Consider the following 55,955-nt stretch of genomic DNA (forward strand, 5'->3'; position numbering starts at 1 on the left):
GCCCGCCAAGGATCTCCTTGATGCGGTCGATCGAGGACAGGATCAGCGTCACCGCTTCGGCCTTCACCGGCATGCCGTCGCGGAACTTGCCCATCAGGGTCTCGCCGGCATGCGCCAGCGCTTCCAGCCGCGGCAGCCCGAGGAAGCCGCAGGTCCCCTTGATCGTGTGCACAAGGCGGAAAATGTTGTCCAGGATCTTCGCGTTGTTCGGATCCTGCTCGAACTGCACCAGCTGGTTGTCGACCGTATCCAGGCTCTCGCTGCTCTCCGTCAGGAACTCGCGCAACAGATCGTCCATGAAACCAACCTTCGAAAAACGCCGAAAACGCTGCGGCGCGCGACATCCACGCGCCTGACGAACTTGGGTCAGCTTCTCCGCAAAGCGTTTAAGTTTGGTTGAGTAAATGGAAAAGAACGGGATCAACAAAGAGATAAGGCCGCGCGATTGAATCGCGCGGCCGGTCGTAACCTTTGATTAATGATGTTCGCGCGGCTGCCTTCAGGCTGCGGCGACAATAACCTTGTCGCCGTCGAGCGTGAGCGTCACCTTCAGCCCGCAGGCTTCCGCGAGCAGGCGCGTGTAGTATGGCTGAACCGCATGCGCATCGACCGTGTTCGCCGACGTCCCGTTGAGGATATCGACGATGTTCTGCGGCACGCGGGCATTGAGCCCGGCGGATGTGATCCGGAAGATCGTCGCGTCACCCTCGCCGACCGGATCGACATTGAGCGTGCCGCCGCGCGGGATCGTCTGCTGCGCGATCACCAGCATGTTCAGCAGCAGCTTGACCCGGTTCTTGGGCAGCAGCAGCCGCGGCAAATTCCAGGTCAGCGTGACCTTGCCGTCTTCGATATGCCCCTTCGCCATGTTCTGGGCGTCGCCGAGATCGATCTGCGCGCCGGAGGAACCGGCGGCGCCGAATGCCAGCCGGCAGAATTGCAGCCGGGCCGACGCGGTCTTCGCGCTCTTGCGGATCAGATCGAGTGCGAAGTCGCGATCTTCGGGCTTCGGATTGTCATCAAGGACCTCAAGCCCATTGACGATCGCGCCGACCGGACTGATGAGATCGTGACAGACTTTCGAGCACAGCAGCGCTGCGAGCTCGAGTGCATCGGGAGCGGGACCGGGAGACGAAGTGCCAGACATCAATTGTTTCCTGGAAAGCCGCACGCCGATCGAGGAGTGCGAATCACGCATGCCTGTCGGCTTGATACACCGGGCAGACGGATGCTGCCAGCTTGCGGCGGGACTGGCATCATGATCTCAGGGGAAGACGAACAGGATATGAGACCCGCTCATGAATAAGGCACAATCGGCCACCGTCGACTGCGACAAGGCCGCCACGCTGCTCGAATCACTGACCGAACTTGTGATCCGGGCCGGCGAGGCGATTCTCGCGGTCAACCGTTCCGCCATGCATGTGACCGGCAAGAGTGACGGCTCGCCGGTCACCGAGGCCGATCTTGCCGCCGACCACATCATCGTCGAGGGGCTGACACGGCTGGCACCGCATATATCGCTGCTGTCGGAGGAGCGCGTGCATCTGGCGACGCCGCCCTACAAGGACAGTTTCTTCCTGATCGATCCGCTCGACGGCACCAAGGAGTTCGTCGCCGGCCGCAACGAGTTCACCGTCAATGTGGCGCTGGTCACGCATGGCGTGCCGCTACTCGGCATCGTCGGCGCACCCGCGCTCGGACTGATCTGGCGCGGCATCGTCGGCAAGGGCGCCGAGCGGCTGACGCTGCAAGGCAATGCGGTTTCGCAGGCCGAGCCGATCAAAACCCGTCCTTGTCCGCCGCGCGGCGCGCCGTGGACGGTTGCGGTCAGCCGCTCGCATGGCGATCCGCGCACCGAGGCCTTCATCGACGTACGCGGCAACGCCGTCCGCGCCGTGCTGGGCTCGGCGGTCAAGTTCGGCCGTGTCGCCGAGGGTGAGGTCGATATCTATCCCCGGCTCTCGCCCACTTCAGAATGGGATGTGGCGGCCGGTCATGCGGTGATCGTTGCGGCCGGCGGCAAGGTGACCGATTCGCACGGGCACCCCCTGCATTTCGGGCTCGGCCGCGAAAACTTTCTGGTGCCGGAATTCATCGCATGGGGCGACCCGGCCGCGGCGCCGTGATTACTGCGCGAGATTTTCTTCCAGCTCCGGCCAGCGCGCGGTGGCTTGCTTCAGGAAGCGCGCGGGATCGGCGGCAAAGGCGTCGCGGCTGTGTTCCCGGTTGAACAGATAGAGCCTGTTCCCGACGACGGCCCAGAAGCGCGGATTGCCGGCGCAGGTCACGCCCCGCACCAGATCGGTCGGATCATAGCCGCCGAACTGTGGGCCATAGATTTCCGGATGTGCCACGAAGGAGGCGCGGTTACCCTCGTTGCGGAAACGCCAGACCGCGCCGCTGTCGGCGGCCTCGAATTCCGGACGCCCCTGGGTGGCGGCAGCGTCGGTGAAATAGGCGACGGGATCGAATCCCTCGATCGCAAGGCCGGAGTAGCGGTTCGTCACCACGCGCTCGGTCGTGGTGGCCCGAACAGGCAAAGCGGGCCAGATGGCCGCCAAAATGCCCGCCAACAGGCCGAAAAACGCCATGCCCCGGCACGATCCATATCTTTCCTGCCGTTGTGCCGTCATAGTTGATACCGATAACATCCGAATCGAGGGGACACTGGGCGCAACCTAGAGCCGTGCCTGTTGGCATCAGGTTAAAGGGCAACGCCCGGATTTCGATAGCAGGGGTTCTTAATGACTTTCGCATCACGCCTTGCCGCGGTCGCGTTTGCCGCGCTGATGTGCTGGAGCGCAGGGGCGTCCGCGCAGCAGCCCCCACCACCGCAATATCCGCCGCCGCAGCGTGAACCGACCCCGTATACTTACGGGCCCGACGAACTAGTCGGCGCCGGACACAAGTTCTTCGGCAACGTTTCGCGCGGGCTCGCCTCGGTGATCGAGCGCGCGGTCAGCCAATGGGGTCTGCCCAACGGTTATGTGCTCGGCGAGGAAGGCTCCGGCGCGTTCGTGGCTGGACTGCGCTATGGCGAAGGCACGCTCTACACCAAGAACGCCGGCGACCTCCGGGTCTATTGGCAGGGCCCCTCGGTCGGCTTCGACTGGGGCGGCGACGGTGCCCGCACCATGACGCTGGTCTACAACCTGCCCTCGACGCAGGCGATCTACCAGCGCTTCGTCGGCATCGACGGCTCCGCCTATATCGTCGGCGGCTTCGGCATGACGGCACTGACCGCCAACAACATCGTGCTGGTCCCGATTCGCTCGGGCATCGGCTTGCGGCTCGGCGCCAGCGTCGGCTATCTCAAATACACCCCGCGCGCGACCTGGAACCCGTTCTAGGTCGCAAACCCCTAGTCGGGTGATGCGCCGGGGCGCACCGGCACCCGTTAGCGATTCACCTTAACGCGGCAAACGGGCTGGCCTTCGGCTGGCCCGCCGTGGCATTGTGATTAACAAATTCTTTCTTCTTTTCCTGGAGTGATCTTTCATGATCGAGCCGATCATGTACGCGGCGATCGGTTTCCTGATCTCGATGCTGTGTGGCCTGATGATCGTGCCGCTGGTGCATAACCGGGCGGTGCGGCTGACCACGCGCCGGATGGAAGCGGCCACCCCGCTGTCGATGGCCGAGATCCAGGCCGACAAGGACCAGCTCCGCGCCGAATTCGCCATGTCGGCCCGCCGGCTCGAGATGAGCGTCGACCAGCTCAAGAGCAAGACCACGAGCCAGCTCGCCGAGCTCGGCAAGAAGACCGACGCGATCAACCGCATGAAGATCGAGCTGGGCGAGAAGAACGCCGCGATCTTCGCGCTGGAGGCGCGCGAGAAGGCGATGAAGGAGCAGCTGCGCGCCACCGAGGAAGAATTCGGCGCCAAGACCGAGCTGCTGCGCACCGCCGAGCAGGCACTGACCGACAAGCAGGGCGAGCTTGGCAGGATCAACGCCGAGCTCAGCGACCGCTCGATGACGGCCGACAGCCGCCAGGTCGAGCTGGTCGCGGTGCGGACCCAGGTCGAGGAGTTGAAGAACCGGGTCGGCGATGCCGCCAGAGAATTCGCCGCGACCGAGGCCCGCCTCGCCCAGGAACGCAGCCAGTCCGAGACTGTCACCCGCGATCTCACCGACGCGCGCGGCCGGGTCGAGAATCTGAGCCAGCGCGTCACCGACCTCGACCGCCAGCTGATCGTCCAGGTCAAGGAAGCCGAGATGCTCGGCAACCGCGTCACCGATCTGGAGACGCGGCTTGCGACCCAGGGCAAGCTACTCGCCGAGCGCGAGTTCGAGAACGGCCAGCTCAAGCAGGCCAACGCCGCCGCCGAGCGGACGGTGCAGGAGCTGCGCGAGGAGATCGCCGCGGCAGGAGGCGGCAAATCGTCCGTGCTCGAGAAGCTGCGTCAGGAGAAGGCCGCGCTCGAGGAGCAGCTGCGCACAGCCCGCGACGAGCGCGGCAAGCTGCAGCGCGACATCAACGCGATCCAGCAACAGGCCGAGAGCTCCTGGGCGACCGAGCGGATGGAGAACGCGCTGCTGCGCGAGCGCATCAACGACATCGCGGCCGAAGTGGCCAAGCTCGCGATCCAGCTCGAGGGCCCCAATTCGGCGATCGAGGCCATGCTGGCGGCGGAGCCGACCGTGCCGGCCAAGGCCGCCGTCAAGCCGGCCAACGGTGCCGCAAACGGCGCCGCCCCCGGCAGCGGGATGCCCGAAGGCGGCGGCACGCTCGCCGAACGCATCCGGGCGCTGCAGTCACACGCCTCCCGCGCCCGCCAGCAGGGAGCCTGATTTACGCAGGGTTTGGCTTGACACCCCTACCCGGCACTTCGTAAATCGCACGCTCTGACGAAGCGCCTTTATCGACCGGCCGCCGACCAGCGGCCTTTGGCACGTCATATCCCGGACGCATAGCTCAGCGGGAGAGCGTTCCCTTCACACGGGAGAGGTCCAAGGTTCGATCCCTTGTGCGTCCACCATTTAGCTCCAGATTTCAACGATTTAATAGATTGATTCCCTTAGCGTGTGCCCCAGAGGAGTCGGGGCACAACGGGGGCACATCGCTTGCGGCACGGCTAGCCAAGAATCGCTTCCTGTCCGGCCGCTGCGATTTCGAGGCTGATCAATGCGCTTGGCTGATCCGAATACCATCGTAGGCGGACCCCTCGGCTGCACCTACGAGCCTGCCAGCAGCGTCTTCGCTGCTGTTGCTCAGGTGCCACGCGCGACGAACTGGGATTTCGCGCGACAGGCGAACTGACGCCGGGCGACGGGAGAGCCCGCCCGGCGTTCGAAGGATTCGATTCCACCGACGACAGTTAAGCCGGAAACCGGGTGCGAGCGGTTCCCGCCGGCGGTCCGGTTCCGGATCCGCTCCGATTTCTAATCCTTGGAATGCGGGTTCCGAGGATGGCTTCGCGCCGACGCCGAACCAAAGATTCCGGCCGCCCGCCGACGCCCGGCGCGCCGGTCAGGAATCGTCGCATGTGCGCCAAACAGCGTCTTCGCAAGGAGATCGTGAGGAACGCAGGCGATCGTCGAAGCAGGCCGAGAAATCTAGCGGAAAGGACGCTGACCACGAGGATTGAATAGCACGTGTCGCGAGTTGATCGTTCGCTGGGGCGGTCTCACCGCCTCGCCTTCTTGGGCGGGGATCAACCGGTGGAAAACGACTCGGAAAATACCAGCCACCCAGCCTGCTGATCGGCGCGCCCCGGCCACTCGTCCTCCGCAGATAGGCCTCCCAAACTCGTCACTCTGGATCTTGCCGGACGAAGACCTGCTGTCCTTTGGGACACACGTCGAACATCGGATGCCCCATGGCAATGCGGAATGTCGTGCGGTCTACACCTATCGCCGCAAAGCAGTGCTCAAGCGTAGTGTTATCATCGACGGCATGGTGCATTGCGGACTCTAAAACTCCCGCGCGCATTGCGTGCCTTAGCAGCTTGAGGACTTCGTCATCGCCTTCCGAGCAGTAAAATTTCAAGCGCATCCTGCCGCGGACGGGATAACAGCCCTTCATCCCGGGCTCCCGATCCTCACCGCGCTCTACCACGGCGTATCTTGGAATGTCCCGAATGTCCGGAGGCAACCGCTCGCCGTCCTCAGACGGGGAGCCGACGCCATCTGAACCGCGTCCGAGACGCGCCAGAAACCGAATTTCTCGATCCAATCGGAGAATGCATTGGCCCAACCCGGGCCGAGCGGCCCGTCGGGCCAAGCCTTGTGTTCCCACATGCCGCGCAATTGGCGCGCCGCAGCCCGCCATTCCGGGTTGGTTGCCATAGTCGTTCGCCTGTGGACAGACAGTTCGAATCGTGTGGAGTCCTAAGCCCCGGTGGCTCTCGCGAACCAGCTATGTCCATGCGGATATTGGTAGAAAGATATTTGTTGGGACGGGCCAGCGACTCTTGGATCGGATCGGTGAATTGCGGGGAAAGCGATTCGACAAACCCACCGGACGAAACGTAACAGACCGACAGGCGGCGCCCTATCCATCCCAACCACGTCTATCTTTCAGGAAGATCATCCCGTCTAACGCGGCCAGTTTGGGCTTCGCTTCGGATTCATATCGCCGTCTCGCCGTAACGAAACGTCCTGCGGCTTTTTCGGTGAGCCTGCCGCCCCATGAACCATCCCCGTTCTGGAAGATGGTGATGTTGTGTTCATCGGTATTGACGAAGCTGTTGCCAAGCGACGAGATCCTCCAGCGGCGGTCGAGCCAACGGCTCTTGTGTCCAGCGGCCCCTCTCAGTGCGCGCTCGCGTCGCCCCGGCTCGCAATCATGCCCGTGAGGCACCGTACCGGTACACCCGGACTTGCCGCTTGGTCCATCACAATTGCCTTGCTCAGCGTCTTCGCGGCCCCAGAAGTGCGAGGGGGTGCGATCATCAGCCGGCCGGGCGACGAGCAAGGCGGCTCGATCCAACGTGGAACCTCTACGGGGCGACTGAAACTGGCAGTTTTCTAGCATACTGACCTGGGTTTATCTCGACGACCTCCAACGGAGAACCTCCATGTACATACCCCCCCACTTTCGAGATGACGACCTGGAGAACATTCGAGCGACAATCCGCTGCGCCCGATTGGCCAACCTGATCACGGCCACGTCAGACGGGCCCCTTGCGACGCCTCTTCCGCTCTTTCTCGATGAGAGCGAAGGCGAACACGGCGCGCTGTACGGCCACCTAGCGAAGGGCAATCCGCAATGGCGCACGCCCCCGATCGGAGAAGCTCTCGCGATCTTTGCTGGCGCAGAGGCTTATGTGACGCCATCCTGGTATCCCAGCAAACGACAATCTGAACATGTGGTGCCGACATGGAATTACATCGCGGTCCACGCCCATGGGCCGACCGAGTTCTTCGAGGATCCCGATCGCCTGCTTGAAATCGTGACGCGTCTGACGAATATCCATGAGACGTCACGTGCGACGCCTTGGGCCGTCAGCGATGCTCCCGCGGATTTCATCGCCGCCCAGTTGCGTGAGATCGTCGGCGTGCGCATCCCCATCACCAAGGTCGAAGGCAAGCGCAAGATGAGTCAAAACCGCCCCGCTCCTGACCGCCTTGGTGTCGCCACCGGCTTGGCGGTGAGCATACTGCCACGGGATCAGGAAGTTGCAGCCCTTATCCTGATTCAGGGCTGAGGCTATAATGTGCATGACTGGCGCCAACAGGGCCGGTCGACAAAGAGCAAGCCTACATCTGCAGCTCTCACGGGCTCCACCGGCATTAGTCTTGCCGTAACGCCGGTCGAGGCATTGCGGATTGGCGGCAGCGGCGTCCTCTCAGTCGAAAGTTGTTCAACAACCCGGATGCTTCGACTTAGTATTCCGCGTACTGAGAACCCAATTTGCCTCACCAGAATGAACCGGTCTCGGAGAGATCAACCTGGCCCATCGATTGACTCGCAGAATTCACTTACGGAACGGTCAGCTTGAACTTACGCACCGTGTAGAGTCTTGTCCGTATTCTGACAGAGACGCAATGTCGTGTCAGGTCGGCGCGCATAGTAAGCGTTGAGACCTTCCAAAGCCCTTCCGGCCTTATTGCATGCCAACGCTGGCTGGCACGGCCATTGCTTCAACTAAATCGATCCAGAAACAGAGCTAAAGAAGCAACAATGCTCACGCTCTCCACCCGCCCTCTCGCCTCGGAAGAACAGTCCGCCCGTTCAGCTCCCTGGTGCGCGTTGCATCCGTGACGACTCTGTTCGAACCGCGACGATCGCTCCAGACATGTAGACCAGTAAATATCTAAGTCTCGAACACATTCTATCGCACGACCACATTTGCCTTAGGTTTATGCATGAAATCCGCGATTATTTTCGACTGGAATGGCACGCTGCTCGATGATGCCAACGCGGTGCTGCAAACCATCAATACAATTTTAAGCCGCTTCGGTCGCGCAGCTGTGGATATGCACAAGCTTCGAGAGAAGTTCGAACTTCCTCCTTCGGTTCTTTTCCGCAACCTGGACATGTCGAAAGATGAAATCGAAGTCGTACAGAGCAACGACAACGCCATTTTTCACGACACTTATGAGTTCCTGGCGCGCAACGCGGCCTTACGTAAAGGGGCTCGAAATGTTTTGCTCGCCGCTGATCAGCGAGCCATCCAAACCGTCATTGTCAGCAACCACATTGTTGGACCAATTCGCACACAATTGCGAAGACTTGGGATCAAGACTCACGTCACCGACATCTTGGCATTTGATAGCCGCGCAACTCAGTTTAGGAGCATGAGCAAGCAAGAACGGCTGCGCTTGTATATGCAGGCTAATGATCTATCCCCAGAAAGAACTGTCATCGTGGGCGATATGCCAGTTGAGACCGAGATTGCCCGCAATCTTGGCCTTATCAACGTATCAATCGTGGGTGGATATGTTTCCGAAGGGCGCTTACGCGCGGCAGGGCCCGACTACATGATTTATGATCATCATGAATTATTACCAATCTTACGGAAGCATTGCCTTTTTTAGGGCAGTTGAGTGATCGAAATAACATAACTGAATGTCTTCCGTCGGCTGCCGCTCTCTTTGCACCATATTCGGTGGGTGAGGTCGACGATCGAGCTTCTTTGTCGCTCGGTCGAATCATCGGTTGGTCCGATAACTCGCGCCAAATAGCGCAATTCGTTGCCATGGGGACTACATGTTCTTCTTTCGCCTGGCACGTTGCTTGCTGAAGATCATCCGCCTCGAAAAGCAGAAACTTCAAGGCCTTGGAAAAACAACATGAGCACAACGGCTTTGATCGGTGACGTCATTCCGGGCGCCGATGTTCTGAAACGTGCAGCGCGCATCGGTGCCGAAGTCAAAAATATCGAGCTATCGGGCGATCTACCGGACCGCACGATCGCTGCGATCAACAGCTTGCTTCTCGAGCACAAGGTGATCTTCTTCCGCAACCAACGACATCTCAATGACGTTGAACAGGAGCGCTTTGCTGCTCGTCTTGGAAAGCTAACGCCGCATCCGATGCTCGGCGCCGCCAAGGGGACGGCCTCGCTCCTTGAGCTGGACTCCACTCGCGGCGGCGGTCGCGCCGATGTTTGGCATGCGGATGGGACCTTCGCCGATGCCTATCCCAAGATTTTAGTCCTGCGGGCCGTAGCAATGCCAGCTTTCGGAGGCGACACCGTGTGGTCGAACACAGCTTCCGCGTATCTCGATCTGCCGCCGCCGCTACAACGGCTTGCCGAGGAGCTATGGGCCGTTCACAGCAACGTTTTCGATTACGCCGGGATCGCGCGTGTGCGCGAGGTGGACAAGAAACACTTCGACGAGGTATTCACCAGAACGGTTTTTGAGACCGAGCATCCCGTCGTGCGCGTCCACCCCGAAACAGGCGAGCGGACGCTAGTGCTCGGCGCTTTGGTGAAGCACTTTGTTGGGATCTCCAAATACGACGGACAAAAGCTCTTCGATCTGTTCCAGTCTCATATCACCGCGCCCGAAAACACTGTGCGCTGGAACTGGTTAGTGGGCGATATCGCGATATGGGATAACCGCGCAACGCAGCATTACGCCGTCAACGATTACGGGGACGGGCATCGCGTCGTACGTCGGGCTACAATCGAGGGCGACGTGCCTATCAGCGTCGACGGCCGGAGCAGTGTACCGCGCTTGAGGGTGACCGAATAAATGCCCATCGACGCCAGGCGCTCTTGCGTCTGAAGACGGAGAAAGCCCGGGCAATCAGAGTTATTTCGGGGCAGACGCGGGAACACGCTTTCCGACGCGATATCTTAGCTCACGGGCCAAACCCGGCAGCGTCTCGGTTGATGCATCGTACTGTTAGCTTTGACCGGCAGCTTCGAGAAGCCTCGAGCATCACTGTCATTCGCCGGCGACCGGTACGCGGCCGCCACGTTTCAATTTAGAAAATCCTCGATCCGTGGCCATAAAGCGCGCCAACATGGGAGCGATGAGCTTAGTCGGTTCGACCACTTGACCACCTTCACGCGTAAGGGCTTCTGCATATGCAATGAGATCGCGATGCACGGCCGCCGGCAGCTCCGCGCTCACTTTGACCGGCTTGTCATCTGGAAGCTCTCCTATTTTGAGCTTTGGCATGTTGTCACCCTCTATACGGCGTAAGTATGAGGTCACGATTGACAAGAACACGAACCGGGAAACCAGGTCGTACGGTCAAAGTAGGCTGGATGTTGAGACTGCGTCGAACCACCTGCTGTCCGGTCTGGTTCAGTGAGTCCGAGCCGCCGTGTCGCAATGCCTGGATAATTGCGCTGTCGTTGCTGTTGGTGTCCGAACCGGCGCCCAGTTCAGTCCCCACCGCCAGAAACGTCGAAAGCGCCGCAGCCTTGAACAACTCACCCCAGTGATTGTCGACCTCGTCTTCGAGGCCTGCATACCCTGCTGTGTCAGCGCCAGGCTGCCGCTCGAGAACGACGGAACGTCCATTTGGCATGATCAGCCGCGTCCAGACCAGCAGAACGCGGGACTGGCCGAAGGTGACTTGGCTATCGTATATACCGATCAGACGCGCTCCCTGAGGCACTAACAAGAACCGACCGGTGGGCGTGTCGTATAAGTTTTCGGTGACCTGCGCGGTTACTTGGCCTGGAAGGTCTGATCGAATCCCGGTGATTAGGGCTCCCGGAATGACCGTCCCAGCCTGCACGATATACGGTGAAGCTGGCTTGGTGATGCGGTCAGGGCTGACCGTACGACGGTCCGCAGAGGCGTTCACGAAGGCAAGCTTGCGGTCCTGGCCGTTCTGCGCAGATCCGTCATCGCCGCTGCTCGTTGAGTTCGGTGGCACGGCGCGGTCGCTTCCAACAGCCGGGGCGGCGGCTGGACGCACGTCTCGTCCATTGGTCGCGGCGAACAAATGGCTGATGCGGGCTGCCTCGGTCTCTTGATCTCGGCGCTGCTGGTCCGGATCGGCCCCGCTCGTCGGCAACGGACCTTGGGCGGCAAGGATCGGTCGACCGAGATCCCCGGGGAGCGGCGGACCAAGCTGTGGGACGGGTTGGCGCGGAACGCCAGCATAGTCCTTCGGCAGCGTCGTAATGCCGTCCGCAACATTGTGGTGGTCGGTACTGTAAAGCTCATCGGCCGTTTGATTACGGGAGCGATTGCTCTGTAGCGACCACAACACAGTTCCGCCGATGACGAGCAATGCAACGGCGCTTCCGCCGGCCAAGACCTTCCGCGACAACCGCGTGACGCGCGGATGCTCAGCTCTCAAGCGGAAGCTTTGGGACGGTTCGCCTTGTGTCGCCGGCGGAACTGCTTGCTCGTGATCGTTTCCATTGTTCATGACGACGGCCTCCCGTCGGTCCTGACAATACGGACCTTCTGCTGGTGCTCGCCGCCGAGCCGCAGCTCGGCGGCTGCAAAGAGTCGATCGACAATCAATACGTTGCCGTAAGCGCGATAGTTGACGAGTTCGGTCTTGCCATCTGGACCGATGACAAAGAGCGGAGGCATCTCGCCTTGCACGATGCCTTGCGGGAATTCGACATAGACTTTGCGGCCATCGTCATATACGGCGAGCGGCCGCCAGGGAGGACTGTCCCCCTCGATAGCATAGCGGGAGATGCGCTGCGCCGGCCCCGGAAGAACGGGCTTCAGCGCAGCTGAACGCGACCGTTCGCGTACCGCCTCTGGATAGTACCAGGCAACAGACGGCATGTATGGTCGCTCGCGGGAGCGGAGTTCGATCAGGTAAGTGCGCCGGTCAGTATTGACCACTAGGTTGGTCTCAATCGAAGCTCGAGTCGGCTTGACCAGGATATGGACGCGCCGTGTGTCGCCGCTCCCGCTCTCGGTATCGCCCACGACCCAGCGTACGGTATCTCCGGCCGCGATCGGCCCTGCTCCCGTCAACTGTTCTCCTTCCTCGAGCGCGATATCCGTGATCTGCCCGGGCGCGGCGTAAACCTGATAGAGTGCGCCAGGACTGTAAGCGTAGATTTGCGCCGCGTTGAAATACCCACGTTTGCGCGGTTCGACCCTCGCTGCGCTGTTTGCCGTCTCAACCCGGCTCACGGGTTCGGGCTTTTCCTTCTCGGCCGATTTGCCGCCGAGAGTTGGCTTCCAGAGCGGTGGAACGTGAAGCGGCCGCGAGCTGTCGTCCAGTGCCACTGGAGCAACCGGCAGCGGCGGGACCTCCGCGTCATAGCTGATCTTTGGCGGCACGTAGGTCGCGCACCCGCCGAGCGCCGACAAACAAAGCAAGAGCGCCGACAGGAGCGCTCGCTTTGAGGTCACAAACTCGGGCCGAGGCACATTGAGCTTGCTGTGCGGGAGGAAACGCTTCGAATGAACGTCAGACGGCGTCTTGGTCACTGACTCAACTCCTTTGACCAGTTGATGGCGCGGACGTAGACGCCAAGGGGATTCTTGCGCAGGCGTTCGGCATCGCGCGGCGTTTCGATCACGATCGTAAGAATCGCGGTCCAACGCTCCGTCGAGCTCAACGATCCGTTGTCGTAGGTGCGCTGAGTCCATGCGACCCGGAAGCTTTCCGACGACGCACGAATGACGCTCGAGACGTCGACAGAAATTTGCGCCTTACCCAGCTTGGCAAAGGGGTCATTGTTGCGCGCATAGTCGTTCAGCGCAGCGGCGCCACGATCCGTCGTAAAATCATAGGCCCGGAGCCAGTTTTGGCGCAGAACGATGCCGTCGGCGGGCAGACCTCTAACATCTTCGATAAAGCGCGCCAGATCGTAAGCGATCTGAGCGTCGTTGGGTTGATAGTCGATGTTGGCCGGCGCAACCCTTTGTGTCTGGCCGAGTTGATCGACTTCGACCACCCAGGGCGTGATCGAGCCTTGGCCCGATTGCCAAACAAGGCTACCTGCGAGACCGGCTGATAACGTCAAGCAGCCGAACGCCATCAAGCGCCAGTTCTTGGCCTGCACGCGGGCAGATCCAATGCGTTCGTCCCAAACTTGGGCTGCCTTTTGATAAGGCGTGATCGGTTCGGGCATGCGCCCGTAGTGAACTGATGGTCGTTTGAACATCGATGTTTGCCCCTGCGATCAAGTGATCGGTTTCAAGTCGTGCGAGGGAAGAATTTGAGGCGCTGCTCTGCGTTGGGGGTGCAGTGGTGCGTCTCAGCGCTCTCCTTCAGACAAATCGACGGAGGAGCCGCTGCCGCCGTGATCGCCTGAGCGAACCGCGTGGCCGGCTGCCGATGCGCCGTGCCGAATAGTCTCGGCACGCTTCATGCGCCGCGCCCAATCGGGCTGACCTTCGGCCGAGGTGCTCGCGGCCTGTGCGCCGGCTTCCCCACTTCCGCCGAGCGCAGCCGCCGCACGACGTAACGGACTCATGGCAGCCGAAGTGCCAGCCTCCGCTACGCCGGCAAGGCCGCCGCTGCGATAGGCGGCTGATACTCCGCTTATGACAGCGCCGCCACCGCGCGCGGCGCCTGCAATCGCCCCACCAGCGAGGCCAGCGCCACCGGCAACAACACCTGCGCCTGCCGCAACAATGCCGCCGGCAGCAAGGCCTGTTCCAATCGCGGCGCCCGCGCCGAGCTGAGGTCCGCCCGACACCAGGCCGTTTGCGATACCCGGACCGAAGATACCAAGCCCCAGCAAGGAGAGCGCCGCGAGCACCAGTGTCATCGCGTCTTCGATAGTTGGCTGATTGCCACCAAAGCCAGCGGTGAACTGCGAGAACAGGGTCGATCCAATGCCGACGATGACAGCCAGGACCAGGACCTTGATCCCTGATGATATGACGTTGCCCAAAACCCGTTCCGCGGCAAAGGCGGTCTTGCCGAACAGGCCAAATGGAATGAGCACAAAGCCGGCTAGCGTGGTGAGCTTGAACTCGATCAGGGTGACGAAGAGCTGGATCGCCAGGATGAAGAAGGCGAGCAACACCACGACCCAGGCGAACAGGAGAACGACGATCTGAACGAAATTCTCGAAAAAGCTGATGTAGCCCATCAAGCTGGAGATCGAATCCAGTAGCGGCCGCCCGGCGTCGAGTCCAACTTGGGCGATCTTTCCCGGCCGCAGGAAATCCGATGCAGACAGGCTTGCGCCCGATGCTTTCAGTCCAAGACCGGCAAAGCTCTCGAAGACGATGCGCGCCAAGCTGTTCCAGTTTCCGATGAGGTAGGCGAAGACCCCCACGAAGAGCGTCTTCTTGACGAGGCGCGCGATGATGTCTTCGTCCGGTCCCCAACTCCAGAACAACGCAGCGAGCGTGATGTCGATCGCAGCAAGGGTTGTTGCGAGATATCCGACATCGCTGCCGAGCAGCCCAAAACCGTTGTCGATATAGCGCGTGAACGTTTCCAGGAACTGGTCAATGATCCCCGTACCAGTCATGGCTTGTTCGCCTCAGGTGTCGCCAAGTTCGAATATCCCTGAGGGATCCGGCTTTGATCCTTTGAGACAGCTATCGAACTGGTTGAGCGATCGTGGCCGGAAGCTGCAGCGCTATCCTTCTTGCCAAAGAAACGACGCCGATTTTCGTCCCAGACGCGCTTACAATGCCGATAGCCCGCTGTTTCCTCCGGAGTGACACCGCGGCAGCGTGCGAGATCGGAGGCGGTTGCATCGGTCGTCTGCTCCGCCTTCGGTGCCGGCGGAGAATCGTCCCCGCCACGCAGCTGAATCGTGCAGGCCGCGACGGCCACCAGACCGATTGTCGTAAGCAGAGACAACGCCTTGAATGCCTTTACGTCGGTCATCAGTGAAACATCTGCACGTTGGAGGATTGATAGCCCTGCCCCGGTGTCAGGAACCGCCGAAGCTGTTCTCGTCCTTGATCTTGGGCTGAGGCGCGCTGAGCCGCTTCGAGGCTCTGCGCCCTGCCCTGCGCCGCCGCCGCAGCCGTGAGATCGGCAAGTTGTTGGGCTTGTAGCGCGAGGATCTGGTTGCCGACCTGAGTCGCCTGCAGGGCGCCACTGGCGCTCTGGCTTGACGTTACGAGCGCTGACGTCTGGATTCGATTGGTGTCGAGGTTGCCAACAATGCCGGCCTGGACGCGAAGCGCGTCTTGCGTCGCAGCATAGGAATTCTGCCATCGCGATTGAGCGTTGGAGATCAGCAACTGGTTCGACTGGCTGCTGGTCGCTGGCGCGTAGCTTGTCGAGAAGGCATGATCGATCTGCTGCACGTCGTAGGCGATGCGCTGGGCTTGGGCCAGTAATTGCTGGGTGCGCTGGATCGATGATTGCAATTGCTGCAGCGACGAATACGGCAAGTTTGCCAGATTCCTTGCCTGATTGATCAGCATCTGCGCCTCGTTCTGCAACGAGGTGATCTGATTATTTATCTGCTGGAGCTCCCGCGCGGCCGTCAGAACATTCTGGACGTAGTTGGTTGGATCAAAGACGATCAGCGCCCGTGCGGGCAGCGTAACGCCAAGCAGCAACGCGAAGGCGGCCGTGGTCCCCAATAGGCCAAGAGGTCTCATAGCGATTTCTCCAGATTGACGAGATTGGGGATCAGATCTGTCGCCCAGGCGACACCGCGGTGCTGGAGCCAGGCAGCCACGAAGCCGTCGGGTCCATGTTCGGCGGTGAGTTGCGAGATGGCAGCCTGGTCTGTCCTGGAAGAGGCTGCGGTGAATGCGAGCGCAACCTCACCAAGGCCAAGTTCGAACATCCGGTTACCGCGACGAGACTGGCAATAGTAGTCGCGCTTTGGCGTTGCCCGACTCAGAAGCTCGATCTGGCGGTCATTGAGGCCGAAGCGACGGTAGATGGCAGTGATCTGCGGTTCGATCGCCCGTTCGTTCGGCAGCAACAATCGCGTTGGGCAGCTTTCGATGATAGCCGGCGCAATCGCGGAGCCATCAATGTCCGAAAGCGACTGTGTGGCGAAGATGACGGACGCGTTCTTCTTCCGAAGCGTCTTCAGCCATTCCCGGAGCTGCCCCGCGAAATCCTCATCGTCTAGGGCGAGCCAACCCTCATCGACAATCAAGAGCGTCGGCCGGCCATCGAGATGATCACCAATACGATGGAAGAGATACGCCAGCACGGCGGGCGCAGCACTCGTTCCGATCAAACCTTCGGTCTCAAACGCCTGGACGGACGCCTCGCCAAGACGCTCGAATTCGGCATCGAGCAAGCGTCCGGACGGGCCGCCGAGGCAATAACGTTGTAAGGCGCGCTTTAGGGAGTTCGATTGCAGCAGGACTGACAGACCCGTGAGGGTGCGCTCTTCCCTCGGTGCCGAGGCGAGAGACGTCAGCGCCGACCACAGATGATCCTTGACCTCCGGGGTGACCTCGACCTTCTCCCGTACCAGGATCGCGCCGATCCATTCGGTGGCCCATCCGCGCTCGGAAGGATCATCTATCCAGGCCAACGGTTGCAGCGCGACGGGGTTTTCGTCTCCGTCAGACAAGGCGCCGCCCAAATCATGCCAGTCACCGCCCATGGCGAGCGCGGCCGCCCGAATTGAGCCGCCGAAATCGAACGCAAAGACCTGAGAATTCGGATATCGGCGGAATTGCAACGCCATCAGAGCTAGCAACACGGATTTGCCGGCACCGGTCGGGCCCACCACGAGGGTATGACCGACGTCGCCGACGTGGAGGGAGTAGCGGAACGGCGTTGATCCCTCCGTCTTGCCGAACAACAGAGGCGGACCCTTAAAGTGCAGATCCCTCGCCTCACCGGCCCACACGGCCGACATCGGAATCATATGGGCGAGGTTGAGAGTCGAAATCGGTGGCTGCCGCACATTGGCGTAGACGTGTCCCGGCAGACTGCCGAGCCAGGCTTCGACGGCGTTCACCGTCTCGACCATGCAGGTGAAATCCCGCCCCTGAATGACCTTCTCAACCAGCCGTAACTTCTCGTTGGCCGCATTCGGATCGCGGTCCCACACGGTGATGGTTGCCGTGACAAAGGCTTGTCCGATCTGATCCGACCCCAGTTCCTGCAACGCCGCGTCGGCATCAAGCGCCTTGTTGTGCGCGTCGGTATCGAGCAGCGTCGACGCCTCGTTGGTCATGACCTCCTTGAGGATGGCGCCGATGGACTTTCGCTTGGCGAACCACTGCCGCCGAATCTTGGTCAGCAGGCTGGTGGCGTCGGTCTTGTCGAGCATGATCGCGCGGGTCGACCAACGATACGAGAAGGGCAGGCGATTCAGGTCGTCCAGGATTCCCGGGGTCGTGGCGCCCGGAAAGCCGACAATCGTGAGGACCCGAATGTTGGCTGAGCCCAACATCGGCTCTAGCCCACCGGTCAGCGGCTGGTCGGCCAACAGCGCATCGATGTATATCGGAATTTCGGGCACGCGAACGCGGTGACGCTTGGTCGAGATCGTCGAGTGCAGGTAGGTTAACGTGTCCTGATCATCGAGCCAGGCGCATTCCGGCATAAATCCTTCAAATAGCTGCAGCACGCGGTTGGTTTGATCGACAAACCTGCGGAGCACCTCGCGCGCGTCTGCTCCGACGGTCCGATTCCGGCCCTCATAGAGGAGTCGCTCTGCCCGGGCAGCGCCCTCTTCCGGGGGCAGGTAGAGGACGGTCAGGAAATAGCTGGACTCATAGTGGGCGCCCGCCTCTTCGAACTGAGCTCTGCGCTCGGCGTCGACCAACGCAGACGCAACGTCCGGAAAGGTGTTCGGCGGGTAAGCACCCGCAAAATGGCGTTGCGCTTCAACGAAGACCGCCCAACCAGATCCCAGACGGCGCAGGGCGCTATTCAGGCGACCCGCGACGCCGACAAGTTCGGCCGGCACCGCGCTGTCGAGGTCAGGCCCCCGGAACTTTGCTGTCCGTTGGAACGAGCCGTCTTTGTTCAGGATGATTCCCTCGTCGACGAGGGCTGCCCAGGGAAGGAAGTCGGCGAGACGCGCGTTTGAATGACGATATTCGGCAAAGTTCATCATGACCGAGAACTCAGGTGTTGAGATGGCCTGGAATGCGCAGATGTCGGCGCACCACATCGACAAAGGCGGGATCGCGTTTGGCGGCCCAGACGGCGGCCATGTGGCCGATGAACCAGAGAGCAAGACCCGCGATCCAGAGCCGCAATCCCAATCCAAGAGCTGCCGCAAGCGTGCCGTTGACAATCGCAACCGACCGCGGCGCGCCGCCCATCAGGATCGGCTCGGTGAGCGCGCGGTGAACGGGCACGACAAAGCCTGTGACAGGTTCATCCATCAGATCACCACGCCGCCGCCGAAGGAGAAGAACGACAGGAAGAAGCTCGAGGCGGCAAATGCGATCGACAGGCCGAACACGATCTGGATCAGCCTGCGGAAACCACCCGACGAGTCGCCGAACGCGAGCGTGAGCCCGGTCACGACGATGATGATGACGGCGATGATCTTGGCGACAGGCCCCTCCACCGACTGCAATATCTGATTGAGTGGCTGCTCCCACGGCATATTCGAGCCGGCAGCCCACGCCGGTGCTGACGCCAAAAGAACCATCCCGGACGCGGTCAGTGAAGCGACATCTCGAAGAAAACGAAATTGCGGGCGCATGTCAGTCTCCTGCTGATGAAAGGTTGTAGTCACCGGCGGCGCCGAGCCCAGTGACGATGGCGAGTTCAGCGAGGCGACGGTCACCGCCGCGCCCCGCAAGCACGGCAACGAGGTTGATGGTCTCCGCGATCAGGGCGCGCGGAACCGTGACGACGGCTTCCTGGATGAGTTGCTCGAGTCGCCGCAGCGCGCCGAGCGCGCTGCCCGCATGGATAGTCCCGATGCCACCGGGGTGACCGGTGCCCCAGGCCTTGAGCAGGTCGAGCGCTTCGGCACCGCGAACCTCGCCAACCGGAATGCGATCCGGGCGCAATCGCAGCGACGAGCGAACCAGGTCGGAAAGCGTGGCCACCCCATCTTTGGTCCGCAAGGCTACGAGATTAGGCGCCTTACATTGGAGTTCGCGCGTATCTTCGATCAGAACGACCCGATCGGAGCTCTTCGCGACCTCGGCCAGCAGCGCGTTCGTCAAGGTTGTCTTGCCGGTCGATGTCCCGCCGGCGACGAGGATGTTCTTCCGTGCCGCGACCGCGTCCCTCAGATTCCTCGCCTGCTCCGAGGTCATGATCCCCCTGGCGACGTAGTCGTCGAGCGTGAACACCGCCACGGCCGGCTTGCGGATAGCAAAGGCCGGTGCCGCAACGACCGGAGGCAATAGCCCTTCGAAGCGCTCGCCTGTCCCAGGCAATTCGGCCGAGACCCGCGGCGAGCCGGCATGCACCTCCGCACCTACGTGGTGCGCTACCAGGCGAACAATGCGCTCGCCGTCTGCGGCCGACAAAGTTTCGCCTGTGTCGATCAGGCCATTCGACAACCGGTCGACCCACAACCGTCCATCCGGATTGAGCATCACCTCGATGATCGCCTCGTCTTCGAGGTAGCCGGCAATCGCAGAGCCAAGCGCGCTGCGCAGCATTCGCGCGCCGCGCGAATTCGCTTCCGATTGAATGGAATGAATTGCCACCGCCGCCCCCACTAAACGAGGCGCCTACGGGGCGCCTAAGATGGGATGATTAGAAAAGGCATCGATGGACGTGGCGCAACAAGCCGCTTCAACGATCGTGGACTAGCGTAGAAAAAGAAAGTCTGAGAATTGATACTCGAGGTGACGGTTCGCTGGGAGTGGCTTGCTTACCACTCCACATCGTCATTCGCGGGCAAGAGGATGACCGAGTCCTCATACAACCCAACTGACTCGACAGCGCAGCGAGTGTCAGCCGGCCTGAAGAAGAGGATTGAACTTATCCACGAAGCGATGGATCGGCGCCAGGGCAGCGCGAACCAGACCAGCGTCGCGATCTGCAGTACTACGTTGAGACCAAAAGCGACTTGATAGGCTTGGACGGGCCTATGGCCATCGTTCCTCACCCATTGCTCTAGGATCAGGCCTGTTGCAGATTGTGCCAGAAAGGCCCAGCCAAAGTGCAAGACGTTCAAAGTGCCATTGGCACGACCAGCAAGCTCAGGCGGAAAGTAATCCGCAATTACCGCAAAACTGACCACGGTCGCCGTTCCGGCAATTGCGACAACGGACCAAGGGAAAATGGACGGCAGAGGCGCTCGCAGGATCAAGGCCAGCTCGGCTGCGATAAGCAAGACTGCAACGATCGCTAATACCGTCTCCGCCCCGATTCCCCTTCGTTTGATGTGATGGACCGTCATGCCGAACAACCAGGCACCGCCGCCAAGCATGATCGACATTATGAACAGTTGCCTGACAAGACTTGAACGGTCAAACCCCTCGACGTCTGTCAGCCACGGCGATGCCCACAATCCCTGCAGGGACCAGGACGATCCAACGCAAGTCGCCGACAACGGTGCCATTCGCCAAAAGCGCCGATCGCTGAAGACGGAGCTCAGGGAAGCGGCCGCTGTTGATGGGGCCACTCCTCGTTCAGGCACTACGACGTAGATGAGAATAGCTGTCGCACCGGTCGCGAGGGCCATGATGTCAAAGAGCTGCCGCCAGCCCATCCAGGCGAGCAGGTGTTCGACGGGAGCCGTGGCGGTCACCGCTCCAAGCGATCCCAACATGATCATGTAGCCATTGAGCAACGCAACTCGCTCCCTGGGGAACCAAAGGATGATGGACTTCAGTCCTGCCGTGAGCGACGCCGCGACACCAAGCCCGATCATTGCGCGCGCGACCAAGAGGAGTAGGAAGCCGTTCGATACCGCGAATAGTCCGGCGCCGAGTGCTGCGAGCAACAGCAAAACGCTCTGTACGCGACGCGGACCAAAGCGGTCCAATAGAATACCGATGGGGATCTGAACCGCTGCGAAAACAAAAAAATAGACTGACGTAAGCAACCCGAGATCAGCAGCACCAACGCCGATATCCGAGCTGAGATGGCTGGCGATCAGAGCGTTGATCGTTCGAAACAGATAAGAGAAATAGGACCCCGCTGCAAAAGGCAGAAAGACGCGCGCGATTCGACGCCATGCTGTTAAAATTTGCATGCTGGCCCCTTTGCTCTCAGCTCGCTCGAGCCGATAGCGCGTCCAGCTTTTGTCAGTTCGGCTAAATCGCTGCGGTCGTAGGCTGGGGTAGAAAAAGAAAGACCGGCGAAATGCTCTTTCTACATGGTTCAATCAGATTTCTTCAGCCGGTTCCTGACGGCGTATATCTTCTGGAATTTCGCGCAAAAAGCTTTGCCCCTTTTGCAAACGCCGACCGAGCGCCTCGACAAATCCTTCAAAGCGCTCCCGGCCCTTTGCCTGTGCGGCCACCTGCGCGTCGTTGGGTAGCGGTGGCGTGATCGTCAGCCAGAAACGGATGAACAGGGCCAAGCTCTCGGCGGTCAAACCGACGTCGCGTTCCAGTCTCTGCATCTGACGGGAAAGCCGATCTAGGCGCCGGGTAAACGCTGCCTCCCGCCTGTCCGCGCCGTCCGGCGATAGAAACGAGGCAACCGCCGCCTCTACGATCGCAGACCGGGAAAGCTTCTTGCGATCGGCGAGCTCCGAGATCTGTTTCAGAATCTCCGGTGGGAAGTAGACGTTCATCCGGTCGCGCATATTACCTCAGAGCTCCATACCGTCATTCGGGTCCATGGCGACTTGACGGGCGACACCGCGCATCTGCTGGCGTATGAACCGGGACTGACGGATGGCATCCTCGTCGTCGTCAAGAACGGCCGCAAATTCCTCTGCCGGCGTCGGTTCGGTCGTCTCCTTAGCGATCGCGACATGATCGGGGAGTTCGGGCTCACGACGGAGCCCGCTGTTCGCCGCATCTTCCTCGGCCTCCGCGGCTTTGTCAGTTGGACCTCGCGTCGGCTTCAGAGTTCCAAGTGTTGACCATCCGTCCATTCGCGATGACTGACCTGATGCCGCCGGATCGGGCGGTGGCAAGACACGCTCGGTAAATCGCTGATCCTCGTAGTAGCGGACCTTCTTCGCCCGGATTGGCGGCGTGCCCGCCACCATGACGATCTCGTCCATCGGTGGAAGCTGCATGACTTCGCCGGGGGTCAATAGCGGCCTCGCCGTCTCCTGGCGCGACACCATGAGGTGCCCCAGCCATGGGTTCAACCTGTGCCCGGCGTAGTTCTTCATCGCTCGCATCTCGGTCGCCGTACCCAGCGCGTCGGACACCCTTTTGGCCGTCCGCTCGTCGTTGGTCGCGAAGCTGACGCGGACGTGACAATTGTCGAGAATGGCGTTGTTGGGGCCGTAGGCCTTCTCGATCTGATTGAGCGATTGCGCGATCAAGAAACTCTTGATGCCGTATCCCGCCATGAAGGCCAGCGCGGACTCGAAGAAATCAAGCCGTCCGAGTGCCGGGAACTCGTCGAGCATCATCAGAACGCGATGCCGGCGATCGCGGGCGTGTAAGTCCTCAGTTAGGCGCCGGCCGATCTGATTCAGCACCAGACGAATCAATGGTTTGGTTCGCGAGATATCGGAAGGTGGCACCACAAGGTAAAGCGTCGCCGGTCGCTATTTGCGATCAGATCGGCAATCCGCCAGTCGCAGCGACAGGTCACCTGGGCCACGACGGGATCGCGGTAAAGGCCGAGGAACGACATCGCGGTGGACAGGACGCCTGAACGTTCGTTCTCGGATTGTTGAGGAGTTCGCGCGCGGTTGAAGCGACCACGGGATGGGCACCATGCTCGCCAAGGTGCCGGCTGGTCATCATCGCCTTTAGCGTGGCCTCGATCGGCCGCTTCGGATCAGATAGGAAAGCTGCGACGCCGGCCAAGGTCTTGTCTGCCTCAGCATAGAGAACATGGAGTATGGCGCCGACTAGGAGCGAATGACTGGTCTTCTCCCAGTGGTTCCGCTTGTCGAGCGAGCCTTCGGGGTCGACCAGGACGTCGGCCACGTTCTGGACGTCTCGAACCTCCCATTCCCCGCGTCGGACTTCGAGGAGCGGATTGTAAGCTGATGACTTTGGGTTGGTGGGGTCGAACAACAGGACGCGGCCATGCCGCGAGCGGAATCCGGCGGTCAGTTGCCAGTTCTCGCCCTTGATGTCGTGCACGATGGCCGAACCCGGCCATGCAAGAAGAGAGGGAACGACGAGACCGACGCCTTTGCCGGACCGGGTGGGCGCGAAACATAGCACGTGCTCCGGTCCGTCATGACGGAGGTAGTCGCGGTCGAGTTCGCCGAGTACCACACCGTCCGGACCAAGAAGTCCCGCCGCTCGAACCTCTTCCGCATCAGCCCAGCGCGCCGAGCCATAGGTCTCGACGTTCTTGGCTTCACGCGCACGCCACACGGACATGCCGATCGCCGCCGCGATCGAAACGAAGGTCCCGGACGCGGCGATGAAGGCTCCCTCGACAAAGACCTGAGGCGCATAAGCATCGTAGACGAACCACCACCAAAAGAAGATCGGTGGGTAATAGATCTTGAGGCCCAACAGTTCGAACCAGGGCCGGCCAAGCTCCGGTTGATAGGCGAGCCGCCAAGCCGTCCACTCTGTTGCTCCCCAGATAGCCAGCAGAACGATCAGGCCGACAACGATCACCTGTCCCCAGAGGATTTTGGTTCCGGACATTCCGAACGTCCCTTCCGCAACTTGATTGGAGAGATTGCTAGAGACCGAGGTCACGCTTCCGACCAAAGCCCCATTCGATGCCCCCACCGTCCTTCACGACGCCGGTGACGTGTTGGCCAAGCTTCTTTTCGAGTTCACGCGACCAGGGCACCAGCTGAAAGCCCAACCCATTATCGATCATGGCGAAGCGTCCCGAGGCTAGCGTCAGCCGCTGGCGATACGTGCCCGCCACATGCTCCCCGGAGTCAGCCTTTACTTGTGGTAGGCGGATGTCGGCCGAGACTTTTGCGCCAGCCTCGTCCAGTTCGCGCCGGCGCAACGTGTTCAGGAGGTCGCGCTGCAAGATAATGCGTTGACCCTGCCGCCGCGCTAGGCCCTCCTGGATCAGATGCTCGGTACGGGCTTCCATGGCGTCGCGGGTCTCCCGCCCAAATCCTCCCATGGCGAGCGGCATGGGGTCGCGCTCGACCAGCCGGTAGTCGAGCCAGGTTGCCCCCTTCGCGGTGACCTGCTCACCAAGATCGAGATCTGAACGGGTCGCGAGCACCAGGGTGGGACGCGGGTCGTCGGCTTGACCGAAGCGTCGGACTTCGACGATTCCGCCGATCGGGGGTGCGTGGTCGAAAGCTTCGAGCCCTCGGAAGCGCACGTGATGCGCGCGTCCGTCTATTCCATCGATCAGGGCATAGGCCTCGCCGGTCAGTTCGTCATGCAGTCCACGGTCGACCAGGCGTCCGACAAGCTGGGACGTCGGCTGTTCGCCTTCGATGACGTAGTCGGCAACGCCGCGCGCTTCCCCGCGGTTGGTAAAGACGCGGTGCATGGTCTTGATGATATCACCACGCATGCCGAGGTCGCGAAGATTGCGCTCGGCCTGGAGCCCGACCATCCACTCCCCCGGCGAGGCGGGTGCAGCAAGACCCATCTTCTCCAGGTGTTGAAGGCGGCCGACCATCAGGCGCCGGATCTCGGGATCGGACTTGCCGGAATTCTCCGGGCGAAGATCGATAGTGCCGGTCTCATCGGCCGCCAGCCGGATCTCCCGATCGAGCCGCGTCCATCGTTCCGCTGTGACTTCCCTCTCTAGCGAATTGCGGATCTCGTGCTCCGGTTTTGGACCCAATTCGCAGGCGACCAGTTCCTCGGCGCGGGAGCGCAGGCCTTGGCTGATGTAGTCGCGGGAGATCACGAGATCCGCCCCCTCCACATCTACTCCCCGAACGAGAAGGTGGACGTGAGGGTTGTCGGTGTTCCAATGATCGATAGCAACCCAATCGAGCCGCGTGCCGACATCGGTCTCCATCTGCCTGACGAGATCGCGAACAAAGGCCTTCAGGTCGGTCATGTCACCGGCATCCTCTGGCGAGACGATGAAGCGGAAATGATGCCGGTCGTCCGTGCACCGTTCTGCGAAAGCCAGGCCATCAGCACGGTCGCTGCCAGCATCAAACATCTCGGCCCGCTCACCACTCCGGGTCACGCCGTCGCGCTTCAGATACGAGAGGTGGGCGGTCAGTGGTGCTGAACGGAAGGCTCGCCCTTTGTGCCGGACCACGCGCGCTTTCACCACAACGCGCCGCGTCGAGCTGAACAATCTGGCGCGGCTAAAGGCGAGGCGACCACGGCCAAACGTCGAGCGTCCATGGGCCGCCGAACGCCTGCCGGCTACCGTCTGACCCGAGGTGTGTCCCGCTTTCTTCGTCGCCCGCAGCACCTGGTTGATGAAGCTCTTGGGCTTTGGCGCGCGTGTACTGCGAATGCGCCCAGGCCGAATTCGCAGGTCGCTGTCGCCTGCGGTCATGACCGGGCCTCGAAGAACGCAGCGACACCTACAGTGCCGAAAACATGTTTGAATGTTCTGGGGAAAGTCTTAGGCGCGGCACGCGCCCCGACCGACCGGCACGCCGGAACCCAAGCCATGTCAATGGCTTGTGGTTCGACCGGCGAGCCCCTTTTATCTCGCCTTCCTAATCGGGCGTTCAAAGTCAACTCATTCCTACGCTTTTCTTCGACTCTTCGCACTTCAGCCATGACAGACTCTCTCCATCGACAACGCACAAACGTCACCACGCCGCGCTTGTGGTTGCAGTCACCAGGCGGGGTCCATGCGTTCCTTCGCGTTCAGCACTTCGGCCGTCGCATGCTCTTCATCAGGTTCATAAGCAGTCCGGCTCCCGTCCCGAAGGGCGCGAGCAGGCAAGAGATAGCGGACATTCCCCGTTTCGCGGCCCCGCCAGGGGACGCTCACCGCGCGGATCTCTAGTTTCGTTCCTCCTCCACATGCCGGGCGCAAACCCAGCGCTAATCCGTCGTAGTCTGCACCGCGGCTACCGTGCAGGCTTCAACCGCAGCCGTTGCGTGATCTTGGCGCCGAACCGGACGTGGAAGTCGGTCTCACTGACCCACATCCGAGGCAGAATGCTCGCAAGCTTGCGCGCGACCGCGGTGATAGCGCACAGCATGCTCGACCGTTTGGCGATCCACAGGCCCGACGCCGGCAGTGCCGACCGTTTCCTGACCCGCAGCAGCAGGCTTGCGGCCGCCTCGCAAAGCGACTCGCGCACTGCGACGTCGCCCTGTTTGCTGATGCGCACTTCATGATCGATCGACATGCCGGACTGGTGCGGTCTCGGCGCCAAGCCAAAATGTGCGCCTACCGATCGCGATCGGGCAAAGCGCCGGGAATCATCGAAGCCGACATTAAACGACAGGGTCGCAACGGGGCCGACGCCCAGAACCGTCATCAGGCGCCGGCAACCTGCATCATGCTGGACCACCTGCAGCAGCACACGATGCAGCCGATCATAACGCTCAAGGATGGCGCGGAGCACATCCGACATGGCTCTAATGGTCATTACGAAGATCGGATCGCTGCGCTCGATCAGCTCGCGGACGCGGGCCTCCAAGGCGCCACGGGCGACCGCTCCAACGAGCAAACCATAGGCCCGCAGCGCACGAATGTTGTTTTCGAAGTCGATCAGTTTGCGCTTGAGCAGCCTAACCTTGACCTCGCGAACGGCGAGACCCTCGCCATCGACGATGCAAAGACTGGTCTCCACAAGACCGATGCCCGACCCAACGAAAAGCCGCATCGGAGCTCTCCTATGTGGCAACGACCAGCTAAGTCGTTGCACCGGGCTGTCGGATTCGCCCACACGGCGGCTATTCCTGTGCACCGGTTTCTCGAAGCCCGATTTGAAGGGCCGCTCTGCCATCAAGTTCCGTAGGCAATCGCAATAGTCATTTATTGCGATGACGTTGCCTGAAGGTTCACAATTGCGATGCGGTGAATCTAAAGAGGTGACGACGCGGTCTTCCCGCGATGAGTTGAATGCCAAGCTGGTCGCCGAAGCCATTGCGGTGCTTCGCGAGTTGGTCTCACGCGCGCGAGACGCCGCAGACGAGTCGTACGATGACGGCCATTCGGTTGATACCTGGAAGAGCGAGGACTTCCGCGCCGCGATCGAGTGCGCCGAAGCAGTGATCGCGAAAGCGGCATCTGCCATGGCAGGGCCCCGCACAGAGTAGGAGCTCGCCGAGTCGACGCATTGCCGGCCGAGGCCGCTAGTCTCGTCAAGACGTGACGTCCTGTGTAGCCCCCGGACGCACATGTCCTGCCTGCCCACTGCTCTCGCTCCTCCGCCGATTGATTGCTGAAGCAAGCCATTACTGGTCATCGTAATGCCCTCGAGTCCGATCGAGCTACAAAAACGCCAGTACGCCTGGGGGCCATCTGCGAGACATCGGGCGACGAGATTGCAATCGTTGCGCAGCGCGAGAGCGCGAACGATGTCGGCCTACCGCGGATTTCCATCCGCTCAGCTCGTTCAACGAACAGCGTCGCGGCTGCTGATGACCTCCAGCTCGCGGTACACGTCGGCGGCAGTTGAATGCCAAGCAAATTTGCTAGCTTTGCCACGTATGCTCGCGTCTCGTCTGGCAAAGGTGCTCCCGCGAGATGTTCTTCGTAGCGAGTTGGTCCCGCGTTGTACGCAGCAAAAGCGCCGCGCGAACCGTAGCGGTCGAGCAGTTCACGGAGATACGCCGTGCCGGCCAGAATGTTGTCACGCGGATCGTACGGATCGCTTCCTAGGTCATAGCGTTGGCGTAGTTCCGCCCAAGTCGCCGGCATGATCTGCATCAGTCCCATTGCGCCCTTGGGCGACCTAGCATGCATGTCTCCAGCAGTTTCGATGCTCAATACCGAGCATATCCACCGCGCCGGGATCGCAAAGCGTCGTGAGGCTTCTTCGATGAAGGCCGGAAGCGTGTGGTTGGTTCGACAGATCGCTGGGAGCGCGGCGGACCCGTTTTTGGCCAGAGCGGTAGTGTCCGATGCGGTCAGAGCAAGCAGCAGCGACGCGACCACCCAAACAGGCACACCTGACCGAGCCAAGTCTGATATCGTGCTCGCGCCCGTGCGGCGTAAAGCAGCTTCGCGCTGATCATTTGGACCACCGCTGCGCCCGCCAGGCTTGCGAACGTCGGCTGGGACGGAGGAATGGTCCCGCAACCGATCCAACCGAGGAATGGCGGGATAAACACGTAGAACACGCACGGTCACTCCTCCCAGGTCCAGACCGGGAGCGCACAGCCAATCACCGCCGACGCCGGAAGAAAGCCAAAATATCGGCCGTCCATGGAGTCGTCCGACTGCCAATTCATGAGAAAGAGCTCGCCTTCGCCGACGGCGCGGCAGCCCTGCCATTTGGGCAGCGGCCGGCCGCGTCCGTCGCGGTCCTTCGCCTCGCCCACCGCAACATCATCCACCGAAATCGTGAGCCCGCTTCTGCAGACCGTCTGCCCGGGGAGTGCCAAGACCCGCTTTAGCATGGGGACCCCGACCGGTAGATAGCCGTTCAAATCGAGGAAGGTCGCGAGCGGCTCCGGCGGTTGAACGGCGACCAGCTCGGTGACATGGAAGCGCTTCGTCGGTCGTAGGCTGTAGAGACCGATTGGCACGCTTGCCGATGCATTCCAAATGTAGAGTGGAAGTGGCTCCAGGACGATCGTCGCGATGAGTGCGGCAGCGGCCGCAAGCGTCGTGGTCAGCGTCATCAGGCGGCTCGTCATCGCATCACTCTGCGACGATGGAGCCAGGCCTGGTGGCGCGTTCTCGTGTATGGACGCGGGTTTTCGTTGACGGACAGACGGTTATGAACGTGATGCCAATGATCGGGAGCGACGTCAGCCGGATCGATTCCAAGCGCCTCGACGGCATCGATCGTCTGCAACACGCGCTCGACCTTCGGCCAGCCAGAGAGCCGCAGCACGATCTCTCCGCCGGGCCTCACATACGGTACGGTCGAGCAGCGCTGTCCCGGTGCGACCGCGCGCAAGATGTCAATCCGCGAGATGATCGTGCCAAAGTCGTTGGATGTCCAACGGACGAAGGCAAAGATGCTGCCCGGTGCAAATGACAGGACACGGCGGTGACGATCAACCTTTCGTTCCTTGACAACATGACCGAACCGAATGCGGTTTTCGATACGCTTCTCGAGCCACAAAACTTCCACTTCCGTGAGATCGTTCATGCCGCCGCTCCCTGACGCTCGAATCGGGAACGGTATGCCTTGGGCTTAGCGAAACGCGTGTGCCTCTTCTGAAGGTGAGCAGGCCTGGCGGCCTGACGTTGCCAGTCAGTTCCCATGAAAGTTGAGGCTTGGTTCGCCAGAAAGAAGCCCAAGTATATATGGCTAGCAGCAGTACTGAGTTGTGCCCCCTTGCATGCCACGCTACGGCGACGATGCCGCGCAACGATTCGCGGCTGGAGTGCGCCGCGCATTCCAGCCGTCGGCGACGAAGTCGAAGGATGGACTTGCACGCAGGGTACGACGTGTCGCTGGATCCGAGACGATCTAGGAAATCGACCAACGTCCGGGCCGATTTCGGATTGGCGCCACGGCGCCATCAATCCGGACAAACCGGTCGCATCGGGAGCATCACCAAATGCGGCGACGAACTGACGCGGGCTATGCAGCACAAGGCGGCCATCACGATCCTGACGAGCATTCCCGACAATTTCAAGCCGGGTCTCGGGAGCCCGTAGCTCGCCGGGAACAAGGATCTGAAGTGCGCCGCGACACCGGCGGCGGTGCGCTGAGGATTTGCTAACGGACATGGCCTAGCGCCGCTCTTTGCCCGCATAGGGAATTGGCGCACGCCGTTTTGCGGGCAGTACGGTGCCGACACCAGGATCCGAGGTTGACTTCTTCTTGCCGAGTTTGGCCCATGCTGTCAGGTCAGCTACTGAATAGACCACGCGTCCGCCAATCTTGTGATACTCGGGACCGGTTCCGTAGGTTCGGTGTTTCTCCAAGGTGCGGCCGGACAAGCTCAAGAAGCGCGCGGCTTCGGACGTGCGTAAGTAACGCGGCGGCTTATCCGTGTTCGGATCGGACATTTGAAAAGCTCCGTGCTCCTTTGGAGCGCGTACGAGGTTCGCCGCGCGTCGACTGCCACGATCGCGGAGTAGAGGTGCTTAGGGGGATGCCGAAGATGATGCGGTGATTTTCGATACCCCCATCGAAGGCACTCGCCGCAGAAGCCTTTCAATGGCCGCCGATCTGTCAGAGCGAGGCTCCGCCCCCTCGGATCGTTCGATTGCGAGGGACCATGTCTTCTGAGCGCGGTCGGAATGCGTTTTTTGCCGAGCAGCGCTCCGGCGATGATTCGATGGACGCCATCCCTCAGCAATGCGCGGCGGGCGCTCGGACATCCGCGACCCGTTGCGGAGGGCGAGCTGCCGCTATGTGAGCGTCTACCGTCTGACCGTTATTCGGCGAAGTGGACCTCGACGTGCGCTTCCAAAATCGATGGATATCCGAAAGCTCACGTTCCGCAGCACCTTTGATGCGATGAACTTGGAGCGAAATACTCACGGTCCAGAGCTTGAGGAGCGCTCCGGCGGTGCCTGAGATGATCGAGCAATATCTTCCGCGGGTCCGTGGCACGGTCATGCTCAAGCAAGAGCGAGGCTCGACGTGCGGCCACGCTCGGCTGGTATCTCTTGCTCAAAATTGAAATGATCCGCTCGGATCGAGGCTGTGCCCTGGCATGGCTTGCCAATCGATCGAATCCTGACGGAAGCAGATGGCTCAGTCGGACTGACAGAAATTGCAGCCAGTCCGCCGTGTGAAAGCCGGAGCGAGGGGCCGCCGAAGTCGGAAACTCATGGCCGGCAGCCGCGAGCGGGGTAAAATAGTACCTTATGTTATTCTGCTTCCCGGTTTGCCAGCTAGGAAAATTGTAATCTTCCTGCTACATATTGACCAAATATGAAGCGCAAAGACGTCAAATATGCCTACGCCACACAATCCTCCCGCTGCGGTACGACGCGCGCTACGCAAGCTTGGGGCGGACATCCATGATGCCCGTCGACGCCGACGGCTGCCGATGGCGGTCGTGGCCGAGCGCGCCTTCACGTCCCGATCGACCCTGCAAAGGGTCGAAGCCGGTGACGCCAGCGTCAGCATCGGCATCTACGCCGGCGTGCTGCAGGCGCTCGGCCTGCTCGAGGGGCTGGGTCAGGTCGCCGACATCAGCAACGACAGCGTCGGCCAGGCCCTTGCCAGCGCGCAGCTTCCCAAGCACGTCCACCTCAAGCGGCGAACCGGACCATCCCACGATGGCTGACTTCGAGGTGCACATCGATCTGGACGGTCGCATGCGCCCGATAGGGTTGGCGAGGAGCAATCGCGTCAGAGGCGCGGAGACCATCCTCTTCGAGTACGACGCTGCATGGCTTGAGAATCCGGATCGCTTCTCGCTCGAGCCCGCACTTGCACTGACACGCGGCGCATTCGCTCCTCCCGCCCGATTAGCCATCTTTGGCTCCATTGGCGACTCGGCGCCGGACACCTGGGGCCGCCGCCTCATGCAGCGCGCCGAGCGCCGCCTCGCCGAACACGAGGGCCGTGCCGTTCGCACCCTTGCGGAAAGCGACTATCTGCTGGGCGTCGCCGACGAGAGCCGGCTAGGCGCGCTCCGTTTCCGCTGGATCGACGACGACGTTTTCCAGGCACCGGCCCGGGCCGGCGTTCCTGCCCTGATCGAACTCGGCCGGTTGCTCCAAATCACCGAGCGGATTCTCCGGGATGAAGAAACAGATGAGGATCTCCAACTCATCTTTGCCCCCGGCTCTTCCCTCGGCGGCGGGCGCCCGAAGGCCTCAGTCATTGACCAACATGGTCGCCTCTCCATCGCAAAATTCCCGAAGGAGACTGACGACTATAGCATGGAGACCTGGGAAGAGATCGCACTGCGGCTGGCTGGCCAGGCAGGTATCGCCACTCCGCAACACGAACTGATCGACGTCGCCGGCAAGCCGGTCATGCTGTCGCGGCGCTTCGATCGCGACGGTGCGATCCGCATCCCGTTCCTGTCGGCGATGGCGATGATGGGCGCCAAGGACGGTGAGCGCGGCAGCTATCCGGAGATCGTCGATGCCCTTGCTCAACACGGCGCACAAGGGAAAACGGATGCCCATGCCCTTTATCGGCGTGTCGTCTTCAACGTGCTGATCTCCAATGTCGACGATCACCTCCGCAACCACGGTTTCCTGTGGTTGGGAAAGGCAGGATGGTCTCTCTCGCCGGCATACGACCTCAATCCCGTTCCAACTGATCTCAAGGCCCGGGTGTTATCGACGAACATCGATCTCGACGAGGGCACCTGCTCGCTCGATCTGCTGGAGGCCGCATCGGAGTTTTTCGCGCTCACGCTGCCGCAGGCCCGCGCGATTATCAAAGACGTCGCCGTCGTGACGGCAACCTGGCGCGAAACCGCTAAGACGGTCGGCGCCCGCACGGCCGAAATCAACCGCATGGCTAGCGCCTTCGAGCACGAGGATCTAAAACGGGCGCTGGCGCAATGACGAGAACGTTCCTTCACAGCTTCGAGCCAGCGACAGCGAGCCCCATCACCGGCGGCAGACAAAGCTCGAGGCAGCCGACACCAAGCGCTCGTCGCGACCTGCAAGGGCGATGCGGCGACCGCCTCGTTAGAGGCGAGCCATGTCAGGGACCCGGAAGCCGGCCACGCCATCCCTCGCCTCGGCGCCCTTCGCAGCCTGTCTCATGTCAACGTGCTGGCGCCGGGTGAGCGCCTCTCGACAAATGCAGTCGCCGCTGCTCGTATACTCCACCTCGGGATGCGGATGTTCACCACTATCGGCATAACGCAGCGACCGCGTCATTCAAGCGGCGGGCGTCGACCATTGCTTGTCTTGATGGAGCAGAGCGAAAATGTGATCCTCCGCGACCGGTCGACCGATGAGGTATCCTTGCACTTCATCACAATTGGTTTGACGCAAATAGTCGAGTTGCTCGGTCGTTTCGACGCCTTCGGCGACCACGCCGATCCGCAGGTCCCGCGTCAGTGCGATGATCGATTTTACGATCGCCGCATTATCCGGTCGCCTCAGCATGTCCCGTATGAAAGACTGATCGATCTTGATGCGAGTGTAAGGCAGTTTCAGCAAATAAGTCAGCGACGAATATCCCGTTCCGAAATCGTCAAGTGCCACCGTCACTCCCAATTGCAGGAGTGACGTCAGGATCGATGACGCCGGCGCGTACTTCGAGATCAGCATCGACTCGGTTATTTCGATTTCGAGACGATGAGGAGCAACTCTGGCTTGGGAGAGGGCCTGCACGATTGTCTGCAGGATGCCGGTGTTATGAAATTGAGCCGCCGAAAAATTCACGGCGACCCTGAGGTCCGACGGCCAGTTCGATAGCGTCGCGCATGCGCGTCGGAGCACCCACTCACCGATTCCGTGGATCAGTCCGGTTTCTTCGGCGATTGGGATGAACTCGGTCGGGGAAATTATTCCACGGACAGGATGCCGCCAGCGAAGCAACGCCTCAAAGCCGGTGATTCGGTTCGCGTGAATATCAAAGAACGGTTGGTAGAGGAGGAACAGTTCGTCTCTGTCGATCGCGAACTCCAGATCCCGCTGCAGCGCCCTGCGCTCGTGCGCTGATTTGTCGTCGTTGATCTCAAAGAAGCAGATCGTTCCCGGCCCCGCCTGCTTGGCACGATAGAGCGCAATGTCGGCATTCCTCAGGAGCACATGAGGTACGTCGCCGTCGCGCGGGGCCACTGCGATTCCGATGCTAGTCGCGCCCGCGATCTCGCATCTTTCGATCGCGAATGGTTCGGCGAAGGCGCCGACAAACCGCTCGGCGATTTCCAAGGCGTCCTCCACCTTGGTCAGATTGGTCATAACAAGCGCAAATTCATCACCGCCGATGCGCGCAACGGTATCGGTCTGCCGTACGCATCGCTGTAGTCTCACCGCCGCCTGCACGAGAAATTCATCGCCAGCGAGGTGGCCGAATTTGTCGTTCACGTCCTTGAAGCGATCGAGGCCGAGAAGAAGAACCGCAAATTCCTCGCCCGTGCGGGCGAGCCTATTGAGGGCACCTTCTAAGCTCTCATTGAAGGCAAAACGGTTCGGAAGTTGGGTCAGGGTATCCCGTCGGCCCCTCCTTTCGGCCTCCAGTTGAGCAATAGCGCGTCTGGTAAATTCGAAGGAATGGGCGAAAACGCCGCGCAGGAGCACGAAGCCATAGGCCACGACCAGGATAGCGACGAGCAGATAGGCGAAATCGTCGTTCTTGCCGAGGCAAATTGCCGTACCCACAAAGATCGGAGCCGTGAACGCAACTGCCGCCGCCGGAATCGTGGCGAAGGCGAATGCGCCACCTGCAAGCATTCCAGAGCAGAGACATGTAATGACGAGCTGCCCGCCATTGGATGCGTTCGCGAAGAAAGCCACCGGCACAATTGCCCAGGCGGTCCCGAGAACCAGCGCATTCCGTACCAGCCGGTGCATGGCCTGGCGCGACACGAACTGAGGCTTCGTCATCAGTCGTGATGAACGCGCTTTCAGGCCTATCGATAGCGCGCCGCAGACGACAGTCGCCGCCCAGATCAGGGCAACGTTTCTGTCGGGCGAATGCCAAAGGGCAATTGCGAGCACGGTCGCATTGCAGGCGTTGGCCAGCATGATGCCCAGCGAATAGCCAAGCACGAGGGAGATCTGCTCGGCACGAATGTATCCTGCAACCGCTTCATCAGTGACCGGCCCGCCAAATGCCGCCAAATCTCCGGCTAGGAGCTTCGAAAGCCAGGAGTTCAGATATGCTCTCATTCCGGGACCCTGCAGGACTGGTTGTAACGTTGGCGCCAGCTCTGGAAGGTCGCGGCAAATCTTTGACAAAAGATAAACTCTTGATTGTACCAACGCCTCGCGACACCTCCCGACGCACCGGATTCATTGCTGAAGCTTGGACCGGTTAAAATTGAAGACGAACTCCGTTCGTTTCGTACAGAACCATCGTTTTATCGGATCGCAAATCAGAGCTTACTCGCATGCGGAAAGCATCAGCACCGCCGAATAGAACGGCTGGGTGCGAGATCGATCGGGCCTGACGAAGGGATGGCGGCCGCGCGCATTCCGCGGTTGGGGCGCGTGCTCCGACGACTTTCTCTTTGCGTGCCTCGCGGATCGCTGTCCTGCTGCACGGCACGCCAGCCACTAAAAGGGGCGATCTTTCGGCAAAGGTGCCAACGATTTTCAGCGTGTCAAAATCGCACTGCAGCTCTCTTACCCTGGAGCGCAACCAGCAGGCGAACCGCAATCTGCGCTGATTGCCGCGCCGGTGTTTGGCGGGCCTCACGACTGGCATGCCAATCCTCCGCGGCTGGCGGCTTCCAGGAGTCTGCAGGCGACATGAGTTCGAGCGCCATTCTCGTGACGCGATACATCTTCGCACACTTCGTCCAGAACCGCTCGCAACAGGGCAGCCAATTCGGAATCGACCAGACGAAATACCTCAATCCCTCGACAATGATCATGTTTCGGCGTGTATCGAGCGCAATCCCGTCTCGCGGCGATGGGTTTTGTTGAGCTGGATCAAGCGAACATGGTTCTTGACCCTGCCCAGCATCCCGAAAAGTGGACTAAGAATGGTGACGGTGAATGGCAGCGCGCGGATAAACCTGCACTGTATCTCTCTAAAGCTCGGGACACCAAGGACAGCGATGCCGAGAGTGTAACAAGCATCTCGACCGATTCGTGCGACAATAACGTTGATGTAGACAAACTCACTGAAGCGCTCGACGAGCTCCTCGCTTAACAATAGGCGGTTTGTCCAATGCTCCCGGCAGCAGCCATTCTGCTTCCAGAGGTGGCGGCCATAGACCCATTGCTGAAGGTAATTGGCTTCTTTGCGAACTTTGACGAGCGCCGACCAAAATTGTGGGCGCGGCTGTAGAGAACCCAACGTGTATCAGACTTCGTAGGGACTCCTCCTTCGGAAACGACTTTTTTGCCGAACGCATAGTCCGGCAAGTTACGAACGTTTCAGCTCGCAGTCTGAGTTGCCGCCGCCGGGCCAGCCAGTCGTTCTTGATTACGAAACGTTCTCGGTCGGACGCTTAGCCGGCTAACCTCCAGCACCGGTTGTAGGCCGATGACTTCGCATCGGTCGGTCGAGGCACAGCCGTCCTTCGGGCAGATCCATCGATCGAAGAGGTCGTTTCGTGCGCTCGATCCAGACAGAGCTGACATCAAGGACAACGCGGCGACGCCGAGTCCCGCTGAGAAGCCGGCCCAACGAAGATGCTTGCGCTGCTCTGAGTGACGCAACAAAGACGAGGACGGCGAGAGCTCCAGCTGCGTGATCCAGTCAACCTCACTCGACGTGACGTTATCAGCCCATCGCCGAACCCTTGTCCCGCGGGTCCGGGCGCGGTCACTCGCAGAGCTCCGCATCGACAAATCCGGCCAGAGCGTGGCCACTCAAACAATGGCAGCCTCCGGGCGATCACCTGGCCGAAAACACGCAATTGCCTGCGGCCTGTGCCACGTGCGCATTCTGTCGGACAAGCGCGCTTCATGTCTGAAACCCGCCTCCGACTGTCTTCGAAAGCCACATTGCGTAAAAACGACGCGGGAGCGCCCCTTGAATAATGCTGGCCCAAATCCTGCACCGGCTATCTGCGCCAGGAAGCTTAACGATGGCAACAAGATGGGATTCGCGTTTGGGCCTTGATCCGTCAATCGACAATGCGGTTGCCGCGCCCGAGGTCGTTTGTCTGCACCACGCTGGGAGAACGCAAGACGTTCCTGCTTGCCACGACCTCGCGCGGCATCGGTCATGCGACCGGACAATTGCGCTCAGAAGAGGGCCGGCGCATGTTCACTTTCACGCGGCACGCCTTCGGTGGTGGGCGATCTCGGTGGGATTCGGAGACAGACAACCATGTCCGTGTAGATCCAAGCATTCGTCGGATGGTGCGGTGGGCCACCGTCAAGGTCGCGAAAGGGCTTGCCGGCGCACCGCTACACTTAGTGAGCCGCGACGCCGGCATTTCGTCATCGACACCGGGCCGTACCCGGCAGATGCCGTTTAATGGCTTCATTCGAAAGCTGGATGAGGCTGCTCCATGTCAATCTGCCTGGCCTAACCCTCCTCCCGCGAGACCCCTTTCCCGCGATCAATGCGGCCTCGGTAATGATCGTCGACATGGCTCGATCAGTAACCTGGCCGCGGAACCCCCAGCACCGCCATTGCCTTCCGCGTCAAGGCTGACGGTTGCCTGCTCGCCCTGAAGCAAGGCGTCAATACATGATTGATGAACTGGATCTGCGAACCTTCACGCGACATCCGCAACGCGACGCTGTGCTCGGCGAAGTGCACGCGCGCCCTTTCACGCGCCTGGTTTCGCCCTTCAGCGTGATCCACTTCGCTTTTCTTGCACAGGGCGAAGCGGCCACGAGCGATCGCTGCCGCTTTATCGATTTTTGCCTCGAGCGCAATCTTACGCCGCCTGAGCAATCGGCGAAACTTCATCAGATTGTCATTGGTCCAGCTACGCTACGCTGGGAGCAGCATTCGGAATTCACAACATTCACCTGGATCTGGACTAACGCAAATCGTTCTGCCGCAGACCAATTTGACAAAGTTGATGGTACCGTCCGATCGCTGATCCGCGCGTTGCGTCAGACTGGACAGTTGCTGGTCGCGATCAGGCTAGAAGTGGAGCAGGACGCCTCGCCGACCAGGCGGGCCGAACAGATTTTTGACAAGAACAGCCTGGCCATGGTTGCCACAAAGAGCGGTGCAGGTGTAGCGGCCTCAGACTTCCGCGTAGACGAAAAAGGCTTCACGAAAATCCTCGTCTGCGACCTCGGGTTGACGTCGCACGATCTCGGAGCGTTGGTGCAACGGCTCCTGGAAATCGAGACCTACCGTCCGTTGGCGCTTCTTGGCTTGTCGACGGCCCTTGAGCTTGCACCATCCGTCGATCGCATCGACCGGCGTCTTGTTGAGGCACTCGAGAAAATGCAAAGCGGTGAAGGGCTGCAGTTCAACAACCATCTGCTTGCCGAGCTGACGGCGCTGGCCGCATCTTTCGAAAGAGGCGCGACCGGCAGCCTGTTTCGCTTCGGCGCCAGCAGGGCCTATAACGAGCTGGTCCAATCGCGACTGTCCATCATTGAGGGCAACGATGTCTCGGGCTATCCAACCTGGTCGTCGTTTCTGGCGCGCCGCATGGCGCCGGCGATGCGAACCTGCGCGACCGTGGAGGATCGTCAGGCGACTCTCTCGGTCAAGCTCGCGCGTACCGCCGATCTGTTGCGAACTCGGGTCGACGTCGAAATCGAACGACAGAATCGTGACCTGTTGCAGGCCATCAACGAGCGCGCGAGACAGCAACTTCGGCTGCAGTGCACGGTCGAGGGATTGTCGGTCGCGGCGATAGGATATTATGTGGTCAGCCTGTTTAGCTATCTTGCCAAGGGCGCGCATCATGTCGGACTGCGAGTAGAGCCCTCGTTCCTGACCGCAACCTTCGTGCCGATCGCGGTCGGCGTCATCTGGCTGGTGAGTTACAATGTCCGAAAGCGACACTTCAAGCACGACGACGCGCCCTCGGTTACTTACGACTAGATCTCCTCGAGGGAATCGGTGCGTCCGTCCGGGGACGCTCGCATGGTCGTGGTGCGACGCTGCCGCAAGATCGCGGCCATCTCCCGCGCAGGGTAATGCCCCGCCCGGACCAGCCGGGCGAGGCATCGTGGATCGAGTCAGTCGCCGTTGCGACGGCTGGGGCGGGACCAGATCAGGCTGAAGCCCTCGCCTTCCTCGTCGGCGAAGAGATTGGCGAAGATCGGAGCGGTGAAGCTCGGATCGTCGAGCTTGAGGCTCAGATAGTCGCGACCCTCGTTGGAGCGCTTGGACCAGCCGGCCCCGATCTCGGCCCGGCCGACGTAGATGCGGTGGCTCGGAGCGTTGTCGTTGGAGCGGTTGGTCTCGGCGACGATACGGACGCCCTTGGCTTGCAGGCTCAGGGTGACAATCTCGCCCTGGAAATCGTTGCCCACCTTCTTGAAAGTACCGATGTTAGCCATGTCACTTCTCCTGTTGTGTTTCGAGCCCGCGACCACCGCGGCCTCGATGGCGATCTAAAGGCCGAGGACGATCGGCGACGCACCCCTTGCGGGCCGGAGCGCAGCGGAGGACGCCGTTGTGGCGACTTTCTTGGCTCGCGAGGAATGGGCGAAGCCCAGGGGAAGAAAGTCGCATCAACGGCGTTGCGGCTCAGACGATCGAGGCGGAGCCGGTCTTCGGCCAGATCAAGCCATCTAAGAGGCCACGTGCGTCCGCGGGCTGGATCGCAAGCTCGGGAGAAGACTTGGCAAATCTCGGTTGGGCTGCACAAGAGGTTGGAACGAATCGGCGAACAAAGAGAAACAACCTGCCGCAAAGGGCGATGTCGTGATGAGAGAACAATCGAGAACGACTCACCGTGCCAAGCGAAGGGATGGGTCCGGCCGAGATCCGCGCAGCCTGGTCGAAGCGCTGCGAAGGGGCTCGCGATAGCTCTCACTCCAGCCACTTGCCACCGTTCAATATACCGATCCTGCGCAACCTGTTCGATGAAGAAGGTGACGATGGATCATCATTCGCGCGTTGCGGCCATGAGAAAGGTTGAGACTGTTGCCCCACCAGTTCAGCCGGCTCCAACAGGCGGGTCTTCGCAAGCAAGAACAGTCACCTGCGTCCATGTCGCGCCGCCAACGCAAAACGCGTCAGCAGCCCGATCCCCGCAAGCGTGAGCACCAGGTGCGACGGAAAAGGCCAGGCCGCCACTGACCGCACTAAGGCGGCGCGGCATAACGAGCCAATGCGTGGTGTGGTCAGAACAAGACCAGGCGCGAGCATGGTGGCGGCTTCATTCGGATGGATTAGGAAGGCGTCTTCCACCACCGTCGCAAGCCGCGACTTTGGAACCAAAGCTGGACGCGCCGGAGTGACAGGCGTCCAGCTCCGCTCGATAGTTTGGAAAAGACGGCGCTCACGCGCCACCGAATTTCCAGACGGGGATGCCGAAACGCCTCGCCTTGTCGGCGAGGTTGTCCTGGATTCCCGTACCCGGAAAATGCATGACGCCGATCGGCAAGAGCTCGAGCATGGCATCATTGCGCTTGAAGGGGGCTGCCTTGGCGTGCTTCGTCCAGTCGGGCTTGAATGCGATCTGGGTCACCTTGCGGCTCGTCGCCCATTTGGAAGCGATCAGTTCGGCCCCCTTGGGTGAGCCGCCATGGAGCAGGACCATGTCGGGATGTTTGGCGTGAACCTTGTCGAGGCGATCCCAGATGAGGCGGTGGTCGTTGAAGTCGAGCCCGCCGGTGAGTGCGATCTTCGGTCCTGCCGGCAACATGACCTCGGTTTGGGAGCGGCGCTTGGCGGCGATGAAGTCGCGGGAGTCGATCATCGCTGCCGTGAGCGTGCGGTGGCTCACCAGCGAGCCCGACCGAGGACGCCAGGACGAGCCGGTGTGAACCTCAAACTGCTCCATCGCCTGGTCGCGGAAGAGTTCCAGGCAATTTCGGCGCTCGATCAGGGTGATGCCCTCCGCCGTCAGGCGCTCGAGCTCGACCGATCGCACCTCTGACCCATTCTGCTCCCGCTGGCTTTTGTGCTGCGCTTGTTCATTGTCGTCGAGCTGTCGTTCGATACGATCGACGGCCCGGTGGAACAGGTTGACTGTTGACCAGAGGAGTTCGCTGAGATCGGGTTCAAGCCGCGTATTGCTCATCGTGGCGACCAGCACGTCGAACATATCGACGATGGTACCGGCGATCATCCGGCCCTCGGGAAGAGGTCTTGGATCTGGCTGGTCGTCGAAGGGGCGATAGCCGAAGAGCTGCAATTCGGTGAGGACGTGTTCGCTCGGAGACGGGGCATGCGTCGGTTCGATGTCGTCGTGGTCGGTCATCGCAAGAGATCCTTTTGGCGGAGCGGCCGCGCCCATCGCGGCCTTCGTGGCGATCACTCAGACGGCGGGCGGAACGGGCCAGAACCCGGAGCGGCTTGTCCGCCCAGGCCCGCAGGGCGTGGGTGGAAGCGAAGGGCCGAAGCGGCAGCGGAGGATGGCGAAGACCGGCTATTTTGCTTCGCGATGCAAAGCGCGCTCGCCAAATCGCGATCGTGTCTTCTCATTGCCTGCGCGCGGCGGAAAATGGCCGGACGCAGCCATTGCCGGCCCGGGCCGCTTGCCGTCCGATCGCCCGCTAGAAGGGCCGAAGGTCGCGTCCTCTCCGCCAATTGGGTTCGGCTATGACCGATCTTTCGCCATCGGTCGAATTACCGCGACTACCCGGCCTCGATCGTGGACGAGCGCAGGAAGCGGGCGGCATCGTCAGGAACAAGTTGAAGCCGCAACGCTGCCCGGAGAACCTCAAGGCCGAAGACATGCAGATCTTCATTGAAGTCGCCGAGCCAAGGCGATAGCGAGATCGCTTCACGCCGGCGTCCTCCGCGCGCCGGGTAAGGATGGCTTGTACGGCGTCTCCGGCGGCATCGGCGTCACGGGCGATATAGAGCCGACGCAAGCCAGCCGGCAGCAACATGGCTGAGAGATGATTGGCCGAAAGCGCAGCAGCCATCGGCAAGGTCGGCAGGACGCAGCGCAGCGACAGCATGGTCTCGATGCCCTCGCCGGCAGCGAGCACATCATCCACCAGGCCGAAACGAACAGCGTTACCGAGCAAGTCGCCCATGGCGCGCCGTGGGGTGTCGATGGGAGCCTTGCCGAGCCGGATGCGATCAAAGCCGTCCGGATCGAGCCAGGTGCGATGCACGCCGCATATCCGCCCATCAAGATTCGTGACGCTGGCTATCATCGCTGGCCATGTTTCCATCGGCAAATGCTCGTCGGGTCGATAGTAGCAACGTGGATGGAAGCGCAAGCTGCCGCTATGGTGGATACTGACTATTCCGCGACGCCGCAAATAAGCTTCGACCACCGTACCGTCGATGGAGCTGGACATTGCAAACAGGCGACGGGCGGCTTGCGGCGAACCGGCTCGCGCCGCTGGAGCGTCGGCTTTCGGGGCGGCTTGCTGCTCGCAACGAGGTAGCGTTAGAAAGCGTCGCGCCTCCTCGGCAACCTTGCGAAAATCGCGTAAAGCCATACTTTCGCGGATGATATCGAGCAGGTCCCCATGTTCTCCGGTGGCGGCATCGGTCCACTTTCCGGCGGGCCCCTTTGTCGATACCTGGAGCCGTACGAACAACGAGCGTCCTGGCGTATTGCGAACGTCGCCAACCACCCAGTACCGCCCCACCCGCTTGCCATTGGACAGATAGTGTCGGCATACGCCCTCGGCCTCGCGTGCGAGGCGGCGTACCAATTCTGAGACATCAAAGACCATCACGCGTCCTCCCGCTCAACGAAAGGGATCAAGTTGAGTTTGCTTAAGAGGATGTCGCGCGACGGCGACAGCTTGATCTTCCAAACGGCGCTTGCCATGTCAGCTTCTCCGAACCGGGCGGCCGGGAGCCTCTCTCGGCCTCCAACCCGTTCGCGGACAAGCCTGTCCAGCTCTCGCTCTCGCTTTCGGCGGCAAATGGCGTTCGTTGGCGTGTGCCGCGCTATCGGAAAAAACCAGGTCGCGCCGTCACATGGCGGATCGGATGAAGCTCAAATGGCCGCCGGCGGTGGCAGAGGCGATTATGTTGACTGCCCCTGAGCCAAGACGTTGGGGCGAACACGAAGCTGAACGCACGGAAATGGGTTCGTGGCAGCGATTGTATGAATCAGCCGATCGTGTCGACGCGAGAAGCCAGAGATTCCGATGTCGTCGTCGCAATCCCTGCGCGGGTCTCGATCCCGCAAGAATTCGAAACTGCCCGGACCTGGCAGTCCGCGATGGACATGACGGCGAGAGAGCAGCGCCCATCACCCCTGAACGTAAGGGTAGGCGTACCAGGCCGGAGACCAGGATCTCCGGCTTGGCTGACATTACGCCGCGCGGTCGAGCAACTTCTTGGCCTTGGTCTCCATGTCCAGGCGGACATCTTGATGCGGCTTGTCACGCGCGACGGCGGTGATGCCCTGCACGAAGTCGAAGATGCTTTCAGGCGGGCGGCCCTCCTCCGCCAGCACCGCATCTATCACCTTGCCTGTCTCGGCCTTGGAGAAGCCGCGGCGGCGCAAGAACTCGGTGCGATCCTCGTCACTGCGTGCCACGATCCGCGCGCGAGCGGCCTTGATGCCGTTGACGAACGGCATGGGTGAAGAGTCGGCGAAGCTCGACAATGCCGGGGCTGCCTCGTGAGCAAATCGCGAGGCTGCGTATTTGGAATGGCGGATTGTGATCTCCTCGAAATCTTCCACGCCCCACAGATTGCGATTCTGGCAAACCGCACGAAGATAGAAGCTCGCCATGCCGAGGGTCTTCGCGCCGACCTCCGAGTTCCAACAATAGAAGCCTCGGAAATAGAGGTCGGGCGAGCCGTCGCGAAGACGACCGGCTTCGATCGGATTTAGATCATCGACCAGAAAGATGAAAACGTCCCTGTCTGATGCATACAGGGTCGTCGTGGCCTTGGAAATGTCGACACGGGGATTGTAGATGCCGCTCGACCAGTCGAGTACACCGGGCACCTTCCATCGTGTATCGCCTGTGCCATTGCCGGCGATGCGCTGTACGGCCTCGACCAACTCGTGGTCGTAGATCCGGCCATAGTCGGGGCCGGTGACGGCGCGAAGCTCGACACGGCTCCCCTCGGTCTCGAGCGTTTTGATCTGCTCCAGACGATTGGCGTTCAAGCCATATTGCAGGTTGATGGCTGCGAGTGACGCAGGGAGCTGCCGCAGGTAAGCGGCCGGAGCGCCAACCTGGCTTGCAAGCTGACCGAAGCTCCAATGCGTCGGTGCAACCGGAGTGTCGGAGCCGGGCAACATCAAGGCCAGCCGCTCAGGGTCGGCACGGCTTGCGTTGACATGGATCAGCGCGCTTTCGACCACGCGCGTCCGGCTGCGGTTCGCCCGATCGTGCACCGTGCGGGCCAGCTCATCGAGCGACAGGTAACGCTGATCTGCTGGGCGGGAAAACCACTCCGAGGACACCCGACCGACGCGCTCGCCGCGCCTCACATCCACTTTGTATCCGCCGCTCGCAATTCGGCCGGCATCAACAATTTGCGTATTCATGGCAGCAATCTCCATGACGGGCGCCGGAAGACTCTCCTCCGACCCTCAACCCGTCATGGCCAAGGCCACCCCACTCTGCCTCTCCCTTTTTACGGCCACCCCGAGGCCCAAGACATTCCGGCGCGCCGCAGCTACCGTCAGGGATGGAAGCCCGAAGGGTGAAAACCCGGCGCAAGCGGGGTTTCAGCGTGAGCCGACAGCCCGCTCCCGCAGGGAGACGGCAATGAACCCGAGACCTACGGTCCATGGATGCTCACGGCGTGACGATGCCAGATTGCGGCGGCGGAACATACCGATTACGGAAAAGACGAATGTCCCGTGCGCCTCCCGGCCCCCGCACGACTGTACAGGCCACACTATTGATCTCGATGGTCGTCTGTCGCTGGTTCGGCAGTAAGCCGTGCTGACGTAACTGAAGAATCAGGGAAGCAGGGGACGGTTGATCGCGATGGACCCAGTTCGGCCCGACGACAGGGCCGAAGTCCAGATGCCCGGAGCCATTCATCGGCCCTGTTATTGCGCGATCCAGTCGCTGGTGATGGCGTGAAGGCTCGGCGGAAGACGAAGGTCCGGCGGCTTCTTGATTCTGAAAGCCGAGTCCGCGCAACGGATCCACGACAGACGGCTCGGCTTGATGGCCGCGCTGCATTGCGAATACGTGGGCGACTTCGCGTACCGTTGAGTCGTCGCTGCGTACTCTGTCTCGGGGCGGCACCGGTCGAGTCAACTCGAGGATGGCGCGCTGGCGACGCAGGTCCTCCTCTGAAGCAGTGAAACCCACACTGTCGCTGGTATCATCTCGGCTCTCGATGGAGTTATCGAAACTGTTGACGGTGTCGTGCCGACGCCGCAGGTCCTGGGCCCCTTGAGGACGCACAGGCTCGACGGGAAATGACGATGCGGCTTGCTGACCCGAGTGGTCGGTTCACGGGCGATATCATGCCGCACAAAGCGAGGATCGTCGGGCAACGCAAGCAGCAACCGCTCCGCCGAAGCTCCCTGCCTATTGGCGGCCCACCGCTCAAGGCACCACTGCCTATATTCGTTAGTATCCGCCTCGGAGGCAATACCGCCCGAGCTATCCAAAATGCCGTTGCGGTCGACAATCCCGGTAAGGCGGTCAGTAGGGCGGCCCTGCGACGGATTTCGCACAAGACGAGGACCGTCGCGCAACGCAGACTCACGATAGGGAGGATTCAAGCGAAACTCGGGCGACGTTCCCCTATCCCGGCCAGCACCGCGCGAAACTCCTGCGACATACTGCCCAGGGAATTGTCGCCCGCGTTGGATGATCCGACTCTTCTCAGCGCGACTGGTTGCTGGCGAAACTCCGTTGGATCGGCTGATGGAGAGGCTTCCGTTCTCGGGTGCTGGATTTCTTCATCCTCGATGATTGTTGGCATAGCGTGCGTAGACAAAGCTCGTTCGATAGAAGCCATACCTAGTCTCCCGGAGAACCGCCAAAGCCGGCTTTCGATAGCGGTAGACTGCCGAGCTTAGCTTACAGGATGCTGACAAGCTCCACGACAAAGGCGGTGCCTGCCTTGAGACGACTCCAGACGTGCGAACTTAAAGCCGCCCGTCGCGCGCGTCCATCTCCCCGGCCGGGGACTTCGGCGACTTCAGCAGCGCAGATCCTGTATCGCCACAGGTAAGACAACAACTTCGCGAATTTACCCCAAATCTCCTAAACGATGACCACACAAGAGAGATTAGATGAAGCCGCGCTGCACGTTCGCTTAACGCGACGCAAGCGGCGCAGGCGGGCGGCGTGGCGTCGAGCCAAAATCGCTCCGTCAAGCAAATCGATCCAGGAGACGTGAATGAAATTGGTGAAGACCTCCGTATTCGCATGCGGCCTTGCGGCTTTCCTTGTTTACCCAGTCATTGCGCAAAGCCTTGCCGCAGATGCCAAGGCTCGCAAAGGCGAAGCATCAAGCGTACAGAGCGGGATAAGCGATGATGACGACCCGTCGCCTAAGCTCAGGGCCGCTGGCGCAAAAGCGGGCAGGAAGTCGACCAAGGGCGCAAAGAATGCAGACGACGGCAACGCGTCCGACAATGAAGCAGTTGACGACCCTGCGTCCAACAGCACGCCGATAGGCAGCAAGCGGCACTGACGCGAAGACCTGTTGGGTCAACCTCCGGTCGCCCTGCGGCCGGAGGTTCAGTTGAAGCGCAACAAGATGGATAGCAGGATTGGGATGGTTGCCAGCTTCCAAGAACACGGCGAAGGAAGGAAGGGTCCAGGCGTGAACTTCCGCGGCTGTCCCGGACGGACGCCCAGGCCCTGACCAACCGCGGCGCAACGGCGGCAATCCTCAATAGCGAACAGCTAGATGATCTCGAAGTACCGCCGACGTTCAAAGTCAGTCACCCGATGTTGAACGGCCTCCCACTCCCAGCGCCGGGAGCAGGAAAAGGCCTCGACAAACCTTTCTCCGAACACATCATTGGCCGCCGGCGACTGTGCAAACCGATATGTTGCCTCCGACAGGCTTTGAGGCAGCCTTCCGAAGCGCGGACACATTTCCATGCTTGCGTCACCGACGATCGAAGCCGGCAAGTCCGCATCGGTCTCGACGCCCAGCACACCCGAACCGATAGCACATGAGAGAGCGAGATATGGGTTCATGTCTGCACCAGCCAGCCTGTACTCGAGGCGATGTGAAAACGGCTCTCCCGGAATGGCCCGCACCGCGCAGGAGCGGTTGTCAATTCCCCAGCTTGGGCAGACCGGCGCCCAGTAGCCGGGGACCAATCTCTTGTAGCTATTGAAGTTCGGCGCGGCGAGGACACAGAACTCATTCATGTAATTCAGTTGTCCGCCGACAAAATGCCTCATGATCTTTGAGACGTTGCCAAACGCGTTACTATCGTAAAACGCATTCTGGCCGTCCGAGAACACCGAGATGTGAATATGGCCCGACTGGCCGGGCCAATCCTCACAAACCTTGGCCATGAATGTTGCCATCATGCCTTTCGTCTGCGCCCAGGCTTTTATCATTGCCTTGAAGATGATCGCTCGATCCGCAGCTTCCAGGGCATCACAATGATGAAGTGATGCTTCAATCACGCCCGGCCCTGTCTCGAAGTGCAAGCCGCTGAGAGGTATTCTGGCCTTCTCACAAAGCGCCAAGATCTCGCCGAACAGCTCCTGGTGCGCGACAGAGCGCGCAATCGAGTAACCGAAAGGCCCTCGCGTGAACGGAGCCCATTGGCCGAACGGTTTGTCCTCAATCGTGTCGGCGTTCTCATTGAACAGCATGAACTCGAACTCGAACCCGGCCGTGCAGCCGTATCCGTGATCAGCTGCCCTTTTCAGGACTTTGCGCAGGATACCTCGCGGGCAGATGTCCTCATGTGCGCCCATAAACTCGGCAAGGTAGAGATCCTGATCGCCGAGATAAGACACCAAACGGCCGGTGCCAGACAGAACACGCAGATCGGCATCTCCGAATGCTGAGAGTGGCTTTTGCGTGAATCCTTCGGGAATGAGGCGGTCCGCACAATCCCACGCCAGCACCGCTTCAGAGAACTTGACGATCTTGTCTCCATTCGAGAGATCTTCACCCAGGACGTGCTTACCTCGAAGGATACCGTCAAAGTCGCTCACGCCAATCATCGCCGCACGAGCTGAGTTCGTGCGCGCCACACGGATGGCGGTCATTCGCCGCCTTCCTGCGCCATCAGATCGAACACCTGGTTCATCCGCAGCGCACGCAATTGGCGATAGTCATCCTCAAGCTGTGCCAGGTCGTTATTGACGAGGTACACGATGCCTGGTGTGGACACCAGGTCGATCGTCGGGACCAGCTTTTGGCCTATGGGAACGAATGCGATGGCATCCGCAAAGCTCGAGAGGTGACGGATTGCATCCAATCCGGAGTAACCGGCAACGACACCGCTCATATCGGAGATCAACGAGACGCACAGTGCATGAGCCTGTCGCTTGTAGGCCCCACGCAACCTCATACACTCACCAAATTCCTTGGGATTTGCGTACCGCCAGGCCGTCAGCGTCATATGATTGTCACCCAACGCCATGGTCCTGGCCTTTGCCGACATGGTTCCTTGCAGTCTCGCTCCGAAATCAACCAAAACTGGTCCGCGATCATCGACGATGATCTCCGCATGCGCTGGTCCGTTGACGATCTGAAGTGCCTGCAACGCACGCACAAGATAATCGGACAACTCCAGAACGATTGGCTCCCTGGATCCGAGCAACCACTCGCGTGAGCAGACCGACGATGCGCCCTCGACGGGAACGGTCTCATAAGTCCAGGCCTCGGTGATGAACGCTTCTCCATCGATCGAGACGGCATTTACGGTATATTGCTGACCGTTTATTTTCTCCTGTGCAAGCGCCAGTTCATTGAACGCTCCGACCCGGTTCGTCTTTCCGACGATGGCAGCCAGAGCGCGCTCGACATCCGCATCAGCCGAGCAGAAGAACACGTCCTCCGTGCCTGTGCTATTTAGTGGCTTGATCACGATCTCATCGAAGTTCTCTTGACGTTTCCAGCTAGCGATTTCAACGGCATTGTCAGACACGACCTGCCTGATCGATCGCACGCCTGCTGCGGCCAACGCTTCGGACATCCGCGATTTATCACGCCGGGCGGCTGACAGAGCCGTCCCATTCGAAGGCAACCCCAGCCGTTCCGAGATGGAATCGGCGAGCTCAACTCCGGTCTCAGACCCCGCTATAACGAACTCCAGCTCCCTGCCACGGAGGGCCTGAAGATGAAATTCGACGATCTCGTCGTGGGCCATGCATTCGTGGGGACGAATGACTTCATCGTACAGGTCCGCGTCGAAATGCGACTGGAAGATGGCTGGGATCTGTGCAGCCGACATCACGTGCACCGTTCCAATTCCGTACCGCCTGAACTCTTCAGGTAGAAATCGGCCAGTCGAATATGCGTCGACGATTACACATTTGCGTTCGTTCATGCGGTCCTCCGATATTGCGAGTAGACGTTGCCGACAGCGACAATCGTGATGAGAACATTTCCAATGAACGTGTGGAGCGAAGGCACGATACGAGAATCGAAGTACTGGAACAGGAACGTGATGACAGGGGCGGTGGACAGCACCATGTTGACGGTGAAGGGCTCGACGCGGCGGATGCCCTCCTGGATCAAAAGCAACGGAACAATGATCGTGGAAAGCCCAATCGCTGCGATCGCAGGCCAATGCTGCGAGATCTCAAGCACGATGGAGGAATAGTCGACCAGTCCCAGCAATAGGAAAATCGTTCCATAGAACCGATGCGCCAACACTTGTCGGCCGGAAAACCCGCAATCGAATAGTAGTTTGACCAGTATATTTGTGAGCGCCAGCGATAGGCCCGCCACGATTGCGAGGACGATGCCGAAGGACGATTGCGGTCCCCACTGCACACCCGCATTGCCGCTGACCGAGATCCAGATCATATAGCCGCCAATCATCGCAATCGTAACGCTCACGACGATGTCGGTTGCTGGCGGGATACCCTTCCGCCTGATCAGCGCATTCAACCACACCGTTGCGGCGGGTCCTATCGCCACCATGAACGCGACGACGATCGCAGGCTCGGCGTATTTCAGGCCGACAAATAATCCGATCCAGCTGACCGCGGTCACGAGATTGAGCGACACAAAAGCGACGAGCGCTGGCTTCGTCACTCGTGCCTTGCCCGTCCCGTGACCAGCGAGCAGATTGAACGACAGACATACCGCAGCAAAGGACACCAACAGAGCGACGAACAGGTCTGCCTGCTGAAAATACGATGCCGCATACACCTCTCCTGCCGCGCTCAGGACGACGTAAAGCGCCACGAAGAGAACTCCCAGAGCGAAGCGGCTTGTCGATCGTCCGCCGTTCGTTCGAGGTTGCTGCGGCGCAGCACGCAGCCCGAACCATGCCGGCGCGTCGGTTTCGACGAACTCCTTTTTCGATCTAGGCGGACCGCGTTTGGTTTGAAATGTCACTGTCCACCTCTCGTGCTTATTTGTTCGGCGTACGCAACACACGCCTCTCCGAACGCCGTGAATAGTCGCTTGCTCAGCAGATCGGTCGAGGCGTGCCATTCGGGGTGCCATTGCACGGCGATCTGCAGCGTCGGCGCGCCCACGACCGAAACCGCTTCGACCAGGCCGTCAGGCGCCCACGCCTCCCGTCTTAGGGCGCTGGCGAGCACCTCTATGCCTTGATTGTGAAGGGAGTTGACCTGTGCTTCGACGGTGCGCGCGATCGGAAAGAGCGCACCGTCGGGACATACCCTGATACTGTGCGCGACATCGTACTGGCGATCTCTCGGGCGGTCTGTCTTCTCGGCATGCATCTGGCCACTTCCTAGACTCCACGCGCTAAGGGATGAGCGAAGCGTGCCGCCGAAATAGACGTTGAGCTCCTGCAGACCGCGGCAGATGCCCAGGATCGGCATTCCCTGCGCAATGGCGTTTCTGATCGCTACCCCGGAGAGCCTGTCCCGGGGACGATCACGGATTCCAATCTCGATGTCTTGCTGATCAGGCCCTGGACAGGACGCAGGCGCCCTCAGAATGGCAGGATCGACGTTGGATTCGTCTCCTGTCAACACGAGCCCGTCGAGAGTCCGCATGATCGCCCGTGCGGTCTCAACGGACGCATCTTCAGCGTCGATCGTCGGCAATATGACGCAGGCCACGCCCGCATGATGAAGCAGAGCCTTGACGTACTTGCGCCGCAACCAATCGCGATGCACTCCATCGACCAACAGACGGTTCGAGGTGATGCCGACCACGGCGCGGGCTTTGTCTGGCCGTTGCAACGTCACGCGGGTTGTCCGCTCGTGCTGGCACCGCGCACAGACTGCTCATACAGTCGTCGGTTTCGCTCCTTCAACTGAGTGATGACGCTCGGCTGACCTTGCGGCCCCTTGACGAAGAGCCCTCCCCAGCTTGCGGCAACCTTTGCGTAAGCCGGATCCTGCATCCTGATTTTCTGGGCTTTGTGCAACAGCCAGAACGGGATGCCAGGCGAGAGGTGATGCTCGAGGTGATATTCATCCAGGTTTTGCCCAAGGATAGCCCGCTCCAGGAAATTTCCTTTGCGATTCCTTGTCAGATAGACGTTCTGCGTCTCGGTCTCGCACATCGGTGAATGCTCGGCGAGTTCAACAAACCAGCCAAGCACCTGGAACGTGGTGAGATAGGGCACGATCCAGAACAGGATCACGATGTGGAGCAGCCCAAGGGCATATGATCCGCCCAGGATGCAGATCCAGAAGAGATAGAAGCCATATTTGTCGATAAGTATGCCTGAGCGGCTCTCGTCCTCGGCATCCCTGATCGAAAACCGGTTGGTCCAGAGATACTTCAGGTACGCCACCGTCGCACCGCCAAATATCGGCTTCCAGATCAGGTTGAACGCGTATCGCTCAGGCGGCTGCACGTCGTAAACACCGTTGGCCAGGAAGAACTTCAGGTCAGGATCCTTGTCCGGGTCGCCGAGATATGGATGATGCAAATAGACGTGTGAGATCCGGTAGGCCCAGTGGCGCTGGAACAACGGATAGGCAGCGAACAGAATCCCAAGGACGTAGTTCCAGGTGGTGTTCTTCGCGAGCGTGCGGTGAGCCGCATCATGGGCGATCGTCGTCAATCCACGCTGGTAGGCGCCGATCAGAAGGACCGCGAGCGGATACAACCACCATGAGACCGACACGGTCGCGAGCGTGCACGCCGCGATCACGACGTAGTCTTTCGCGATATAGGCAGCACCCGTTATGTTATCGGGCCTCAGCTCGGAGAGCTGCCTATTGATTTCGCGACTGAATGGAACGGCCTCATAGCGTGACGACCTCAGTTTCCAAGCTTCTGGCTGATTCATGAGAATCCCTTCCTGATCACTTTCTAGGTTGTCAGATTGCGGTAAGCGCCTTGTGCAGATCGCGGACAATGTCGTCGACGTCCTCGATGCCGACGCAAAGCCGGATCGAACCGCCAAATATGCCCGCGGCCTCGCGCTTTTCTCGTGGAACGGTTGTGTGTGTCGTGGAGACGGGATGCGTCACCAGTGTGCGCGCATCCCCAACATTCGAAACGTGATACATCAAGTCGACGTTCTGGATGAACTTGCGTCCGGCCAGCTCGTCCTCCACCTCAAACATGACCATTGCGCCGTGCCCAAATGCCGGGTTGAGCGTCTGGTCGACGGTTTCCCGATCGGCGCCTTCGAAGAGCCCCGGATAGAAAACACGGCGCACCTTTGGATGCTTCTTGAGAGCGTCTGCGACGACCCTGGCGTTGGCGCAGTGCTGCTTCATGCGAAGCGGCAGCGTCTCAAGCCCCTGGATCAGTTGGAAGCTCGCAAACGGAGCGATCGCAGCCCCGGTATCGCGCAGCCAAGTCATGCGAGCCTTCAGCAGAAACTCGCTTTTTCCAAGATCGTCGACATCCTGCAGCGCGCTGCGCCAGATAATCCCGCCATGCGCCTCGTCAGGACCGTTGAACAACGGAAAGCGGGAGGCTCCGCGGTAGCTGAACTTTCCATTGTCGACAATCAGCCCGCCCAACGTGGTGCCATGACCGCATATGTATTTTGTCGCGGAGTACGTCGTGATCGCAGCACCGAGATCTGACGGCCGGCATACCAGAGGCGTCGTGGTATTATCCACCACCAGGGGAACGCCGTATTTCCGACCGATCTCCGCCAGCTGCTGGACCGGAAGCGGAATCAGACAGGGGTTCGAAATCACCTCTCCGAACAGGCATATCGTGCGATCATCGATGGCACGTTCGAACGTCTCGGGCCTTCGAGGATCCGCCGTCCTGACGCTGATGCCAAGACGCTTCAGCGTGTTATGGAGCAGGTTCCAGGTATTGCCATACAGATATGGCGAGGCGACGACATTATCCCCGACCTGCCCGCTTGCCAGGTTGACGATGGCAAGGAAGGTTGCCGCTTGCCCTGATGCGACGGCGAGCGAATCCCTTCCCGTATCGACCGCCGCATACCTTCTTTCCAGCGCGCGGGTCGTCGGATTGATGATCCTTGTATAGGTGAACCCATCAGCCTTTACGTTGTAGACGTCGGCAATGTGGTTCAGATCGCCATCGAGTTCATAAGCCGTGTTCTGATATATCGGCACGGCCACAGCCTTCGTCACCGGGTCGCGACGGTAACCCGCGTGCAGAACGGCAGTCTCGGGGGACCATGGCACCTGCGCGCTTGCTGCCACGCGAGGCGGCATCTTGACGAGGGCCTGGGACGTCTCCTGGGCGGATATTGGTCGCGCTGCCGCACCCTGACCAGGGCGGAAGTATGTCCGGAAGGCGCAACCCAACTGCTGAATCCAACCGGATTGAATTTCCCCGATGCAGCCGATCCGGAAACTCCGCGTCGCAATGTGCAGCTTGGAGTAGATGTAGAGGTTGTGGCTCGCCAGGTGGCGATACAGCCCATCGAATGCTGCCTGATCCGCCATCCCCGACGGCGCAACGAACGCAACGCAGACCGGCGACTGCACGTTGGCGGCCAGCAGCGGGGAGACCACTCCTTCGAGTTCGTTGAGCAGATCGTCCCTGACCTTCTCATACCTGCGTCGACGGGCAGGAATGCTCTCTTCCTCCAGGATCTCCAGTGCCCTGGTCGTTGCCTGAACGATGTGGGTGGGAGGTGTCGAACGCCATTCACCTGTGCGCTCCAGCGAGAGCCATTGGTCTCTCACGTCGAGCACAAATGACCTCGGCTCTTGAACCGCTTTCTCCAACAGTTCGCGAGAGGCGATGACAAACGCTACGCCCGGAGGCCCCTCTATGCACTTGTTGCTCGACGTGACCAGGACGTCAGGGCCCCCCTTGCTCAGGTCAATATCGATGCCGCCAAAAGAACTCATCCCGTCGACGATCGTCTTCACGCCAAGCCGCCTCGCCTCCTCCACGATCGCATCCAGCGGATTGACGATGCCGGTCGTGGTCTCGCAATGAACGAAACACAGGTGCGTAACGCCAGGATTTCGGTTCAGATGCTCGCCGATCTCCTGAGGATCCAAAGGGTCGGTCGCCCGCTTGGCAAGCGTCTGCGCCTCGACACCCCATAGCCGCAGCATCTTGTATATGCGCTCGCCATAGATGCCGTTTATGCAAACGAGCGGTTTGTGGGCTGAAGACACGAATGTTGACAGAGCGGCTTCCATCGCAAAAGAGCCGCCTCCCTGAATCGGGACCACCGAATAGTCGTCGGCATTTGCCAGCAAATCGAGGATCAGCCGCCGCATGCGGGCGGTCACTTCCTTGAACTCGCAATCGCGCGATGCAAGGTCAAGCTGCATTTGGCTCCTGACATCCAGCGATAACGACAATGGACCAGGCGTCAGCAAAGAACGCTGTCTTGTCACACTATTCCCCCTCAGTTGTATTCAACGATGCATCTGGAACAAAACCGCCCCAGCAATCGAGACGGCGAGCGCCGTTCAAGAGCTTTGCGCCCTGCGCGATAGAGCCCCGGTGCGCTCCGGATCGGCAGTCGAAGAAGCTGCCCAGGGACAACCTGCACATCCAGTCGCGGATGCGATGTGATGTCTCGCGAGGCTCTTGAGCGATGTCATTCAGATCTCCCAACTGTTCGCATTATGACCGCCCCTCGAACCCCATTTGGCGCGACGCGCCACTCCGATCCCGCCATACGCATCCCGCAGATTTGAGCGCGAGTGTCGGCTTGTCGCCGCGCGTCGACAGTTCAACCGGACGGCTTACGCGGCGCCACTCCGGCAATATTGAAGTCGGATTAGCCGTGCGCGTCCGACCGTGGCGGCCGGCCCGGATCAGCACGGCGCATTTGATGATCGCCGCTTCCTGCGTGAGCCTAAGACTTGAGACATTCTCACACTGTCGTTCGTTGGAGATTTTTGTACGCTGACGACCCTCGCCGTCTATTTTTGAGATGGTACAACTTGACGTTAGGTGCGTTTCAACCCTCTCCGGCATTTTCTCGTGTGAATTTTTCCTGACGTACGCGTCCACCTTCGGGAGACAAGACGACCTGTGCGGAGGTTCTCGGACGAGCTCCGTAGTCGCCTGGAGTTCAATGACGCTGTCGGAAATCACCTGAGCTCGATGGCCACGGACAGGTGAGCTAGCCTGCTCCGCCCGCTGTTGCGTGCGCGGCGCTTTGCCACATCGGCAAACAGATACGCCGTCTGTTTGCGTTCGATGGAGCGTCCGGAAAGCGGACTTTGGAGCGAGACGATGAGCGCATAGCCGGATGGCGAAGAGTAAGCAGCTTGCGCGGGCTCGAAGGCAGGTTTCTGACAGAACGATGATGGTCTAGAACGCGCGTTGCTTAGGAAATCGCTAGATGATTAAACCTCCTGAGAGCCGCACGTTTTGATCGCAAGTCATGCGCGGTCTGTCAGCAACCGGCCGCTCGATTTCCGTCCTGTCTGCGTAGTGTTCTGCCCCGTAAGTCCGTAGCATAATTATTGCAGAGGTTTCGGGTAT

General features: G+C 60.5%; 47 protein-coding genes, 1 tRNA gene and 2 pseudogenes. 14 read left to right on the forward strand and 36 right to left on the reverse strand.

Annotated features, from left to right (window positions below; translation table 11 throughout):
- Both ALC15_RS35840 and chpT read right to left on the reverse strand, forming a co-directional pair.
- The coding region (locus tag ALC15_RS35840; RefSeq protein ID WP_172803629.1) for an Hpt domain-containing protein at positions 1-298 on the reverse strand (298 nt) is incomplete at its 3' end.
- A 201-nt stretch (positions 299-499) separates the two neighbouring features.
- Positions 500-1,147 carry a histidine phosphotransferase ChpT gene (gene chpT / locus ALC15_RS35845; RefSeq protein ID WP_050631389.1) on the reverse strand — a complete coding sequence of 216 codons (648 nt, stop codon included), beginning with the start codon at positions 1,145-1,147 and terminating at the stop codon, positions 500-502.
- Positions 1,148-1,298: 151 nt separating this feature from the next.
- Between chpT and cysQ the strand changes: the two genes are divergently transcribed.
- Positions 1,299-2,126, forward strand: a complete 828-nt coding sequence (gene cysQ, locus ALC15_RS35850; RefSeq protein WP_050631368.1) for a 3'(2'),5'-bisphosphate nucleotidase CysQ — start codon at positions 1,299-1,301, stop codon at positions 2,124-2,126.
- On the opposite strand, the gene ALC15_RS35855 is transcribed toward cysQ, so the two are convergent.
- Positions 2,127-2,591, reverse strand: coding sequence for a YHS domain-containing (seleno)protein (locus tag ALC15_RS35855; protein WP_050631369.1), 465 nt, complete (start codon positions 2,589-2,591; stop codon positions 2,127-2,129).
- A 153-nt stretch (positions 2,592-2,744) separates the two neighbouring features.
- Between ALC15_RS35855 and ALC15_RS35860 the strand changes: the two genes are divergently transcribed.
- The 3 genes from ALC15_RS35860 (at position 2,745) to ALC15_RS35870 (ending at position 4,982) form a co-directional block, all read left to right on the forward strand.
- The gene (locus tag ALC15_RS35860; RefSeq protein WP_050420523.1) at positions 2,745-3,350 is read left to right on the forward strand and encodes a DUF1134 domain-containing protein; all 606 of its coding nucleotides are present in this window, start codon (positions 2,745-2,747) and stop codon (positions 3,348-3,350) included.
- A 148-nt stretch (positions 3,351-3,498) separates the two neighbouring features.
- Positions 3,499-4,794 carry a coiled-coil domain-containing protein gene (locus ALC15_RS35865; RefSeq protein WP_050631370.1) on the forward strand — a complete coding sequence of 432 codons (1,296 nt, stop codon included), beginning with the start codon at positions 3,499-3,501 and terminating at the stop codon, positions 4,792-4,794.
- A gap of 113 nt (positions 4,795-4,907) precedes the next feature.
- A tRNA-Val gene (locus tag ALC15_RS35870) sits at positions 4,908-4,982 on the forward strand.
- Between the two features lie 773 nt (positions 4,983-5,755).
- On the opposite strand, the gene ALC15_RS35875 is transcribed toward ALC15_RS35870, so the two are convergent.
- On the reverse strand, positions 5,756-6,028 hold the full coding sequence (locus ALC15_RS35875; RefSeq protein WP_128089672.1) for a hypothetical protein: 273 nt from the start codon (positions 6,026-6,028) through the stop codon (positions 5,756-5,758).
- A 994-nt stretch (positions 6,029-7,022) separates the two neighbouring features.
- Here ALC15_RS35875 and ALC15_RS35885 point away from each other — a divergent pair.
- From ALC15_RS35885 to ALC15_RS35895, 3 genes are all read left to right on the forward strand, one after another.
- Positions 7,023-7,652 carry an FMN-binding negative transcriptional regulator gene (locus ALC15_RS35885; RefSeq protein ID WP_050401251.1) on the forward strand — a complete coding sequence of 210 codons (630 nt, stop codon included), beginning with the start codon at positions 7,023-7,025 and terminating at the stop codon, positions 7,650-7,652.
- A 661-nt stretch (positions 7,653-8,313) separates the two neighbouring features.
- Complete coding sequence (locus ALC15_RS35890) at positions 8,314-8,985, forward strand: HAD family hydrolase (RefSeq protein ID WP_050631372.1); 672 nt, start codon at positions 8,314-8,316, stop codon at positions 8,983-8,985.
- A gap of 255 nt (positions 8,986-9,240) precedes the next feature.
- Entirely contained in the window at positions 9,241-10,149 is a 909-nt protein-coding gene (locus ALC15_RS35895) for a TauD/TfdA dioxygenase family protein (protein WP_050401249.1), read from the forward strand.
- A gap of 195 nt (positions 10,150-10,344) precedes the next feature.
- On the opposite strand, the gene ALC15_RS42455 is transcribed toward ALC15_RS35895, so the two are convergent.
- The 16 genes and pseudogenes from ALC15_RS42455 to ALC15_RS35975 all read right to left on the reverse strand — a co-directional run bounded on the left by ALC15_RS42455 (position 10,345) and on the right by ALC15_RS35975 (position 27,182).
- The gene (locus tag ALC15_RS42455; RefSeq protein ID WP_083992257.1) at positions 10,345-10,581 is read right to left on the reverse strand and encodes a DUF2274 domain-containing protein; all 237 of its coding nucleotides are present in this window, start codon (positions 10,579-10,581) and stop codon (positions 10,345-10,347) included.
- 4 nt (positions 10,582-10,585) lie between these two features.
- A complete protein-coding gene (locus tag ALC15_RS35905) occupies positions 10,586-11,791 on the reverse strand; it encodes a TraB/TrbI/VirB10 family type IV secretion system protein (protein ID WP_050401247.1) in 1,206 nt (401 codons plus the stop codon).
- Entirely contained in the window at positions 11,788-12,822 is a 1,035-nt protein-coding gene (trbG, locus tag ALC15_RS35910; protein WP_050401246.1) for a P-type conjugative transfer protein TrbG, read from the reverse strand. Before trbG ends, ALC15_RS35905 begins: the two co-directional genes overlap by 4 nt.
- Entirely contained in the window at positions 12,819-13,502 is a 684-nt protein-coding gene (gene trbF / locus ALC15_RS35915) for a conjugal transfer protein TrbF (RefSeq protein WP_050631373.1), read from the reverse strand. Before trbF ends, trbG begins: the two co-directional genes overlap by 4 nt.
- 93 nt (positions 13,503-13,595) lie before the next feature.
- Entirely contained in the window at positions 13,596-14,825 is a 1,230-nt protein-coding gene (gene trbL, locus ALC15_RS35920) for a P-type conjugative transfer protein TrbL (protein WP_050401244.1), read from the reverse strand.
- Positions 14,822-15,190, reverse strand: coding sequence for a putative entry exclusion protein TrbK-alt (gene trbK-alt, locus ALC15_RS42460; protein WP_094194324.1), 369 nt, complete (start codon positions 15,188-15,190; stop codon positions 14,822-14,824). The genes trbL and trbK-alt overlap by 4 nt, the downstream gene beginning before the upstream one ends.
- Positions 15,190-15,918, reverse strand: coding sequence for a P-type conjugative transfer protein TrbJ (gene trbJ, locus ALC15_RS35925; RefSeq protein ID WP_050631374.1), 729 nt, complete (start codon positions 15,916-15,918; stop codon positions 15,190-15,192). The genes trbK-alt and trbJ overlap by 1 nt, the downstream gene beginning before the upstream one ends.
- The gene (gene trbE / locus ALC15_RS35930; RefSeq protein WP_050631375.1) at positions 15,915-18,356 is read right to left on the reverse strand and encodes a conjugal transfer protein TrbE; all 2,442 of its coding nucleotides are present in this window, start codon (positions 18,354-18,356) and stop codon (positions 15,915-15,917) included. The genes trbJ and trbE overlap by 4 nt, the downstream gene beginning before the upstream one ends.
- A gap of 10 nt (positions 18,357-18,366) precedes the next feature.
- The gene (locus tag ALC15_RS35935) at positions 18,367-18,630 is read right to left on the reverse strand and encodes a VirB3 family type IV secretion system protein (protein ID WP_050401241.1); all 264 of its coding nucleotides are present in this window, start codon (positions 18,628-18,630) and stop codon (positions 18,367-18,369) included.
- Positions 18,630-18,902, reverse strand: a complete 273-nt coding sequence (locus tag ALC15_RS35940; RefSeq protein WP_244486413.1) for a TrbC/VirB2 family type IV secretion system protein — start codon at positions 18,900-18,902, stop codon at positions 18,630-18,632. Before ALC15_RS35940 ends, ALC15_RS35935 begins: the two co-directional genes overlap by 1 nt.
- A gap of 55 nt (positions 18,903-18,957) precedes the next feature.
- Positions 18,958-19,872, reverse strand: a complete 915-nt coding sequence (gene trbB, locus ALC15_RS35945) for a P-type conjugative transfer ATPase TrbB (RefSeq protein ID WP_050401239.1) — start codon at positions 19,870-19,872, stop codon at positions 18,958-18,960.
- Positions 19,873-20,087: 215 nt separating this feature from the next.
- Positions 20,088-21,416 (reverse strand): MFS transporter, encoded by a 1,329-nt coding sequence (locus ALC15_RS35950; protein ID WP_050631376.1) that lies wholly within the window; start codon positions 21,414-21,416, stop codon positions 20,088-20,090.
- 132 nt (positions 21,417-21,548) lie between these two features.
- The gene (locus ALC15_RS35955; protein ID WP_050401237.1) at positions 21,549-21,974 is read right to left on the reverse strand and encodes a ribbon-helix-helix domain-containing protein; all 426 of its coding nucleotides are present in this window, start codon (positions 21,972-21,974) and stop codon (positions 21,549-21,551) included.
- A gap of 6 nt (positions 21,975-21,980) precedes the next feature.
- A pseudogene (locus ALC15_RS35960) lies at positions 21,981-23,967 on the reverse strand (conjugal transfer protein TraG).
- A gap of 37 nt (positions 23,968-24,004) precedes the next feature.
- Positions 24,005-25,768, reverse strand: a complete 1,764-nt coding sequence (locus ALC15_RS35965; protein ID WP_050631377.1) for a relaxase/mobilization nuclease domain-containing protein — start codon at positions 25,766-25,768, stop codon at positions 24,005-24,007.
- Between the two features lie 526 nt (positions 25,769-26,294).
- Positions 26,295-27,182, reverse strand: coding sequence for a transposase (locus ALC15_RS35975; protein WP_210168617.1), 888 nt, complete (start codon positions 27,180-27,182; stop codon positions 26,295-26,297).
- 37 nt (positions 27,183-27,219) lie between these two features.
- Here ALC15_RS35975 and ALC15_RS45600 point away from each other — a divergent pair, with 37 nt between their 5' ends.
- Complete coding sequence (locus ALC15_RS45600) at positions 27,220-27,495, forward strand: hypothetical protein (RefSeq protein ID WP_050401233.1); 276 nt, start codon at positions 27,220-27,222, stop codon at positions 27,493-27,495.
- Positions 27,496-27,640: 145 nt separating this feature from the next.
- Here the strand turns inward: ALC15_RS45600 and ALC15_RS42465 are convergent, their stop codons facing one another.
- The 3 genes from ALC15_RS42465 to ALC15_RS35990 all read right to left on the reverse strand — a co-directional run bounded on the left by ALC15_RS42465 (position 27,641) and on the right by ALC15_RS35990 (position 29,501).
- Entirely contained in the window at positions 27,641-28,336 is a 696-nt protein-coding gene (locus ALC15_RS42465) for a lytic transglycosylase domain-containing protein (protein WP_244486410.1), read from the reverse strand.
- A gap of 191 nt (positions 28,337-28,527) precedes the next feature.
- Positions 28,528-29,040, reverse strand: a complete 513-nt coding sequence (locus ALC15_RS35985) for a S26 family signal peptidase (protein WP_083992260.1) — start codon at positions 29,038-29,040, stop codon at positions 28,528-28,530.
- Positions 29,037-29,501 (reverse strand): DUF2840 domain-containing protein, encoded by a 465-nt coding sequence (locus tag ALC15_RS35990; protein ID WP_050401232.1) that lies wholly within the window; start codon positions 29,499-29,501, stop codon positions 29,037-29,039. Before ALC15_RS35990 ends, ALC15_RS35985 begins: the two co-directional genes overlap by 4 nt.
- 278 nt (positions 29,502-29,779) lie before the next feature.
- On the opposite strand from ALC15_RS35990, the gene ALC15_RS44335 reads away from it, so the two are divergent.
- Positions 29,780-30,016: a transposase gene (locus tag ALC15_RS44335; protein ID WP_157348492.1), complete on the forward strand. Its 237-nt coding sequence runs from the start codon at positions 29,780-29,782 to the stop codon at positions 30,014-30,016.
- A gap of 75 nt (positions 30,017-30,091) precedes the next feature.
- Here ALC15_RS44335 and ALC15_RS42475 read toward each other — a convergent pair whose 3' ends face one another.
- Positions 30,092-30,370, reverse strand: coding sequence for a helix-turn-helix transcriptional regulator (locus ALC15_RS42475; protein WP_083992262.1), 279 nt, complete (start codon positions 30,368-30,370; stop codon positions 30,092-30,094).
- 896 nt (positions 30,371-31,266) lie between these two features.
- Between ALC15_RS42475 and ALC15_RS35995 the strand changes: the two genes are divergently transcribed.
- Both ALC15_RS35995 and ALC15_RS36000 read left to right on the forward strand, forming a co-directional pair.
- The gene (locus tag ALC15_RS35995) at positions 31,267-31,602 is read left to right on the forward strand and encodes a helix-turn-helix domain-containing protein (protein WP_050401231.1); all 336 of its coding nucleotides are present in this window, start codon (positions 31,267-31,269) and stop codon (positions 31,600-31,602) included.
- Positions 31,595-32,842: a type II toxin-antitoxin system HipA family toxin gene (locus tag ALC15_RS36000; RefSeq protein ID WP_050631380.1), complete on the forward strand. Its 1,248-nt coding sequence runs from the start codon at positions 31,595-31,597 to the stop codon at positions 32,840-32,842. The genes ALC15_RS35995 and ALC15_RS36000 overlap by 8 nt, the downstream gene beginning before the upstream one ends.
- A gap of 321 nt (positions 32,843-33,163) precedes the next feature.
- Here ALC15_RS36000 and ALC15_RS36010 read toward each other — a convergent pair whose 3' ends face one another.
- Positions 33,164-35,125 (reverse strand): putative bifunctional diguanylate cyclase/phosphodiesterase, encoded by a 1,962-nt coding sequence (locus tag ALC15_RS36010; RefSeq protein ID WP_050631382.1) that lies wholly within the window; start codon positions 35,123-35,125, stop codon positions 33,164-33,166.
- A 715-nt stretch (positions 35,126-35,840) separates the two neighbouring features.
- On the opposite strand from ALC15_RS36010, the gene ALC15_RS45605 reads away from it, so the two are divergent.
- Positions 35,841-36,113, forward strand: coding sequence for a hypothetical protein (locus ALC15_RS45605; RefSeq protein WP_488240850.1), 273 nt, complete (start codon positions 35,841-35,843; stop codon positions 36,111-36,113).
- A gap of 1,494 nt (positions 36,114-37,607) precedes the next feature.
- On the forward strand, positions 37,608-38,933 hold the full coding sequence (locus tag ALC15_RS36025; protein ID WP_050401226.1) for a DUF3422 family protein: 1,326 nt from the start codon (positions 37,608-37,610) through the stop codon (positions 38,931-38,933).
- Between the two features lie 137 nt (positions 38,934-39,070).
- Here ALC15_RS36025 and ALC15_RS36030 read toward each other — a convergent pair whose 3' ends face one another.
- The 5 genes and pseudogenes from ALC15_RS36030 to ALC15_RS43720 form a co-directional block, all read right to left on the reverse strand.
- A complete protein-coding gene (locus ALC15_RS36030) occupies positions 39,071-39,394 on the reverse strand; it encodes a DUF736 domain-containing protein (RefSeq protein WP_050401225.1) in 324 nt (107 codons plus the stop codon).
- A 947-nt stretch (positions 39,395-40,341) separates the two neighbouring features.
- The gene (locus tag ALC15_RS36035) at positions 40,342-41,265 is read right to left on the reverse strand and encodes a DUF2493 domain-containing protein (RefSeq protein ID WP_050631384.1); all 924 of its coding nucleotides are present in this window, start codon (positions 41,263-41,265) and stop codon (positions 40,342-40,344) included.
- A 377-nt stretch (positions 41,266-41,642) separates the two neighbouring features.
- Positions 41,643-42,703: pseudogene (locus tag ALC15_RS36040) on the reverse strand (DUF7146 domain-containing protein).
- A gap of 590 nt (positions 42,704-43,293) precedes the next feature.
- A complete protein-coding gene (locus tag ALC15_RS36045; protein WP_050401260.1) occupies positions 43,294-44,487 on the reverse strand; it encodes a hypothetical protein in 1,194 nt (397 codons plus the stop codon).
- Between the two features lie 1,196 nt (positions 44,488-45,683).
- On the reverse strand, positions 45,684-45,926 hold the full coding sequence (locus ALC15_RS43720; protein ID WP_128089675.1) for a hypothetical protein: 243 nt from the start codon (positions 45,924-45,926) through the stop codon (positions 45,684-45,686).
- Positions 45,927-46,310: 384 nt separating this feature from the next.
- On the opposite strand from ALC15_RS43720, the gene ALC15_RS36050 reads away from it, so the two are divergent.
- A complete protein-coding gene (locus tag ALC15_RS36050) occupies positions 46,311-46,607 on the forward strand; it encodes a hypothetical protein (protein WP_050401222.1) in 297 nt (98 codons plus the stop codon).
- A 215-nt stretch (positions 46,608-46,822) separates the two neighbouring features.
- Here ALC15_RS36050 and ALC15_RS36055 read toward each other — a convergent pair whose 3' ends face one another.
- From ALC15_RS36055 to ALC15_RS47735, 6 genes are read right to left on the reverse strand one after another with little or no spacing between them, the layout of a single operon-like run.
- Entirely contained in the window at positions 46,823-48,157 is a 1,335-nt protein-coding gene (locus ALC15_RS36055; RefSeq protein WP_050631385.1) for a glutamine synthetase family protein, read from the reverse strand.
- Positions 48,154-49,443 carry an ATP-grasp domain-containing protein gene (locus ALC15_RS36060; protein WP_050631386.1) on the reverse strand — a complete coding sequence of 430 codons (1,290 nt, stop codon included), beginning with the start codon at positions 49,441-49,443 and terminating at the stop codon, positions 48,154-48,156. Before ALC15_RS36060 ends, ALC15_RS36055 begins: the two co-directional genes overlap by 4 nt.
- On the reverse strand, positions 49,440-50,462 hold the full coding sequence (locus ALC15_RS36065; RefSeq protein ID WP_244486411.1) for a DMT family transporter: 1,023 nt from the start codon (positions 50,460-50,462) through the stop codon (positions 49,440-49,442). The genes ALC15_RS36060 and ALC15_RS36065 overlap by 4 nt, the downstream gene beginning before the upstream one ends.
- Complete coding sequence (locus ALC15_RS36070; protein ID WP_244486412.1) at positions 50,459-51,256, reverse strand: gamma-glutamyl-gamma-aminobutyrate hydrolase family protein; 798 nt, start codon at positions 51,254-51,256, stop codon at positions 50,459-50,461. The genes ALC15_RS36065 and ALC15_RS36070 overlap by 4 nt, the downstream gene beginning before the upstream one ends.
- 29 nt (positions 51,257-51,285) lie before the next feature.
- Positions 51,286-52,344, reverse strand: coding sequence for a dhydrorhizobitoxine desaturase (gene rtxC, locus ALC15_RS36075; protein ID WP_050631388.1), 1,059 nt, complete (start codon positions 52,342-52,344; stop codon positions 51,286-51,288).
- Positions 52,345-52,375: 31 nt separating this feature from the next.
- The gene (locus ALC15_RS47735) at positions 52,376-54,787 is read right to left on the reverse strand and encodes a 2-aminoethylphosphonate--pyruvate transaminase (RefSeq protein ID WP_200914730.1); all 2,412 of its coding nucleotides are present in this window, start codon (positions 54,785-54,787) and stop codon (positions 52,376-52,378) included.
- Positions 54,788-55,955: the final 1,168 nt, after the last annotated feature.

This window comes from Bradyrhizobium viridifuturi, from assembly GCF_001238275.1.
Taxonomy (GTDB): domain Bacteria; phylum Pseudomonadota; class Alphaproteobacteria; order Rhizobiales; family Xanthobacteraceae; genus Bradyrhizobium; species Bradyrhizobium viridifuturi.

Bases quoted from the DNA above. Each gene is read 5' to 3' on its own strand.
- chpT (WP_050631389.1), bottom strand. From the start codon at position 1,147: ATGTCTGGCACTTCGTCTCCCGGTCCCGCTCCCGATGCACTCGAGCTC.
- cysQ (WP_050631368.1), top strand. From the start codon at position 1,299: ATGAATAAGGCACAATCGGCCACCGTCGACTGCGACAAGGCCGCCACG.
- ALC15_RS35855 (WP_050631369.1), bottom strand. From the start codon at position 2,591: ATGGCGTTTTTCGGCCTGTTGGCGGGCATTTTGGCGGCCATCTGGCCC.
- ALC15_RS35860 (WP_050420523.1), top strand. From the start codon at position 2,745: ATGACTTTCGCATCACGCCTTGCCGCGGTCGCGTTTGCCGCGCTGATG.
- ALC15_RS35865 (WP_050631370.1), top strand. From the start codon at position 3,499: ATGATCGAGCCGATCATGTACGCGGCGATCGGTTTCCTGATCTCGATG.
- ALC15_RS35875 (WP_128089672.1), bottom strand. From the start codon at position 6,028: ATGAAGGGCTGTTATCCCGTCCGCGGCAGGATGCGCTTGAAATTTTAC.
- ALC15_RS35885 (WP_050401251.1), top strand. From the start codon at position 7,023: ATGTACATACCCCCCCACTTTCGAGATGACGACCTGGAGAACATTCGA.
- ALC15_RS35890 (WP_050631372.1), top strand. From the start codon at position 8,314: ATGAAATCCGCGATTATTTTCGACTGGAATGGCACGCTGCTCGATGAT.
- ALC15_RS35895 (WP_050401249.1), top strand. From the start codon at position 9,241: ATGAGCACAACGGCTTTGATCGGTGACGTCATTCCGGGCGCCGATGTT.
- ALC15_RS42455 (WP_083992257.1), bottom strand. From the start codon at position 10,581: ATGCCAAAGCTCAAAATAGGAGAGCTTCCAGATGACAAGCCGGTCAAA.
- ALC15_RS35905 (WP_050401247.1), bottom strand. From the start codon at position 11,791: ATGAACAATGGAAACGATCACGAGCAAGCAGTTCCGCCGGCGACACAA.
- trbF (WP_050631373.1), bottom strand. From the start codon at position 13,502: ATGTTCAAACGACCATCAGTTCACTACGGGCGCATGCCCGAACCGATC.
- trbL (WP_050401244.1), bottom strand. From the start codon at position 14,825: ATGACTGGTACGGGGATCATTGACCAGTTCCTGGAAACGTTCACGCGC.
- trbK-alt (WP_094194324.1), bottom strand. From the start codon at position 15,190: ATGACCGACGTAAAGGCATTCAAGGCGTTGTCTCTGCTTACGACAATC.
- trbJ (WP_050631374.1), bottom strand. From the start codon at position 15,918: ATGAGACCTCTTGGCCTATTGGGGACCACGGCCGCCTTCGCGTTGCTG.
- trbE (WP_050631375.1), bottom strand. From the start codon at position 18,356: ATGATGAACTTTGCCGAATATCGTCATTCAAACGCGCGTCTCGCCGAC.
- ALC15_RS35935 (WP_050401241.1), bottom strand. From the start codon at position 18,630: ATGGATGAACCTGTCACAGGCTTTGTCGTGCCCGTTCACCGCGCGCTC.
- ALC15_RS35940 (WP_244486413.1), bottom strand. From the start codon at position 18,902: ATGGTTCTTTTGGCGTCAGCACCGGCGTGGGCTGCCGGCTCGAATATG.
- trbB (WP_050401239.1), bottom strand. From the start codon at position 19,872: ATGCTGCGCAGCGCGCTTGGCTCTGCGATTGCCGGCTACCTCGAAGAC.
- ALC15_RS35950 (WP_050631376.1), bottom strand. From the start codon at position 21,416: ATGCAAATTTTAACAGCATGGCGTCGAATCGCGCGCGTCTTTCTGCCT.
- ALC15_RS35955 (WP_050401237.1), bottom strand. From the start codon at position 21,974: ATGCGCGACCGGATGAACGTCTACTTCCCACCGGAGATTCTGAAACAG.
- ALC15_RS35965 (WP_050631377.1), bottom strand. From the start codon at position 25,768: ATGACCGCAGGCGACAGCGACCTGCGAATTCGGCCTGGGCGCATTCGC.
- ALC15_RS35975 (WP_210168617.1), bottom strand. From the start codon at position 27,182: ATGGCAGAGCGGCCCTTCAAATCGGGCTTCGAGAAACCGGTGCACAGG.
- ALC15_RS45600 (WP_050401233.1), top strand. From the start codon at position 27,220: ATGACGTTGCCTGAAGGTTCACAATTGCGATGCGGTGAATCTAAAGAG.
- ALC15_RS35985 (WP_083992260.1), bottom strand. From the start codon at position 29,040: ATGACGAGCCGCCTGATGACGCTGACCACGACGCTTGCGGCCGCTGCC.
- ALC15_RS35990 (WP_050401232.1), bottom strand. From the start codon at position 29,501: ATGAACGATCTCACGGAAGTGGAAGTTTTGTGGCTCGAGAAGCGTATC.
- ALC15_RS44335 (WP_157348492.1), top strand. From the start codon at position 29,780: ATGGACTTGCACGCAGGGTACGACGTGTCGCTGGATCCGAGACGATCT.
- ALC15_RS42475 (WP_083992262.1), bottom strand. From the start codon at position 30,370: ATGTCCGATCCGAACACGGATAAGCCGCCGCGTTACTTACGCACGTCC.
- ALC15_RS35995 (WP_050401231.1), top strand. From the start codon at position 31,267: ATGCCTACGCCACACAATCCTCCCGCTGCGGTACGACGCGCGCTACGC.
- ALC15_RS36000 (WP_050631380.1), top strand. From the start codon at position 31,595: ATGGCTGACTTCGAGGTGCACATCGATCTGGACGGTCGCATGCGCCCG.
- ALC15_RS36010 (WP_050631382.1), bottom strand. From the start codon at position 35,125: ATGAGAGCATATCTGAACTCCTGGCTTTCGAAGCTCCTAGCCGGAGAT.
- ALC15_RS36025 (WP_050401226.1), top strand. From the start codon at position 37,608: ATGATTGATGAACTGGATCTGCGAACCTTCACGCGACATCCGCAACGC.
- ALC15_RS36030 (WP_050401225.1), bottom strand. From the start codon at position 39,394: ATGGCTAACATCGGTACTTTCAAGAAGGTGGGCAACGATTTCCAGGGC.
- ALC15_RS36035 (WP_050631384.1), bottom strand. From the start codon at position 41,265: ATGACCGACCACGACGACATCGAACCGACGCATGCCCCGTCTCCGAGC.
- ALC15_RS36045 (WP_050401260.1), bottom strand. From the start codon at position 44,487: ATGAATACGCAAATTGTTGATGCCGGCCGAATTGCGAGCGGCGGATAC.
- ALC15_RS43720 (WP_128089675.1), bottom strand. From the start codon at position 45,926: ATGGCTTCTATCGAACGAGCTTTGTCTACGCACGCTATGCCAACAATC.
- ALC15_RS36050 (WP_050401222.1), top strand. From the start codon at position 46,311: ATGAAATTGGTGAAGACCTCCGTATTCGCATGCGGCCTTGCGGCTTTC.
- ALC15_RS36055 (WP_050631385.1), bottom strand. From the start codon at position 48,157: ATGACCGCCATCCGTGTGGCGCGCACGAACTCAGCTCGTGCGGCGATG.
- ALC15_RS36060 (WP_050631386.1), bottom strand. From the start codon at position 49,443: ATGAACGAACGCAAATGTGTAATCGTCGACGCATATTCGACTGGCCGA.
- rtxC (WP_050631388.1), bottom strand. From the start codon at position 52,344: ATGAATCAGCCAGAAGCTTGGAAACTGAGGTCGTCACGCTATGAGGCC.
- ALC15_RS47735 (WP_200914730.1), bottom strand. From the start codon at position 54,787: ATGCAGCTTGACCTTGCATCGCGCGATTGCGAGTTCAAGGAAGTGACC.